Raw genomic sequence first — 57,470 nt, forward strand, 5'->3', positions numbered from 1 at the left:
GTCGGTGCCCGCCCTTCTCGGTGGCGGTGGCGACTCGTTCAGCACGGCGGCGATGGAGGCCTCGTACCTGTCGCGTTCGAACGCGGACGTGCCTTCGGCCGCGTAGTACAGCGTGGCGCCGAGCGCCCACCAGTCGGTCGCGGCGTCCCCGCGGTCTCCCCGGACCTGTTCCGGCGCCATGTACGCGGGTGAGCCGAAAAGCGTTCCGGTGCGTGTCGGGGCGGGGTGGCCGGCGATCCGCGTGAGGTCGAAATCGGCGAGTTCGACCCGGTCACCCGGCAGCAGCATGACGTTCGCCGGTTTCAGGTCACCGTGCACGACGCCGGTTCGGTGTGCCTCGTCCAGGGCCGCCAGCAACGCGAGCCCGATCGCGGCGACCCTGGCCACCGGCAACGGGCCATCTCTGTCGACGGCCTCCGCGAGGGTCGGCGCCGAGACGAACTCCATAATGATCAAGGTAGCGCCACTGCTGGAGATCGCATCGAGATTCGTGACCTCGGGTTGCGGCGGCACGCGTGATCGGCGCGCTCAGGATCGTGACTGGGTCCCGTGCATGCCGTATCGCTCCTGGTCGGACGGGCGCGGTCCCTCGGGGCCGTCCCTGCCGACGCGGAGCATCCGCGAGACGCGGACGATGCGGAACCTGCGGTTCAGCACGGCGAACTCCGGCCCGCTCATCGCCTCGATCCGCTCCGCGGCGTCCTCCCACTCGGCGATCTCCTCGGGCTCGGCGGGCTCGCCCTGGAACTCCAGGAGCCGGGGCAGCAGCTCGCTGAAGTACCTCGCCAGATGGGTGCGTGCCTGGCCGGGACCGTCCGCGCCGGTGAGTGGGTCCCAGGTGTCCCCCTTGATCTCGACGACGGTGAAGGTGGGCGGGAGGAGGACCACGCCGGGATGGGTGCGGATCGCGTGGCGGGCCTCGAGCTCCACCGTCTCGGGCACCGTGCCGGGGATGGGCAGGTGCCCGACGAGGTTCAAGCGCAGCTGTGCCTCCCACTGCCCCGCCGGCGCCCGGGGGTCGATGAGGTGGTCCTCGAGGAAACGCGCCTCGTCGGGAGGGTCGGTGTCGGTCGCCCTCGGCGGCTCCATCACCCGGCGCCCGATGAGGGTGAACTTCTCGATCCGGATCACCCGAAAGCGACGGTCGCCGATCTCCCACTCGTCCTTGGGAAGCTGCTTGCCGTCCTCCGGGTCGAGCCGATCGGCCGCCGCGCGCATCGCGCAGGCGGTCTCCGGGTCCTTCTCCCGCTCCTTCGCCTCGATGCGCAGGCCGGCGGCGAGACTGTAGCGGGCGCCTTCTGGATCCATCGCCCCGACGCAGCCGATGCGCCATTCGGTGCCCCGCTGCACGGCGTACCCGAAGTCGGGCGACCCTGCGGGGAGGAGCTTGGAATACGTCCGGATGCGGTCCCCGAGGTCACTGTCCCGCATCGCGGCGACCGGGTCGAGGTCGGCCACCACATTGATGTGGTCGAACCCCGGCATTAACGGAAAGGACATGCCCCCATCCTTACCGCAGATTCCGCGGCCCGCATCGATTTCGCCGAATCGGCGGGAAAGCAGATCCATCACCGCAGCTCACACTGCCGTCGGCCGCAAAATAACACCCTTTCAGGAAAAGACTGATTCGCGAAATATATCCATTTAATGCCCTGATAAGCGACACCGGCCGGAGAAGCACCGCTATTCTCGTTCCATGATCACTACGTGGGAGCCCACCGCCGTGGGCGTACTCCGGCTGCCATCGGGCCGGCTCGTCCGCGGCCGGGGACTCCGCCGCCCGCTCCCGGACGGACCGGCGCCCGCGTACGGGCTCTACCTCCTCGGCCACGAACCACCGTCCGTCGCGTGGGAGACGCGGTGGCTGCGCTGGCCGGACTTCCGCCTGCCGTCCGACCGCGCCGACGCCGTGGACGCGCTCCGCGAGGCCTGGAAACGCGCCGAGACCGAGCGCGTCGAGATCGCCTGCGGCGGCGGGGTCGGCCGGACCGGGACCGCGCTGGCCTGCCTCGCCGTACTGGACGGGGTACCGGGCTCGGAGGCGGTCGCGTACGTCCGGGAGCACTACGCGAAGCGCGCCGTCGAAACGCCCTGGCAACGCCGCTACGTCGCCCGCTTCTCGACGGACGCGTGATGTTCGGCCGGGGTTCACCTCGGTAGGCCGGGACCCGGGCCCGAGCAAGATCACGGTCGTCTACGATTCCGGTTCGTGATCAAGAACAAACTGATCGTTTCGACCGCCGCGCTCGGCGCCGTCCTGGCCACGGCCTTCCCCGCACAGGCCGCGCAGTCGCTGGCCTGGCAGCGCGTCGGCACGGACATCACCGGCGGCGTGAGCGGCATGGCCCTCGTCGCGGGCGCGCCCGTCGGCCGTGACCGGGCGGATGTCGTCATCGTGCGCGACAACAAGGCGGACGGACAGAACCGGATCTCCACCGTACGGCTCCGGCCCGGCAAGGCCCCGGTGGTCACCCCGCTGGCCTGGAAGGGCCCCCTGCCCAAGGACGTCGAGGCGATCGACGCCGTTCCGGGCCGCAAGAACCACTACATCGCGCTGGCCAGCGAGGGCACGGCGTACCACGTCGCGATCGCCGGCGGCACGGCCACGGTCCAGGGCTCGCCCGTCTCCCTCCCGGACCGGAAGAGCGGCGACAACTACGAGAGCTTCGCGCTGTACCGCACTTCCGTCGGCAAGGTCTTCGCCGTGTGGGCGACCCGCGGCAAGAACTCCGAGAAGGCCGTCGTCCGCACCGCCGCTGCGACGGTCGGCAAGGCGAGTCTCAGCATCGGCAAGACCGCCGACAAGGCCAAGTTCGCCGTGCCGTTCCCGAGCGCGAACGAGGTACGGCACATCAGCGACCTGAAGGTGCTGAGCGACGGCACCGTCCTGGTGTCGTCGGCGCAGGACCCGAACGACGACAACGGCCCCTTCAGCTCGGCCGTCTACAACGCCGGAAAGCTGACCATCAAGGGAGGGCGCACGCCCGTACTCCACCTGAAGAAGACGAGCAGCCTGAAGCCGCTGCGCAAGTTCACCAAGAAGGACGACCGTAAGGTCGAGGGCATCGTCGCGCTGCCCGGCGGCCAGGCGATCTGGGGCACCGACGACGAGAACCTCGGCGGATCGGTGACGTTCGACAAGCTGCACTGACGGCCCGCGCGGGGCCCGGCGGTACCCGCCCGGCGCGGGGCGGTTACGGCCGGGTCCCGGCTGCCTCTGGGGCCGTTCAGGGGATCAGCGGAAGGCGTCGGCGTGGGCCCGCGCCCACTGCTCGAAGGTACGCGGCGGCCGCCCGGTCACCTCCCGCACGGTCGGCTCGACCGGTGACTCGTCGAGCGTGCCGCCGACGTAGAAGTCGAAGAAGGCGTCGACGTACTCGACCGGCATGGACGCCTCCATCTCCGTTCGGGCCTCCTCGTCGGTCAGGCCCACGCAGCGCAGGTCCCGCTCGAGCACCTTGGCCAGTACGGCGATCTGATCCGCCGGGAGCAGCGACTCCGGGCCCGACACCACGTGGATCCGGCCCTCGTGCTCGTCGGTCACCAGCGCCCGCGCCGCGACCGCCGCGATGTCGTACGGGTCGACGACGGCGGCGCGCACGGTGGGGAACGGGACCCGCACCACGTCACCGGCCGCGAGCTGAGGCAGCCAGCGGAGGGCGTTGGACATGAACGCCCTGGGCCGGATGAACGTCCACGGCACGCCCGACTCCCGGACGGCCCGCTCGGACAGGATCATGTAGCGGGACACCGCGTTGCTCAGGTCCCCGCTTCCGGCCGAGCCGCCCGACATCAGGACGACGCGCTCCGCCCCCGCCTCGCGTACCCGCGCCAGCAGGCCCGGCATGTCCGCGTATCCCGACATCAGGAAGACCGCGCTCACCCCGGCCAGCGCGTCCGTCATGGTCTCGGGCCGGTTCAGGTCTCCGACGACGGCCTCGGCCCCCGCCGGCAGCGTCGCCTTCCGTGGGTCGCGGACGAGGGCGCGGACCCGCTGTCCCGCGGCGGCCAGCGCGCTCACCAGCTCGGAGCCCACATTGCCGGTCGCACCGGTAATCAAGATCATTTCGACCTCCGAGGAGTCGCTCGATGCAAGATCATCCACATGAGACCACAGGCGCGCGCCGCCGTGCGCCAGGATGTGCACCATGACGCCCGACACCTATTACCTGCAGGCCGCACGCCGGATGTGGCAGCAGTTCGAGCCGGTTCACGCGCTGGTCTACTACGCGCCCGACGTGTTCGAGGAGCTCGCGGCCCTCGGATACGACGTGGCGACCCGATGGCCGACCTACTTCCCGCTGCGTGCGGCGCCCCTGGGCGCGCCCGGCCCGGAACGGGTGGCCTCGGCGTTCTACAGCTTCAGCCCGCAGATGGTGGCCGAGCACGTCGCCCCCGCCTGGACCATCGCGGGCTCCGAGCAGGTGCTCGCCGCGAGGTTGCGCGGGGTCGACCGGTTGTTCCGCGGGCTGATGGGCGACCAGATCGGCACGGCCGAGTTCGCGGAGGCCGCCGGGCTCGTACGCAGGGTCGCCGAGGCCGCCGACACCGCCGGCCCCTGGCGGCGGGCAACGCCGACCTGCCCTGGCCCGACGAGCCGCACCTGGTGCTGTGGCAGGCGATCACCATCATCCGCGAACAGCGCGGCGACGGGCATGTCGCCGCCCTGCTCACCACCGGCCTGGACCCGTGCGAGGCCCTGGTCTCGTTCGCGGCCATCGGCGCCGCCCCGGCCGAGACCTTCGGCGGACGACAGTGGACCCCCGAGCAGTGGGAGGCGGCCGCGGACCGGCTGCGGTCGCGCGGCTGGATCGACGCCGACGGCAAGGCCACCGACCGCGGCTTCGAGGGCCGCGACCAGGTCGAACGGCTCACCGACCGGCTCGCCGCCGTAGCCTGGACGGCGCTGACCGAGGCCGAGATGGACCGGCTCGTCGAACTGAACAACCCCATCCTCACCGCCGCGCTCCTGTCCGGTCTCCTGCCCGGCACCAACACGCTCGGCATCGCCACCGTCCAGCCCCCCAAGTGGTGAATCGTTCGCGCCGTTACGATGCCGGAAATGGACATCTTCGCCGAGGTCAAGCGCCTTGATCTGCCGCTCGGTCAATATGTGGTGTTCGGCAGCGGCCCGCTGATGGCGCACGGCATCCGCGACACGACCGATGTCGACCTGTTCGTCACGCCGAGCCTGTACCAGACGCTCAAGGCCGGCGGCTGGGAGGAGAAGGAACTCACCGGGCCGAACGACGGGCTGTACCTGACCAGCGGCATCTACGAGGCGTACGACACGTGGCGCTGCGGGGACTACGACCCGACGCCAGAAGCGATCATCGCGTCGGCCGACTTCATTCAGGACGTGCCCTTCGCGCCACTGTCCGAAGTACTGAAATGGAAGCGGACGTTCGGCCGGCCGAAGGACGTGGCCGATGTCGAGTTGATCGAGCACCACCTGCGGGCCTGCACCGTTCCACACGAATAGCCCGCGCGGCCCGGCCGTAACCGGCCGGCGCGGGGCGACCACGGCCAGGTCCTTCGGCAGCCGCCGTTGGACGCCGACATCGCCACCGTCCAGGTGATCAGGGTCGAGCAGAACGGCCTGGATCCCGCGGCGTGAACCCGGGTCAAGGATCGGTGTGAACCCGGGTCAGCCCATCCGCCAGGGACCGGCGCGAACCCGGGTCAGCCCATCCGCCAAGGATCGGCGTGAACCCGGACCGCCCCGTCGGCCAAGGAGAGGTGACCCGCCCGGTGCCCGCAACGGGCCCTGACGAAGGGACACCCCTTTATGGCCGCAGCGCCACCACGCTCGCGGGCCGCGTCGTCGACCGAGGTCGATGACGCGAGCCTCATCGAGCGGTCGAGGAGCGACCCCGAGCTCTTCGCAACGATCTTCGATCGGCACGCCGGCCGGCTACGCGGATACGTCGCGCGCCGCCTCGGCCCCGACGCCGCCGACGACGTCGTCGCCGACACGTTCCTCATCGCCTTCCGCCGCCGCGCACGCTACGACCTCTCCCGTACGGACGCGGCCCCATGGCTGTACGGCATCGCCACCAACCTGATCGGCGAGCGACGGCGGGCCGAGGTGCGGATGTACCGCGCGTACGCCCGCTCCGGAGCCGACCCGCTCGCCGCCGAGGGCCACGCCCAGCGGGTGGCCGACGCCGTCTCCGCCGAGGCGGAGGGCTCACGCCTGGCCACCGCGCTCGCGTCGCTGAAGAAACGCGACCGCGACGCGCTGCTCCTCTTCACCTGGGGCGACCTCTCGTACGAGGAGGTCGCCCGCGCGCTCGACGTGCCGGTCGGCACGGTGCGCTCACGCCTCAACCGAGCCCGGCGAAAGCTGCGCACGGCCCTCGGTACCCCGATGACGACGAGTGAGGACTGACCATGAGTGACCTGAACACACTGCGGCGGATGCGGGCGTCCCTGGCCGAGCCCGAGCCGGTACGGCTGGCTGAGGTCCGGTCGCGGGTGACCGCGCGATTCGACGAGCGCGGCCCCCGCGTCCGGCTGCCGCGCACGGGCGTACGGATCGTGGCCGTCGGCGCCCTCGCCGTCACGCTCGCCGCCGGGGTGACCGTCGCCCAGAACCTCGGAGGCGTCGACGAGAACGGCCACCGCCGTACCGGCATCCCGGGCCTGCCCGCCGGCCCCGTCGCCTCGGCGGCCGAACTGGCCCACCGGGCCACGCTCAAGGCGGCGACCGAGCCCGCTTTGAACCCGCGCCCCGACCAGTGGACCTACGTCAAGGAGATGTTCGCGACCTCCTCCGCCGGTACGGGAGGAGCCCTGGCCGGGCGCCCCGACGGGCGCATCACCGTCGAACGCTGGCTCAGGGTCGACGGCATGCGACGGGCGACCAAGGAGAACGGCGGACGGCTCAACTCCGTCCCGACCACGCCGATGGACCGCTCGGCCGTACCGCGCACCGACTACACCTACCTCCGGTCGCTGCCCACCGACCCGAAGGCCCTGCTGGCCCTCGTCTACAAACAGGCGGGGCAGACGCCGCTCGGGCGCGACGCCGGGGCCTTCACCACGATCCAGGACCTGATGCGCCGCAGCGCCCTGCCTCCCAAACTGCGCGCGGCCCTGTACGGCGCGCTCGCCGCGATTCCCGGTGTCCGGTTGGACAAAAACGTGACCGACGCCGCCGGACGCCACGGGGTGGCCTTGTACCGGATCGACGAGGGCTACCTGCGCACCGACGTCATCATCGACCCGGCCACGTACGCCTTCCTCGGGCACCGCGCCATCGCCGTGAAGGACCACACCTCGACCGGCACGGATGGCAGCTCGCGGTTCAAGAAGGGCCAGATCCTCGGCTGGTCGGCCCAGCTGACCACCGCCATCGTCGACCAGCCTGGAGTTTCCCGATGAGAACCCTGATCAGCACGCTCGCCATGGCCGCCATCGCGTCGGGCACCGCCATGGCTCCTGTCTCGGCCACGGCCGTCACCCGTCCTGAGGCACCGCATGCAACGCTGGCGAAGGTCGGGAGCAGCGGTGCGGCCACGTGGGACCCGCGCGTCCGCCGCCGCCTCGCCGCGCGCCCGGCGGTGCGGACCCCACGACCGGCGGCGTCGAACGTGGCCGTGGACCTCACGATGCTCGACCGCACCGGGGAGAAACCCGCAACGGACTACGACGACCTGACGTTCTTCACCGAGATGACGACGGGCGAGAGTTACTACCTGCCGTATCACGCGGGCACCCTGCACACGGAACTGCCACCGGGCCGCTACGACGTGCGCGCCTTCATCCTGACGCCCACCGCCAGCGGCGAGCCGTCCGTGACGCTGGCCGTCCGGCCCGATGTCACAATCAAGGACGCCACGTCCCTGACACTCGACGCGCGTACCGCCCGGCATCCGTCGATGACCGCCGACCGGGCGGGCGCCCGTCAGCTGAAGGCGAGCGGCGTCATCGTGCTCGCCGCGAAAGTGGCCGGCCAGCTCACCGTGCTGAACGGTCTGACCATGGCGAACGGATACGTCACGCCGACCGGAGCCTCTCCCGGGCTGGCCGTGTACGGCGACGCCGACCTCGCTCAGGACGGTGACGTGACCAAGAGCCCGTACCTCTACCACGCCGCCGGCGCGTTCCACGACCGGATCCCGGCCGATCTGACGTTCCATGTCCGCACCGCCGACCAGGCCGAGGTCGCGACCCGGTACGCCGGTCTGGGTGGTCCCGGCTGCGTCAGCACCCAGACCGGAGCGGTCTGGATGGACGGCACGGTCGTTAGCACGCCGACCGATGATCGTCCGCTCCCGGACCGGCGCGTCGAGTACTTCACCCCCGGATTCGACTGGTGGCACGACACCAACGCCGGCGCCTGCGATTCGGACACCCGGCAGACACAGATGGTGACCGAACGATTCGATCACGCCGGACGTTACGAGCGCGCGCGGGACGTCGCCCCGTTCGGCCCGGCCCTCGGCATTTACAACCAGCGGGTCGGCGACGAGCTACGAGTACTGGACCTCGGCATGTACATGGAGTCGTCCGCGAACGTCCCCGCCGGGCTGGACATCCCTGGCGCCTCCGTGAACCTCGCGCTCACCCATGACGGCCAGGTCCTGGCGACCGGGAACGACCCGACGAACTTCACGGCCACCGTGCCACCCGGACGCGCCACCTACCGTCTCACCGCCGACGCGCAACGCGACATCCCCTGGACCGACCTGTCCACTCGGCAGCACGTCACCTGGGACTTCACCTCCGAGCACACCGACTCGGCGACGCTGCCGCTCCTCGCAGTCCGCTACCGGACGGCGCTCGACGAGCAGAACCGCGCCCCCGCCGGAAAGGATCAGCACGTCGAGGTGCGGGTCGAACGGCCCGGCGGAGCCGTGGCCACGGACGTGAAGAAGCTGACGCTGGACGCGTCCTTCGACGACGGCGCCACCTGGCGGCCGGTCACCCTCACCCGGGCGGGTGACCACTGGACCGCGACCCTCCGGAACGCTGCGGACGCGCACTACGTGTCCCTCCGGGCGAGAGCGGCCGACGCCGCGGGCGACGCCGTCGACCAGACACTGATCCACGCGTACGGCCTCACCCGCTGACGGAGTAGAGCCCCCGCCCCGACGCCCTCTCAGGCCGGGACGGGGGCGCGCTCATGATCAGCCGAGGCTCCAGAGACGGTTTCTCGTGGCCGACACTCCTGCAAGGGACCGTTCGCGGACATGTGGCGAGCGGTCCCGGGCGGCGGGTTCATGCGCGCCGCCCGGGACCGGCGTGTCTCATCCCCATGCGCCGGCGATCTGGCGGGTGGTGGCGTTGAGCCGGTTGAACAGGTTGGTCACACCGATCATCAAGACGATCGCGGCCAGCTGCTTCTCATCGAAGTAGGTCGCCGCGGCGTCCCAGACCTCATCACTCACCGCGTCAGGGCGGTCGGCCAGCCGGGTCGCGGCCTCGGCCAGCTCCAGCGCCGCCCGCTCCTCATCACTGAAGTACGGCGCCTCCCTCCAAGCCGCGACCGTGGCCAGCCGCTCATCACTCAACCCGGCCTTACGCCCCGTCTTGGCACCGGCATCGACACACGCACTGCAGCCGTTGATCTGGCTCACCCGCAGATGCACCAGCTCCAGCGTCTGCTCCTCCACCCCGCCAGAATGCACGGCCTTGAAGATCTCCTGAATGGGCTGCATCGCGCCGGACAGCACGAAAGCCGGGTTCTTCATCCGGGACTGCATCATGATTCTCTCCCTCTTCGGTGTGGGTGCCCCGTTCCCTCCGGGGCGTGACACCATCACAGCCCAGCGGACTTGCCACGACCACGCCGATGGGACACCGTGGGACAGCCGAAACGGCCTTGAACAGTGACGACTCGGCCCAGAGGGATTCCGCCGAGGCGGGACAGGGAAGCGACGGCGGCCCACGAGGGGATCGCAGCCGTGCTCGAGGAGACGGATCCGCCTGCGGCCGCCGAGCACCGCGCGGCGGGGCAGGCCGTTGGTTCAGTCGCCCCAGATGGCGGCGAGCGCCCGCAGGAAGTTCCCGCCGAGGATTCCGTCGATCTCAGCGGGCGTGAACCCGCGGGACGCCAGGGCCGGGGCGATGTTGCGGGCGTGCTGCAGCCATTCCAGACCCTCCGGCCACACCCACGGCGGACGCGGATAGTACCGCTCGTCGTATCCGAAGAAGTCGTACTCCTCTTCGCTCTCGTCGGCGAAGTCCAGCCCCAGCCCGACATGCTCCGGCCCGACCAGTTCGGCGATATGTACGGCGTGGTCGACCAACTGATCCAACGAAGGTTTCCCCGCGGCGGTGATGAACGCCTGGAACGCGCACAGCCCGATCACCCCGCCGGTGGCGGCGATCGCGGCGATCAGCTACGACGACAGAATCTCGCATATCCACCGAAGTAGCACCGTGAAGCCCGGACCATGAGGATGGGCGCCATGCGGGCGAACGGGTGGTGGAACCGGGGGGCGCGGGTTGTGGCAGGTACCGGTGTCGCACGGAGAAACCGTGGAGCGGTGGCGAAGCGGCGGCGGCGTACCACTCCACGGCTGATCTCATGGTGGTGGGTGGTGTGGGGTGTCGTCGCGGTCGTCGCGGCGGTGTGGGTCTCGACCGCGTGGCTGCTGGCCCAGACCGGCGCGCCCGACGCCGCCCTTCGCATCGATGCGATCAAGACCGGGCTGAGCGTGGGTGCGGGGACCGGTGGCGCGATCGCGCTGGTGCTGGCCATACGCCGCCAGTGGCTGGGCGAGCGGGCCCAGTCGCATGCCGAAGAGGACGCTCGCGAGCGGCGCATCACCGAGCTGTACGGCAAGGCCGCCGATCAGCTCGGCAACGAGAAGGCTCCGGTCCGCTTGGCCGGCCTGTACGCGCTCGAACGGCTGGCGCAGAACAACCCTGACCACCGGCAGACCATCGTCGACGTCATCTGCGCCTATCTGCGCATGCCCCACACCCCGCCCGGCACTCTCGGCGCCGAGGCTCCGGATCGGGCCGCGGCGCAGGAGGAGCTCCAGGTCCGCCTCGCCGCGCAGAGCATCCTGACCGGCCACCTGCGCCCTCACCACGAGGTCTGGCTGGACCTGGATCCCGACGTTCCCGGCCCCGCGTTCTGGGACGGCATGGAGGTCGACCTGTCCACCGCGGTCCTCATCGACTTCGACTTCTCGCACTGCCGGGCCGAGCTCCCTGACTTCAGCTCGGCACGGTTCTACGGCAGTACGACGTTCTCCTACTGCCGGACAGACTCACTGAGCCTGAACGGCGCGGTCTTTCACGGCCCGGCGTTCTTCCACAACGCCGTCATCGACGGAGGTGCGTTCTTCGACTCCGCCTCGTTCCACGATTACGTGAACCTGTCGGAAATCGAGTTCGCCGGCGACCAGGCCCGTTTCCCCGCCGCCGAATTCCATGGCACGGCCGCCTTCCAAGAAACGACCTTCGGCGGGCGGGTCCGCTTCGACGGAGCGGTCTTCCACCAAGAGGTCAGCTTCCGCAGAGCGACCTTCGGCGCGGGAGTCTGGTTCGGAGACTGGCCGGAAGAGGCACCCTATGCCGTCAGCGTGTCCTGCGGTGAGGCCGTCTTCCACGGCCCGCTCGACCTGAGCGAGGTGTCCGTGAAGGACCCGTCGGGACCGAACGTGTGGCCCGCAGGCTGGCGGATCTCGACGGGCGGCGAAACGGCCACCCTGGAGCGGGTTCCCCCGACCTCCACCGGCTCCCCGAGAGCCGCCCGAGCACGCCGACGACGACGCATGGACATCCGATCCAAGATTCGATCGCTCCTCCCGTAGCCGAATCGCTGAGCATCCCCGCACCGGATCGACGTTCCGGCCCTGGCCGGCATTCCAGCCTGGTCGCCGCGTGGTCCACGAGTGGTCCGACATTGGTTCAAACCCTGGTGCATACCCTTCTGACCGAGCCACGCTCGTGCCGCATCGCCCCCGACGGCATGGTCGCTCGGTTCCAGAACTGATCGCGATCTGCCGGGGCGAGCGACTCCGATCCGGCCGGATCCGGAGTTCCGCGCGTACGGAGTGAAAGGTGCGAGCACGGCATGACAAAAGCGATCAGAAGCCGGCGGCTGGGAGCCGTTCTCGGCGGCACCCTGTTGCTGGGTCTCTCGTTCTTCTCACCCGGCTCTACGGCCGCAGCCACGACCGGCGGATGTAACCCGCACATCCCGATCAACGGATGGGACGTCGGAGTTTGCATCAGCGACCGTGGCACGTCCTCCCCGACGCAGGTGACTCCCGACGTCTACCTCAATAAGGTCGGCTCAGTACCGAGCAATTGCCGAATGTACATCGAGGTGTGGAGTGACAACGGACCCGTGCTCCGGCGCGATGACGGTCACCCATGCGTCGCACGAAAGGCGTCATACGAATACACCGGTGCAGGCCATCTCGTGACCCTGGTCATAGACCGGTGCTACCCGGGGCTGCACACTCACGCCTTCTACTACATCGGTTCCACGATCCACATCGGTGACAGTCCGCACATCGATTATGGGTGTTGATTCGCCCGGCCCGATTCGCGGCGGCTGTTCGGCAGTCGACGGGGCCGCTTGGTAGCCGCAGATCCCCGCCACAGACTCGGCGGGGAGCGGCTACCAGGCGACGTCGGCGACACCGACGAGCAACGGCTGGTCGTTCTCCGCCCAGATCTGCATGCCGATCGTCGTCACGTGGTCCACGGCCGGTACCGTCCACACGACCGTCGACCAGCCGCCCTTCTCGGGCAGCGGGGTCTCGGTCTGCTGGGTGCCGGCCCCTTGGTTCTCCACCGCCCAATGGTTGGCACCACGGGAGTCGTGAACGAGGAAACTGACTCCGCCCTCCTGCGCGCCGGGTACCCACAGGTGGAGCGTCACCTTCATGCCGGGGTGCAGGGTGTCCAGGCCGTGCGAGATCCCTACGGCCGAATAGCCCTTCGACGCCGATGCCCCCGTAACGGTGACCAGTTCGGCGGGATGGCCGTGGTAGGTGATGCTCGTCGTCCTTTGGAGCCGGGCCACCTGCGGTCCGTACAGCACCCACCACCTATTGGCACCGTCCGCGAAGTTGATTCGGAGCCGTGGCGCCGAGTCCGTCGTGTTCTGGGCCAGCGCGAACACTCCTGCCGCCAGTAGCAGCAGCGGGAGGAGGATGAGCACCACGCGCCGTCGCCACCGCCTCGGCATCGAAGGCCCGGCCGGCCGTACCGGCTCGACGTCGGCAGCGGACGACGTGAGCTCCGACTCGGTCGTCGGCGCCGCCGAGTCCGGCGCGTGGACGAGCAGGTGTGCCGCTCGGGTCTCGGCGAGTTCTGCGAGTGCCTTCTTGCGGAGGTCGCGGAGTTGACCGCCGGCCACGTTCAATTCCCGCTCGTAGCCGATGACGATGTCCTCGGGCGGGATACGCCGCCCGTATTCATAGTCGACCAGCGTTCCGTGCCCGCTCAGACCTATTCGGCGTGCCAGTTCCCGCAGCGACATGCCATTGCCCACGCGGTGAGCTCGTAACTCCGCACCGAGCAGACGGGCGGACTCGTTGTCCTGCCGAGAACCCGCCATGGCAAGCCTCCGAGGAGTCGGCGACCGGAACCACGAACCACAGTCACGCTAGATGATCACGATGGTAAAGACCAGATCCGCACCGTGGCGGCGCCAGGAGCACCTGGGTATGGCAGCGTCGTCTTTCGCGGAGTTGCGGAATGGTCGGGGCGATGCGCCCGAGCGGCGCGCCGTGCCGGTCGCGAGCCACGGCCCTCGACCGCCTCTTTCATGGCCGAGCGGAGATTGCCATCAGCAGCTGACCGGTGGCGGTTCCTCAGCCGGAGTGAGCGGCGAGCAGCCCGAGGGCCACCGCGGCCAGGATCGCGACAAAGATGACGACGGCGCGCACATCGCCTCGCCTCCCGCCGCCGACCCTGACGAAGGGAACGCCTGGACCACCGTTGCCGTCGGCACCGTGGTGATGATGATGGCCGCCGAACCCGCCATGGTGGTGACCACCGAACCCGCCGTGATGGCCTCCGCTGTACCCGCCGCCGTCGTGTGACATCGCATGGTCTCCTTCCTTTTCAGGTTGGACGCCGCGGTGATCGACAGAGTTCCCCGTGCAGATCCGATAAACCGCTCCGCCAGGCGGCAAGGTGGTGGGACCAGGCCGCCGCCCGCGGCGGTAGACCCGGCCGGACCTCGTGACGCCGAACAGGCCGTACGCCCCTCATCGCCTCATCGACGACAACCGTCGGATCCGGCGGTTTCGTACGCCGTAGCTCAGGCGTCCGTATCTTTCGGGTGTCGTGGTGATGCGTAGACGAGGTGCACCGTTCGCCTAATCCTCATTCGGGGAAGGGGCGGTCGGCTGGGCCGTCAGTTCCGGGTCGGCCAGAATGACCAGGTAGGGCCGGCCTGCCTGGGACGTGCGTGCGCTCAGTACCTGCGCCAAACGCGGTTGTTTCCACCCGTGCTGCACTTGTCGACCCGGAAGTAGATCGTTCCCTTGACGGTGGACAGGCACTGCTTCTTGGCCACGTTCTTCAGCCGGCCGTGGGCACCGCCGCTCCATACCCACTGCTGGTCCTTGTGGCCGGTGCACTTGTGCATGACCACGGCGTCTCCGTAGACGGTCAGGCAGTTGTTCGAGTTGATCCGGGGGCGGAAGGTCCTGTCGTTGTTGAGGACCCACTCCTGGTGCTTCATGTCCTTGTGCCCGGCCGGGTGACAGGAGACCTGGCGGACGGCGGCGGCGCCGGTGTTGCTGTAGTTCTTCCTGCTGTCCAGGCACTTACCCGTCTTCATGCTCTTGTACTGCGGGCTGAAGACCTGGGCGTGGACGTCGGCCGAGGCGGCGGACGCCGAGCCGACCAGCACCGTTCCGGTCGCGACCAGAGCGAAGGTCACCTGCTTGAAATTCACGCGCTTCCCCCTTCGGAGGTGTCCGGGGCTCACGACCACCGGCACCATGACCGATACCAACCATACGGCTGCGTATGGAGGCGACGGTACCATACGCAGCAGTATGGTCAGCGAGGGACTCAGAGCCTGGCGACTGGTCGACGGTTCAGGAGGAGCGGGTCCAGAGGTCGCCCTTGGCGTTCTTGTTGCACTTGACCACGAGCAGGTAGGAATCGTGGTTGAGGGCGAGGCACTTCTTCGTCTTCACGTTCTGCAGCGACATTTTGTTTTTAGCGAGCCTGACCCACTTCCACTGCTGCGTCTTATCCGTGCTGCACTTCTTCGAGATGACGAACTGGTTGTTCCTGAGGGCCAGGCAGTTGCCAGGGCTGATCAGGCTGTGCATCGTCTTGTCGTTGTCGAGGATCCAGAGCTGGTGCTTGATGTCCTTGTGCCCTCGGCCGTGGCACGCGACCCGGCGTACGGCCTGGTTGCCCGCCTTCGTCTTCGTGTCCAGGCACTTGCCCGACGCCACGCTCTTGTACTGATAAGAGGCCGTCTGCGCGTGAACATCAGAGGCCGATGCGGCGGAGGCCGCCCCGACCAGGGTCGTCCCGGCCGCGGCCAGAGCGAAGGTCACCTGCTTGAGACTCACTCGATTTCCCTTCGGAAGCGTCCGGAGACTCACGTCCACCGGGGGTTCATGATCGTTTCGCGGGAGCGTAATCGCGGCGTCCGCGTGAAGGGTGCTTTTACCGTGAAAATGGGACCCTGGCCCTATGCGGGTACGGTGCACTACAGACCCCTGCCTCACGTCTGCATCGGATGGCCCTCGGCCCATCCGCGGTGGGCAGAGCCGACGCCTGGGAGACCCCGGGTCGACCGGCCGGCGAAGATCGACCAGTACGGTGGGGGGCGGTTTTCCTCGTAGGCCGGCGCGCGGCCTGGCTCGGGAGTGATCAGGTGGCTTACCGGTGCGGGTCGCCGCAGGTGATGTCGGTCGTGGCGGCGTTCCTGCTCGCCGCGGTGCTGAGTGGTTGTGGGGCCGGTGCCTCGGCGAAGAGCGCGGAGCCGCCCCGGGCCACGACCGAGGCGGGGAAGAACCCGGTGCCGCGGGCTCCCGCGGTCGCGATGCCGACCGGTCCCGCCGCGCATTTCACCGTCGCCCGCCATACGTCGGCCGGGCCGGTTCTGATGACGCGACTGAAAGGGGCCAAGTCCGGGTGGACCGGAAAGGTCTGGGTCTGGCTGCCGCCGCAGTACAACGATCCGCGGTACGCCAAGACCGGGTTCCCCGTCGTCATCCTTCATACGGGCGGTAGTGGCTCCGGCTACAACTACTGGTCCAATCCGAAGGTGCTGCCGGCCCAGGCGGACGACGTGCGGCTGAACCGCGCGGGCAAGGCCCACCCGTTCATCATGGTGATGCCCGCCCTGCAGCCGTCGTCGCGCCAGGACACCGAGTGCAGTGACATCCCGGGCAAGCCGAAGATGGGCACCTGGCTGGGCGAAGACGTACCCGACTTCGTCCGCGCCAATTTCCGGACGCTGAGGAGCCGCGACGGCTGGGGAACGGCGGGTGCGTCGTCCGGAGCGTTCTGTGCCGTGAAGCTGGCGGCCCAGCATCCCGACGATTTCAAGGCCGTCGTCTCCTGGGGCGGCTATTTTCAGCCCGACACCGAGCTGCACTGGTCGGAGGAGGGCCGCCGGGCCAACAGCCCGGACCTGATGCTCGAGAGGAACCGGCCCGACCTCCGGTTGCTGCTCATCGCCGGCGGCTCGCCGCGGTCCCGCGATGAACAGCAACGGATGAACGCGCTGGTGAAGCTGATCAAGCCGCCCACCGTCGCGACCACCTACGTCCAGCCGAACGGCGAGCACTTCACCAAGGACCTGAAGAAGCTGGTCCCGATGATCCTGGAATTCCTCACCACGAATATGCAGGGGCCGACCAGCGACCCAGGATAACTGTCCGATTTTCGCCACATGACCACTCTTGTTGCGGCGCCCCCGCACACATAGGCTCGGGCCACCTGATCCGGGACACATATGTCCCGCCAGAGGAAGGCCCCCGCCATGTCGTACCGCAAAGCCGCCCCCGCCATGTCGTACCGCGCCGCCGCCTCCGCCCTGATCGGCACCGGCACGCTCGCCCTCTCGGTCGCCCTGATCCCCGCCGCGAGCGCCTCGCCGGCCCCTCACCAGCAGGCCGCACTCGCCACGATCACTCTCCACTACGACGACAGCCAGGCCGCGGAGTTCAAGAGCGCCGTGGTCGCCGGCGCCAATACCTGGAACGCGAACGTGAAGAACGTCCGTCTGGTCGAGGCCACCGCCGGCCAGCGGGCCGAGATCCGGATCATCGCCTTCAACGGCTGGCCCCAGTCGACGCTCGGCCCCGTCCGCCCGGGCGGGAGCGGAACGGTGTGGTTCGGCCGGGAGGCGGTGGACGAGGGGTACAACACGATCCGCATCGCGGCGCACGAACTCGGGCACAGCCTCGGCCTCCCGGACAACAAGCCCGGCCCCTGCTCGTCGCTGATGTCCGGCTCGACCGGCGGCGTCTCGTGCACGAACGCCACCCCCAACGCCTCCGAGCGTGCCGCCGTGGAGGCCAACTACGCGAGCTCGGCGGCGCCCCGGCTCACCGGCGGCCCCATCGTCGACGGCCCCTGATCGCGATCAGACCCGGAACGTCACTCCGGTCAGGTCTTCCGAGACCGCCCACAGGCGACGCTGGACGGCGGCGTCGTGGGACCGCCTGCTGGACCCGACGAGCCTCGGGTGGCCCTTGGTCTGGCCGAACCCGTCCGGGCCGTAGTACTGGCCTCCCTGGACCTCCGGGCTCGTCGCGGCCCGCAGGGTGGGCAGCGCGCCCATCTCCGCGCTCTGGGCGAGCAGTGGACCGAGGGCCGTCTCGAGAACACGAAGGGGCGCCGGGAGGTTGCGCCCCAGCTCGGTCTGCGAGCCACCCGGGTGGGCGGCCACCGCGATCGTCTCGGTCTGGCCGGCCAACCGGCGTTGCAGCTCGTACGTGAACATGAGGTTGGCGAGCTTGGACCGGCCGTACGCCGCCACGCGACTGTAGGACCGCTCGGACTGCAGGTCGTCGAAGTCGATCTCGGACCGGATGCGGTGACCGACGCTGCTGACCGTCACCACGCGGGAGCCGCGCACCGGCAGCATCGCCTCGAGCAGGAGCCCAGTTAGGGCGAAGTGCCCCAGGTGGTTGGTGCCGAACTGCAGCTCGAACCCGTCCTTGGTGGTGCGCTTCGGCGTGTACATCACCCCGGCGTTGTTGATCAGCAGGTCGATCTTCGGGTGGCGGGTGCGCAGCTCGTCCGCCGCGGCGCGGATGGAGTCCAGCGAGGCGAGGTCGAGGTCCTGGACCGTGACGTCCGCGCCGGGGGCCGCGTCGGTGATCCGGGCGGCGGCCTGCTTGCCCTTGTCCGTGTCCCGTACGGCCAGCACCACCTTCGCGCCTCGGACGGCGAGGACCTTGGCGGTCTCGAAGCCGAGGCCGGTGTTGGCGCCGGTGATCACCGCGACGCGGCCGTGCTGGTCGGGCACGTCCTCGGCGGTCCACTTCTCTTTCATGATCCCTCCAGAATCCGATCGAAGCCGATCAAGAGACCAGCGGTCTGTTACATGCCCCAACGTAAGAGACCGGCGGTCTACTGTCAAGAGACCGGCGGTCCGTAGGATTGGGTCATGACGACGTTCAAGCGGGCGCGCAGTGAGGAGCAACGGGAGATCCGGCGGCAGGCGATCCTCGACACCACCGCCGCGATGCTCGACCAGATGGCGGTGAACGAGGTCAGCCTCAACGAGCTCAGCCGCCGCGTCGGCCTGGCCAAATCCAACGTGCTGCGCTACTTCGAGTCTCGTGAGGCCATCCTCCTGGAGCTCCTGGACCTGGCGTGGAAGCAGTGGATCGGCCGGCTGACCGAGCGGCTCGCCGCCGACGTCGACCCACAGGCCACGCCCCGCCGGCGCGGCGACCAGCTCGCCGCCGCGCTGACCCGCTCGCTCGCGCCCGAACGCGTGCTCTGCGACCTGCTCAGCGCCCAGGCCGGCGTCCTGGAGCACAACGTCTCGGTCGAGATCGTCACGCGCTACAAGCGGGCGACCCTGGACAACATGACCGCCATGACCGAGCTCGTCCGCCGCCACCTGCCCGAGCTCGGCGACCAGGCGTTCATGGTCTGCGGTGCGGCGATCGTGCTGATCGGCGCGCTGTGGGTTCAGACCTGCCCGTCGGACAGCATGCTGGCCGCCTACGAGGCCGACCCCGCCCTGGCCGCGCTGCGCCTGGACTTCGCCACTGCCCTGGAGGAGGTCTGGGCCACCCAGATCACGGGGGCCCTCGCCCGTACGGCGTCCTGAGGCATGCCGTCACCGAGGCCGTCGTAATCTGGAAATCGGCAGGTCAGCGACCTGGACCACGGTGTGGTCCTCGAGGGAAAGGGCTGCTGCGATGGCCGAACCGACGACGTACCACGGCCCCGGCGGGCCCTCTCGCTACGCGCCGATCGCCGAGCACGGGCTGATCGGCGACCTCCAGACGGTGGCCCTGGTGGACACCCGCGGCACCGTCGACTGGTACTGCTGCCCGTCGTTCGACGCGCCCAGCGTCTTCGCGGCGATCCTCGACGCCGACCAGGGCGGATGCTTCGAGCTCAGCGCCATCGCGCCGGCCCGGACCAAGCAGTTCTACTTCCCCGACACCAACGTGCTGATCACCCGGTTCTTCACCGAGGACGGGGTGGGCGAGATCCAGGACTTCATGCCCGTGTGCGACGCCGGCGAGGTGGACCGGCACCGGCTGATCCGGCGGGTGATATGCGTGCGCGGGACCATCCCGTTCCGGGCGCGGGTGGCCCCCCGGTTCGGCTACGGCACCCGGCCGCACACCGTACGGGCACAGGGCCGTACGGCGCTGTTCGAATGCGACGCGCTCTCGCTCGCGCTGACCTCCACGGTGCCGCTCGAGTGCGACGACCGGGATGCGTGGGCGGATTTCAAGCTCTCCCAGGGCGAGTCCGCGGTGTTCGCCCTCGACCGGGTCGGTGGCGAGATCACGCCGCGAGGCTGCCCGCACGCCGAGGCCGAGCGGGAGTTCACCGCCACGGTGACGTACTGGCGGCACTGGCTGTCCGCGTCCCGCTACCGCGGCCGGTGGCGGGAGATGGTGCACCGCTCCGCGCTGACCCTCAAACTGCTCACCTACGCCCCCACCGGCGCGATCGTCGCCGCGCCGACCACCAGCCTGCCCGAGCGCGTCGGCGGCGCACGCAACTGGGACTACCGCTACCTCTGGGTCCGCGACGCCGCGTTCGCCGTCTACGCGCTGCTGCGGCTCGGCTTCACCGACGAGGCCGAGGCGTTCATGACCTTCCTGTCCGAGCGGGTCGACCTGCGCGACGATGGGCCGTCGGGTCCGCTGCAGATCATGTACGGCATCGACGGGCGCACCGACCTGCCCGAATTCGAGCTCCCCCACCTGGAGGGCCACCTGCGCTCGGCGCCCGTACGCGTCGGCAACGCCGCCGCCACCCAGCTCCAGCTCGACATCTACGGCGCCCTGATCGACTCCATGTACCTCTACGACAAGTGGGGAAAGCCCCTCCCCAGCTGCGCCTGGGACGCAATCTGCTCCCTCGTCGAATGGGTCTGCGGCAACTGGGACCAGCCCGACGAAGGCGTGTGGGAGACCCGCGGCGGGCGCAAGAACTTCCTGTACTCCCGGCTGATGTGCTGGGTCGCGATCGAACGCGCCATCCGCATGGCCAACCGCCGCGGACTGCCCGCCGACCTCTTGCGCTGGCGGCAGTGCCGTGACGCGATCTACCGGCGGATCATGCGGCGCGGCTGGTCCGACCGGCGGCGGGCGTTCGTCCAGCACGAGGACGGCGACGTCCTCGACGCCGCGATCCTGATGATGCCGCTGACCAAGTTCATCGCCCCCACCGACCCCAAGTGGCTGTCGACCCTCGACGCGCTCACCCAGGACCTGGTCTCCGACTCGCTGGTCTACCGCTACGACCCCCAGGCCAGCCCCGACGGCCTGACCGGTGAGGAAGGCACCTTCTCCATCTGCTCCTTCTGGTACGTCGAGGCGCTCACCCGCGCCGGGCGCCTCGACGAGGCCCGGCTGGCCTTCGAGAAGATGCTCACCTACGCCAACCACGTCGGCCTGTACGCCGAGGAGATCAGCCACACCGGAGAACAGCAGGGCAACTTCCCGCAGGCGTTCACCCACATGGCCCTGATCAGCGCCGCGTTCAACCTCGACCGGGCGCTCGGCTGACCCGCAGTGCGTTCGCCACCAGCGGCGTGCGGGCGCCCGGCCAGGCCGGATCGCCGAAGCCGAGGACGTCGGACACCCGGCGGCCCCGAACGGCGCACCAGCCGTTCAAGGTGTTGAACTCGATCGAGACGATCGAGCCGTTTCCGTTGTCCTGCAGCACCGCGCCGACGTGTCCCGGCTCTCCGGTGGAATTGAAATCGAAAAAGGCGATCCGGCCGCGTGCCGGAATTCTCGTCGCCCGGCCGATCTCCCGCCAGTACTCCCACCACGCCGGCAGCCTCGCCCACCGCGGGTCCGCGCCGCCGAAGGCGAGGACCTGGTCGGTCCTCCAGGCACACCACAGCAGGCCCATGGCGCAGAAGTCACCGGTACGGTAGTCCCGGTCCCCGACGATCTCAGCGAACCAGTCGCCGTATATCGTGCTGCCGTCCGCCCGCCTCCGCGGACCGACCTGGGTCTTGGCCATTGCCAGAAAGGCTTCACGTCCAGGCATCTTCCCCTCCCCGTGCAGGAATAATGACAGGGAGCAACAAATACGGTCAGTATCGAGGTGGACACTATGCGCTTGAATCGCGGGTAAGACGCAGGTGACGCCGCGGACGGTGGACATCCGGGCGGTCATCGGTCCCGGAACCGGGTGCGCAGGCGGGGCAGGACCTCGGCGCCGAGCCGGGCGATGTTCTCCTGGGTCCGCTCCGGGGCGCCAGCGCCTTCCACCATGAGAATCAGGTGGCGGATGCCGGTGCGTTCGACCGTCGCCGCCATGGTCCGCACGCAGTCCTCGGGAGTGCCGACGGGGTGGATGCGGCACAGCAGCTCCGCGTACTCGTCCGGGTCGCGGGGGCGGTACGGCCGGTCGTCGACGGGGACGTAGCCGGCCAGGCCAGGGCGCAGCCAGCGGGGCAGCTCGGCGCGCAGCGTCCGCCGGGCCTCCGCCCGAGTGTCGGCGACGTACGCCATGGCGGCGGCCACGTGATCCACCGGCACGCCCGCGGACCTCGCGGCGTACTCGGCGAGCATCGCGTTCCTGCCGTCATCGCCGATGTGCAGGCCGAGCAGCATGGGCAGGCGGCGTTCGGCGGCGAGCGCGGCGGTGGCGGCCGAGGTGCAGGCGACGACGACCGGCGGGTACGGGCGCGTCCGGGGGCGCGGCACCATCGGGACCTCACGGAAGGCGAAGGCCGGCCCGGCGGCCGACAGCCGCGTACGGGTCAGTCCGGCCAGCAGCAGATCAAGGCTCTCGGCGAAGCCGGACTCGTACCGCGCGAGCCCGGTGCCGAACACCTCCAGGTCCACCCACGGGCCACCCCGCCCGACGCCGAGCCGGAAGCGGCCCCCGGACACCTGGTCCAGCAGGGCGGTCTGCTCGGCCAGCGCGACCGGGTGCGCGGTGGACAGCACACTCACCGCCGTCCCCACCGCGATCCGTTCCGTACGGCCCAGGACGTACGCCGCGAGGGAGATCGCGGAGGGACAGATCCCGTACGACATGAAATGGTGCTCGGCGAGCCAGACGTCGTCGAAGCCGGCCCGCTCGGCGGCGACGGCCGCCTCGACCGTGGCGGACAGCACCTCGCCGTCGCCCCGCCCGGGAAACCGCGCCGCCAGCAGGAAGATCCCAAACCGCACTTCCCCCACTCTGGCAGGAATCGCGGGGCGGCGGGGCACGCGCGGAACGTTCAGCGTCGGTGGTGGACAGAGTCGACGTGATCGCCGTCGTGGACGGAGTCGACGTGACCGCCGTCCGTCATGGACGGAGTCGACGTGACCGCCGTCCGGCACGCTCCCGCCGACCGGATCAGGCGCGCTCGGCCGTGCAGTCGGGGCACCGCCCGAAGATCTCCACGGTGTGATCGACATCCGTGAAGCCCGCCTCGGCCGCGACGCGCTCGGCCCAGCGCTCGATCGCGCGCCCCTCCACCTCCACACTGCGCCCGCACGACCGGCAGGTCACATGATGGTGATGGGTGCTGCTCTCACACCGGCGGTAGAGCGTCTCACCGGTCTCGTCACGGAGGGTGTCGACGCCGCCGCCCTCGCTGAGCACCTGGAGATGCCGGTAGACCGTGGTCAGCCCGACGCGCTCGCCACGACGGCGCAACTCGGCGTGGATGTCCTGAGCGCTGCGGAACTCCGGCAGGTCCGCGAGAACCTGGCCCAGCGCCTCGGCCTGCCGGGTGCCCCGCACGCGTGTCCCCCGGCCGACGGCCGAGGTCTGTCGCGGAGGGCGGGCGGTCGAATGCGAGGTCATGGGCAGCGCTCCGGCCGGTCGGTCTGCTTGTCGGTCGTTCCCCGCACCGTACCAACCGACCCGGCCGACCGCCGTCGCCGTCGCCGTCGGCGGCGGCGGCGACTCGTGGGGTCATCCCTGGGTGTACGTGAACTGTCATCGACAGTGAGTGGAATACAGCGGGCGGTGTACGTAACCTCGTACGAGAACACAGACCAACACAACGGCCAGAGCGTCGCGGTTGAATTGGGGGATTCACGGGGGACGCGACGCGAAACGCGGGCATCCTGAATGCTTGCCAGGCCAACCGAAAGTGAACGTCCGCGGGTAGACCTCTTGGGGGAGGGGTCGGCCCGCGGACGTTCGCACTTCAGGACGCCGTGACCCGCTCCGACCAGCGCGTTCAGGTGAGATCGGCAGGGACGGGGGCTTCGCGGATCCGGCGTGAGGTCGTCCGCGGTGAGGACCTCGGGCGAGTCGTACACCATTACCCTCACGATCGAATCACCGAAAACAACGCCTTCCGCGCCGTCCATTGAACTCCCTTGATGTGACGTCGACGGCCGCGATTAATTCACACTCCCGTGGAGTTCAACGCGCCGATTTCGGCGTTATTGAAAAAGAGGGCCGAACGCGCTGCCCCACGATCATCGGCTCGTCGGCGCACAGCGTCGCGCACCGCCGTCAGGCCCCTGCGCCGGTCGTGGACGCGGACCGGGCGCGGCGGTCAGGAGCAGGGCAGCCGGCGAAGCCGACACAGGGTCATCCGAGCCCTCCACGCTTCGGCCGTCCGCGGCCATCTCGGCACCGCGTGCCCGCACGGCGTGACGGAGTGATCGACACCGACTCGCCCGATGCCTCCGCCCTGACCACGCTGGGCTCGCCCAGCGGCGTCGAGCACCTCCCGTAGCCGATATTCCACGCGCAAGGTGTACGGTGCCTCCGGTACGCTCGTGAGCAGCGGGGCGTTAGCTCAATTGGCAGAGCTGTGGACTTTTAATCCATAGGTTCTGGGTTCGAGTCCCAGGCGCCCTACCACTCACCCGGCCACTGACCTGCGATTTCTTCGGCTCAGTGGATCTTTCGGTGATCATTTCGGGCTCGCGGGTGCTCCGTGGGTGCTCTTTTACCGCGACCTTTCGCAGTGTGGCTCCATAGGTATGCCCTCTACTGCATAACTATTCATGTGGCCGCCCGGCCGTACGAGCACGTGATCACGGCCGAGCCGCGCTCAGACGGTCATCGCCTCACCCATGACCGCTAGGTTCTGGGTTCGAGTGCCAGGGCCTGACCTACATACTTTTTGATCACTAGGCGCCTCTTCGGTACTCGTGGATCAGTCCGGAGACGGCGGTTCGGCGCTTGATCTCGGCGGTGAGGCCATCGCGGTCTCGGATCAGGAAGCGGAACCAGGCCGGGCCTGTCCGGGCGAGCGTCTTCTCGACCGGGTCAAGAGACGCTCACTGATCGTTATGGCACTCTTGCGCCTATGGAACCCCTTGGCATCAAAGGCGCTTTTTTGTTCACCCCAAATGTTCACGGCGACCAGCGCGGATCGTTCCACGAATGGTTCCGAGCGGATGTGCTCCACGAGCACACGGGCCACACGCTGAACCTGGCGCAGGCCAACTGCTCGATCTCCACCCGGGGCGCCCTACGCGGCGTGCACTTCGCCGACGTGCCACCGGGGCAGGCCAAGTACATCACCTGCATCCGCGGTGCGGTCCTCGATGTGGTGGTCGACCTACGCGTCGGTTCGCTCAGCTTTGGACATTGGGAGGCGGTACGGCTGGACGACGAGACCCGTTGCGGTGTTTATGTCGCCGAAGGTCTCGGCCATGCCTTCATGTCCCTCACCGATGACGCCACGGTCGTGTACCTGTGTTCGCAGCCGTACCTTCCAGCGCGCGAGCACGGTGTGCATCCGCTGGACCCTGACTTGGGCATTCGGTGGCCCGAGGACATCGAGCCGATCCTGTCGGCGAAGGACGCGGCAGCCCCCGGCCTGGCTGACGCACAGAAATCCGGTTCGCTTCCCGACTACGCCGAATGCCTTGAGCACTACGCCAAGCTCGGCCTGGCGAACTGACCGGCTTCAGCGCAGGGTGGTCCAGGCGGCGCGCAGCGCGTCGCGCCAGTGTCGCATGGGTGCCAGGCCTGCCTCGGCCCAGCGGTCATGGCCGAGAACGCTGTAGGCGGGACGAGCCGCTGGAAGCGGAAACCTGTCAGTGGTGGTCGGCTGTACACGGTTCGGATCACGACCGAGCAGGATGAACACCTCCCGGGCCAGGCCGTACCAGGTCGTGCGTCCCGCATTGGTGCCGTGGTAGATCCCGGAGGGCGCGTCCGACAGCGCCAGTGCGATGATCTGCTCGGCGAGGTCGCCGGTCCATGTGGGCTGCCCGTGTTGGTCGTCGACCACCTCCACGATGTCGCGTTCGGCGGCCAGCCGCATCATGGTGCGGACGAAGTTGGGGCCGTGTGCCCCGTACAGCCACGCAGCGCGCACCACGTAACCGCGCCCACTCCCCAGAACGCCGTCGAGAACGGCGCTCTCGCCTGCGAGCTTGGTGCGGCCGTAGGCGTTGACCGGCGCGGTGGGGGCGTCTTCCGAATATGGGCGCCCGCCCCGGCCGTCGAAGACATAGTCGGTGGAGATCTGCACGAGCGTGGAGCCATTCTCCGAACACGCGGAGGTCAGGGCGCGTACCGCCGCACCGTTGACCGCTTCAGCGGCGTTCTCATGCGTCTCCGCGTCGTCCACGGCAGTCCAGCCCGCGCAGTTGACGACCGTCGCCGGGCGGTGCCGCCGTACGGCGTCACGCACCGCGCCGACGGCGCACAGGTCGAGGTCGGCGCGAGCGAGCGCGACGACGTCGTGGCCGTGCGCGCGCAGCCGTCCCACCAGATCGGTACCGAGCATCCCGGCGGCACCCGTCACGAGCCAGGTGGTGTGGCGCCCCTCGGGGCTCACCCGGTCTCCTTGACATCTTTGGAGCCCTCGGTGCGCTTCTTCAGCGGTTCCCACCACTCCCGGTTCTCGGTATACCAGCGGATCGTCTCGGAGATGCCCTCCTCGAAGGCGACCTGGGGTACGTAGCCGAGACGCCGCAACTTGGCGTCTGAGAGCGAGTAGCGGCGGTCATGACCCTTGCGGTCGGGAACGTGCTCCACGCGGCTCCAGTCAGCGCCGAGTGCGTCGATGAGGTACCGGGTGACCTGCAGGTTGGTGAGCTCGGCCGTGCCCGCGATGTGGTAGACCTCGCCGGGTTCGCCGCGTTCGGCGACGGTCTGAATGCCACGGCAGTGGTCTGCCACGTGGATCCAGTCACGCACGTTGCCGCCGTCCCCGTAGAGGGGTACGGTGCGCCCATCCATCAGATTCGTCACGAACAGCGGGATGGCCTTCTCCGGATACTGGTACGGCCCATAGTTATTGCCACAGCGGGTGATGCTGACGGGCAGGCCGTGGGTGTGCGCGTACGCGCGAGCCATCATGTCGCCTCCGGCCTTGGCCGCCGAGTACGGGGAGTTGGGCGCCAGCGGCGCCGCCTCGTCCCACGACCCGGTGTCGATGCTGCCGTACACCTCATCGGTCGATACCTGCACCACGCGCGGGACGTCTGCCTCCAGGCACGCCTGCATGAGGGTCTGCACGCCCAGCACGTTGGTGCGCGCGAACTCGCCCGCGCTGGCGATGGATCGGTCGACGTGCGACTCGGCCGCGAAGTTCAACACCACGTCGTGGCCTGGCACCACATCGGCGAGCAGTGCGGCGTCGCAGACGTCGCCATGCACGAACGTGAAGCGGCCCTCGACCGATTCGAGGTTGGCCAGGTTGCCGGCGTAGGTGAGCTTGTCCAGGACGGTCACCTCGGCGTCGGCCCACGCGGGATAGCCCTCCGACACCAATTCGCGGACGTAGTGCGAGCCGATGAATCCGGCACCGCCGGTGACCAGTACCCGCCGGGCACTCATTTGCTGATCTGCACTTTGCTGTGGTCTCCCAGTACGAGCCGATGCGCCTTGGGAACGCGGGGCGCGGGGGTCACCTGCGCCTCCCTGCCGATGAGGGAACACTCGATGCGGCCGACGCCGTCGATGGAGGCGCCACGCAGCACGATCGAGTACTCGATTTCACTGTCGAGGACCGTGCAGTGCCGGTCGATGGAGGTGAACGGACCCACGTAGGAGTCACGGACGACCGAGCCGGCCCCGACGACGGCCGGGCCCACGACGCGCGAACCGGTGACGCGTGCGCCTGCCTCCACGACCACCCGGCCGATCAGCTCGCTGGCGTCGTCGACCTCTCCGACCACCGACGGCTCCAGGCCCTCCAGGATCAGCCGGTTGACCTCCAGCATGTCGGTAACGTTGCCGGTGTCCTTCCAATAGCCGGAGACCAGCGTGGACTCCACTCGGAGCCCGCGATCGATCAGCCACTGGATGGCGTCAGTGATCTCTAGTTCGTTCCGCCGGGACGGCGTAAGCCCGGCGGCGGCCTCGTGCACCGCCGGGCCGAACAGATAAACCCCGGCCAGTGCCAGGTCGCTCTTGGGGTGCTCGGGCTTCTCCTCCAGCTCTACCACCCTGCCGCCTGCGTCCAGTTCGGCCACGCCGAAAGCCCGGGGGTCGGACACCTTGGTGAGCAGGATCTGCGCGTGCGGCCGCTCCCTGCGGAACCGGTCCACCAGGTCGTTGATCCCGCCCATGATGAAGTTGTCACCCAGGTACATCACGAAGTCGTCATCGCCGAGGTACTCGCGGGCGATGAGCACGGCGTGCGCCAGCCCACGAGGCGCGTCCTGCCGCAGGTAGGTCGCCTCCAGGCCGAACCTCGACCCGTCACCGACCGCCTCCCTGATCTCCGCCTCGGTGTCGCCGACGACGATGCCGACCTCGCGAATACCCGCGTCCCGGATGGCCTCCAGGCCGTAGAACAACACCGGCTTGTTGGCCACCGGCACCAACTGCTTGGCGAAGCTGTGCGTGATCGGCCGCAGCCGCGAGCCGGACCCGCCCGCCAGGACGAGCGCCTTCACCCGCTGCTCCGCAGGGCGGAAACGTGGGAGCAGAATGCTCCAACGCGGCTCTTGACGCCGATCAGGACGGTCTTCCCGTCATCCATGCTTTCCTTGAGGGCGAAGCACCGCATGTCCATCGTCCTGCCTTCGTGGTTCGGCGACAGGACGGCCGACCGATCGGGAGCCCGAGCACGCGTGGTAGCGGCCATTTAGAAGTAGCCCTCCTTCTTCCTCCATCGCGGCCAACTGTCTCTGAGCACTCGCCACTGATTCCTTCCGCAGGCAGCATTCCCTGGCGGTGAGGATCTTCGGGAATTACCATTGTCACGATGACGAAAGGTAATGATTCCGCGTCATGGGTCAGACGTTTCCATCCTTCCCCCGACGCCAATGTCCGGCTTGTCTGTTTCGCGCATGCGGGCGGCTCGGCCAGCTACTTCCATCCTGTATCCGCAGCGCTCGCACCTCTGGTCGACGTGCTTGCCGTGCAGTACCCGGGTCGCCAGGACCGCCGGGCGGAACCGACGGTCACCGACCTCCGTACGCTCGCCGAACGGGTCGGCGAGGCGCTGCTGCCTTGGGTAGACCTCCCGATGATCTTCTTCGGGCACAGCATGGGCGCGCTGGTGGCCTACGAGACGGCCCGTCTTCTGGAGTCCCGTCGAACGCCACTGACCGCGCTGTTCGTGTCGGGGCGGCGTTCCCCCACGACCGTGCGGGACGAGGCCGTGCACGTTCGCGGCGACGCCGCGCTGCTGAAGGAGGTCCGGAGGCTGGGCGGCACCGACCTCCGGCTGCTGGCGAACGACGAGCTCGTCAAGATCGCGCTGCCTGCCCTGCGCGGGGACTACCAGGCGGTTGAGACCTACCGATACCGCCCCGGCCCGCCGCTGCGCTGCCCGATCACCGCACTGATCGGCGACAGAGACCCGAAGGTGACTGTCGAGGAGGCCACCGACTGGAAGCGCCACACAGTCGGCGGTTTCGACCTGCGTGTACTGCCCGGCGGGCACTTCTACCTGAACGACCATAAGAACACCGTGCTGGAGATGCTGGCCGCGACGGCCAGGGCCTGAACGACACAGAGCCGGATGTGTCGACGGATGGTGGACCGGCCGCCGTACGCGCCGATCTCCTGAACGGCGGCCATCCGGACGGCCGTGGCCCTCGTCCGAGTCGGCGGCAGAGGCTCACCGGCCGGTCGGCCAGGCTCTCTACCGCAGCCGACCCTGACGGTCGAGCAGGTCGGAGGCAAGGTGATCGGCTATCACGGCGATGTCCTTGACGAAGAAGGAGTGGTCGCCGTCGTAAACTCGCATCCCGAAGGACGAGACGGTCTCGCGTTGCCAGTCCAGCAGTTCCGACAACTCCAGGTCGCGTCGCGCGCCGAGCACCGTGATGGGCACTGCCAGGTCGCGCGCCGGTCGATAGGGCGATTTCTCGAACAATTCGAGGTCGGCCCGGATCGTGGGCTCGAACACCTGGAAGATCTTCGGATCGCCGAGGATGATCTCCGGTATTACACCCTGGTCTCGCATGAACTTCAGGAAATACTCCGACGGCAGCTGATACACGTTCCGAGCCCGGTCAATGGTCGCCGGGCTCGACGCGGCCACCGGGAACAGATGTACAGGCGGCATGCCACGGCCGGCCAGTTCCATCGCCAGCTCGAACGCGGTGTACGCGCCGAAGCAGTAGCCGAGCAGCGCGTAAGGCGCCCCGGGCCGCTCGGCCACCGCGTCCGCCAAAGCGTCGACGAGTCGGGCCATCTCCCGTTCGGGCGGTTCCTGGCGGCGGCTCTCACGGGCGGGCAGCAGCGCCGCGCACACGTCTATCTCCTCGGGCGCCTGCGCGGCCAGGGCCCGGAACGCGGTTGGTCCGCCCCCGCAGTGCGGCAGGCACAGCAAACGTACGGCGGGGTCCCGCGAGATGTTCAGCGGGACGATCCAGCGGGACGTTGTCGTGCTGGGCATCGTCGTCTCCTCCCTGCTGCGCGGCCCCAGGCGGACGGCGGGTACGTCGCCTGAGCCGACCGGCGGCGCCATGCCCCGACGGCATGATGGCCTTGCCGTGGCCGCGGTTCGCCACCGTAGGCCGCCCGCCCCGCCGCAGTCATGTCCCCGAATCGCAGGACGGGCCGCCATCGCCCATGGCCCGGAAGAGCTACACCTCGGCCAGGATCGCCTCGAAGTGAAGGGTCTCGCCGCCCGGGGAGAAACTGACCTCGCCGACGTTACCGGCCGCGCAGAGGTCGGCGGTGACGAGTTCGAGGGCGCTGAGCTGGCCGGCCGGTCCGGAGACCCGCACCGTGACGACCGGCGCCCGCATGGACACCTTCGCCTCGCTCTTCGCCTTGCGGACCGCGCCGATCGCCGCGCCCGCCAGCGAGATCAGCTCGGTGGCGGCCGGGTCGCGCGGCCTGACATCCTCCACGACCGGCCAGGGGGCGGCGTGCACGAGATCCGAATGCCACCAGGACCAGGCTTCTTCGGCCGCGAACGGCAGGAAGGGCGCGAACAGCCTCAGCAGGGTCGACAGCGCCGTGCGCAACGCCAGCCGGGCCGACTCGCCACCGGCCTCGACGCCGTCGTAGGCACGGTGCTTCACCAGCTCCAGGTAGTCATCACAGAACAGCCAGAAGAAGCGTTCGGTGGTGTTCAGCGCCGTGGTGTGCTCGAAGTCCTCCAGCGCCGCGGTGGCCTGCTCCACGACCTCGGCCAGGGCGGCGAGCATGGCGCGATCGAGCGGATCGGTCACCTGCGCGTCCTCCGCCGGCTCCGGGGCACCGAGCACGAACTTGCAGGCGTTGAGCAGCTTGGTGGCCAGCCTGCGGCCGATCTTCATCTGGCCCTCTTCGAACGCCGTGTCGGTGCCCGGGCGGCCGCTGGCCGCCCAGTAGCGCACCGCGTCCGAGCCGAAGCGTTCGAGCAGGCTCATCGGAGTGACGACGTTCCCCTTGGACTTGCTCATCTTCTTGCGGTCCGGATCGAGGATCCAGCCGGACAGCACCACGTTCCGCCATGGCGTCGTGTCCTCGGCCATGTGGGTCCGCACCACCGAGGAGAACAGCCAGGTCCGGATGATGTCGTGTCCTTGCGGACGCAGGTCCATCGGGAACGTCTGCGCGAACAGCTCCGGGTCGGACTCCCAGCCGGAGACGATCAACGGCGTCAGCGAGGACGTCGCCCAGGTGTCCATCACGTCGGGGTCGCCGGTGAAGCCTCTCGGCAGACCGCGCTGGTCCTCCGTGTACCCCGGCGGGGTGTCGGATGACGGGTCGATCGGAAGCATGTCCTCCGAGGGCAGGATGGGCGCCGTGTAGTCCGGCTCGCCGGCCTCGTCGAGGGGATACCACACCGGGAACGGCACACCGAAGAACCTCTGCCGGCTGATCAGCCAGTCGGTGTTGAGGCCACGCACCCAGTCGTCGTAGCGGGCCTTCATATAACCCGGGTGCCACCTCAGCTCGGCACCGCGCTGGAGCAGCACGTCCTGGTGGGTGAGCGTACGGATGAACCACTGCCGGCTGGAGACGATCTCCAGGGGCTTGTCGCCCTTCTCGTAGAACTTCACCGGCCGCACGACCTTACGCGGCTCGCCGACCAGATCACCGGATTCCCGGAGCAGGGCGACCACCCGCTCGCGGGCGGTGTGCACGGTGGCACCGACCAGTCCGGCGTAGGCGTCGCGGCCCGCAGGCGAGTCCAGGCCGGCGGGCGGCTCCGGCAGGACCCGCCCGTCACGGCCGATGATGGTGCGCGTCGCCAGCTTCAGCTCGCGCCACCACTGGACGTCGGTCGTGTCGCCGAAGGTGCAGCACATCGCGATGCCGGCCCCGCGATCCCGCTCGGCCGCCGGGTGGGCGACCACCGGCACGCGCACCCCGAAGATCGGAGAGATCACCGTAGTGCCGAACAGGTGCTGGTAGCGCTCGTCATCGGGGTGCGCGACCAGCGCGACGCACGCGGGCAGCAGCTCCGGCCGGGTGGTCTCGATGTGGACGGCGTCGCCCTGGTCGGTGCGGAACGGGATCCTGTGCCAGGCACCGGGGAAGTCCCGGTCTTCTAGTTCGGCCTGCGCCACCGCGGTCCGGAAGCTGACGTCCCACAACGTCGGCGCCTCGGCCTGGTACGCCTCGCCCGCGCGCACCAGCCGCAGGAAGGCGAGCTGGGAGATCCGCTGCACGGGCCGGCCGATCGTCGTGTAAGTCATCGACCAGTCCACCGACAGGCCGAGGCGCCGCCACAGCGACTCGAAGACCTGCTCGTCCGCCGCAGTGAGCCGTTCACACAACTCCACGAAGTTCCGGCGGGAGAGGCCGATGACCGGCCGCTCCCCCTTCTTCGTCAGGGGCTCGGGGTACTTGATGTCCGGGTCATAGGGCAACGACGGTTCGCAGCGCACGCCGAAATGGTTCTGCACCCGCCGCTCGGTCGGAAGGCCGTTGTCATCCCAGCCCATCGGGTAGAACACGTGCATGCCGCGCATGCGCTGGAACCGTGCGATGACGTCCGTATGGGTGTAGGAGAACACGTGACCCACGTGCAGTGAGCCGCTCACCGTCGGCGGTGGAGTGTCGATCGAGAATACGACCGAGCGCTCGCCGGGAGCCCGGAACCGGTAGGTGCCACTCTGCTCCCACCGGTCCGCCCACTTCGCCTCAAGACCGTCCAGCGACGGCCGCTCAGGCATGCTCGGCTTGACCTCCGACACGCTCGCACCCCTTGTAACCAGCAACTCGACCCGGATTCACGGCCGGCCGGACTGGGATCATCGGCTGGCCGCAGACGATTGACTCAGGTATCGAGGGTAGCGCAGCCAGGCCCGGGGCTTTGGCGTTCCGTGGGCATGCGACCTGATGTTCGGTTGTGCGGGTGCGGACACACGACACCGAGGCTGCGGTGGACACCGCGGCCTCTGAGTTTCACCACTCGTATCCGGCTCCACACATGGCGCCCGCTTCCGGCGCTCGTCAATTTCCAGGCTCGCCGACGACGACCCTTCGGACACGTCCCATAATCACGTGACCTAACGGAAGATGCATTTCCCGCCTGAGTGATCAGCGGATCAGCTCACCCGCATACCGCCGAAACCGGGAACGCGCATGTAACAGGTTTACGGGATACCGACCTCCCGCAAGTCAGCCGTAGGGGTAACCCCAGAAGCATTATGATCTGACGCCGGACGAACTGTCCGAAATCTCGGCGAAAAATGGGACCGGTGTCCATAGGCGATGACGACCCGGCATGCCAGGCTACGAATTCTGTGCACGACACAGCCCGCAGTCAGCCATTTCCATCCGATGCTGCCGCTGCTCGTGGAGTTGAGCCGCCGTGGACACGAGGTCAGGGTGGCGTCGGCGGAGTCCTTCGCCACCGAGATCACCTCGGCCGGCCTCCGGCCGGTCACCGCGGGCCTCGACTTCCGCGTGGGCGACGAGGAAGGCCTGGTGCCCGCCCTCGCCGAAGCGAGGAAGCGAGGCGACCGCACTTTTCCCTACACCCGCCGGGTGCTCGTCGAGACCCTGGGACGCGCGGCCCTGCCCGACCTGCTCGCCTTCGCGTCCGCGTGGCGGCCCCACATCGTGCTGCGTGACACCGTGGAGTTCGCCGGCCTCGCCGTCGCGGAGGCGCTCGGCATACCGCACGCCACCGGGCGGGAGAACCGCTTCCTGCCTCCGTCGGTATGGGCGAGTGAGCTCGGCACGTCATTGCGGGATCTGGGGCGGCTCGCCGGCGCCCCCGACCTGGGCGTGCCCGCGCTGTACCGCTACCTGGGCGTCGCGCCAGTGCCGCCCCGGTTCGCCACCGCGAGCGCCGACCTGCCGGACGCACGCGAGTTCGGCCGCCACGTCCACGCCACCATGCGGTTCGTGCGTCCGGTGCCGTTCGGCGAACGTGCCGGGCGGACGCCCGTCCCGCCGAGCGCCGGCGCTCCGGTCCTGATCGCCACCTTCGGCACGGTGTTCGCCGAACAGCCGTCCCTCCTGGACGCGCTGCTCGGCGCGGCTGCCCGGAGCACCTGGCAGGTCGTCATCACCCACGATCCCCCGGCGGGCCTCGGCCGGATCCCCGCCAACGTGCGTTTCGTCGGATACACCCCGCTCGGGCGGCTGCTTCCCCTCGGCACCGCCGTGCTCACGCTCGGCGGCCTGGGCACCGTCCTGGCCGCGCTGGCCCACGGCCTCCCACTCGTCGTCGCACCGGTCAACGCGGACCAGCCCACCAACGCCGCCCGATGCGAGGCGCTGGGCACCGGGATCCGGGTCGACGCCGCCTCGGTCACGGCCGCCGAGCTGGGCGCGGCCATCGAGCAGGTCCTGACGGACCCGTCGTTCGCCGGGAACGCCGGACGACTCCGCACCGAGCTGGACCGACTGCCCGGCCCGGACGCGGCGGCGGCGCTCGTCGAGACCGTCGCCCGCACCGGAGTACCCGTCGAGTCCGGCGCCATGCCGGCGTAGCGAGGCACAGAGACAGGAGCACACCGCTTGACCACCACAGACCACTCCTCCCGTGTGGAGTTGCTGCTGCGGATCTGCGAGAACCTTCTCAGCACCAGCGGCATCTCGGCCGACGACAACTTCTACGACGCGGGCGGGGACTCCCTGATCGCCCTCGGGCTCATCGCGGAGCTGAGCGCGCGAAACCTGGCCCTCTCCCTCGACGAACTCCTCGGTGCCGCAACGCTCCGCGAGGCCGCGGCCGCCATCCAGGACGCCGAGCCGGCGGCCGAACCGCCGGCGGCGCCCGCCGCAGTCCTGGCCTTCACTCCGCCGCAGCGGGTGCTGATGACCCTCCCGGCCGGGACCGTCCGGCGAGGAGCGGATCTCATCGAGTACCTGAAGCTCAGCGTGTTCGATGTGACCGGCCGGCAGATCACCCCCGAGATGGCCACCCGGGCCCTCCGCTCATTGGCGGCCCGGCACGACGCACTGCGCACCCGCCTGGTGGGCGACCGTATCTCGGTCGACCTGCCGCTGGAGGCGTTCGTGGTGGGCCCCGCCGTCCGATACGACGGGAGCACCGACCTGAACGACGTCATCACCGGCCAGCTGCCGGAATACCGGCCGGCGGATGACCCGCTCGTACGGATCGCCCTCGTCGAGGACGCCGTGGACGATCGGACGCTGCTGGTCTTCGCCGGGCACCACCTCGTCTGTGACTTCACCTCCTGGCGGATCCTCTGCGGCGACCTGGACCGCGCGCTGGACCAGCTCGGCCGCGGAGAGGAGGTGCGACCGTCCTCTCCGGAGACCACCTGGGCGCAGTGGGCGCACGCGGTCGAGCAGTACGAGCGGAGCGGTCGCGTACTCGCCGAACTGGACTACTGGAGGAGCCTGCCGGTCGACCGGGTGGCGAAGGCTCCGCTGGACCATCCGCTCGGCACCAACACCTTCGAATCCCAGGACGGACACCTCTCGTACACGAATTGGCCGACGCGGCCGGCGGCCGGGCGCACCGGCCCCATCGTGCTCGCCGCGCTGGCCGACACGCTGGCACGCTGGCAGGGCACCGACACGGTGCTGGTCGACACCCGGTCCCACGGCCGGCACGTCCCGGAACTGGGCCTGGCAACGTCCAGCACAGTCGGTTCCTTCGCCGTCGCCCATCCCCTGCTGCTGCGGCTGCCCGGCGGGAACGACCGTGAGGCGATCGTCACGAGCGTCGCCGAGCAGTTGCGCGCGGTGCCGACCTCCGGTCTGGGATTCGGCCTGCTGCGCCGCCCACTCAGCGGAGCGGCCGAGGCGTTCGACGGGCTTCCGCCCGTGGAGATCCTCTTCGACTACTACCGGGGGCGGTACTGGGATTCGGACAGCCACGGCGAGGTGCTCCGGCCCAGCGGCTTCGAGCTCGTGCGGCAGCAGCAACCCGGCGGGAACCGGCCCTACGTGCTGCGAATCCACGCCCACTTCTACGAGACGACTCTGATCACGCACTGGGAGTACAGCACGAATCTGCACGACGCCGCGACGATCGCCGAGCTCGCCACGACCATGGCCGACTTCACGACGGACATGGTGTCCGCGACGACGGGCGCCTGACATGGACACCGCCCAGCGACGGCCGTCGGTCCCGACGGACGCCTGCCGCGCCGCATTCGAGCGGCTGTTCCTCACGGCGGACGGCATCGCCGATCCCTACCCGCAGTACGAGGTGCTGCGCGCGCACGGCTCCGCAGCCCGCGTCGATGACCGGACGTGGGTGCTGACCGGCTACGAGGAATGCGCCGCGATCCTGCGCGACCGGCGGTTCGGCAACGACATCGAGGCGATCGGAACGGCCAGGGGCGGACCGGAGTGGCGGTCGCACCCGGCGATCGTGATGCTGACCAGGATGCTGCTGCTGGCCGACCCGCCACGGCACGGCCGCCTGCGACGCATGGTCAACTGGTCGTTCGCCGCGTCCAGGATCAACGCCCTGGCGCCGGCCGTCGACGCGGCCGTCGGCGAACTGCTCGACGCCCTGACCGACGTCAGGGAGGCGGACTTCGTCACCGAGTTCGCCGACGTGCTCCCGCTGGTCACGATCCATCGCCTGCTCGGCATCGGCGACGGGGACCGGGCGGACCTGCGGGACCTCACCCGCACCTTCAATGTGCTGTTCGAACGCAGCATGACCGCCCCGCAACTTCGCGCCGCGGACCACGCGGTCGCCGGCATCACCGAATACGTGACCTCCCGGCTCGGTGCCAAGCGCCGGAACCCCAGCGAGGATCTCGGCTCCGACCTGGTACGGGCGGTCGACGCCGGAGACCTCCCCGAGGATGAGCTCGTCCCCCTGATCTTCCAGATCTACAACGCGAGCTACCAGACCACCATGAGCCTGCTCGGCAACGGCCTGTACCTGCTGCTGAGCCATCCCGACGAGTTCCGCCGGCTGCGCCTGGAGCCGGCCCTCGCTCCGGCTGCGACCGAAGAGCTGCTGCGATTCGACCCGCCCGTCCAGAGCACAGGACGGTACGCGCGGGAGGACATCGAGCTGGCCGGTCAGCACATCCGCAGGGGCGACCTCGTCATCGCGATCATCGCGGCGGCGAACCGCGATCCCCACCGGTACCCCGACCCGCACCGGCTGGACATCGGCAGAGCCGGTCCGCCGTCACTGAGTTTCGGCTACGGCCCGCACTACTGCCTCGGCGCGGCGATCGCCGACCTGCAGGCGACGCTCGCCTTCAAGGCCATCGCCCGCCACGACATCCACGTCGAACTCGCCGGCGCACCCCGGCTGCTCCCGGGCGCCAACATGCGCGGGCTCGCGTCGCTCCCGGTGTCGGTGACCCGGCGACCGGCCACAAAGGTGATGCCGACATGACCCCACGGTGTTCGATCATCATCCCCACCTACTCCGCGGCGGCGCTGCTACGCGAGTGCCTCACCGCGCTTCTGGCCGATCTCGACGGCCTGCCCGACGCCGAGGTGGTCGTGTCGGACGACGGTTCGACCGACGACACCACCGCCGTGCTCGACTCCTTCGCCGGACGGATCAAGGTCGTGCGCCACGCGGAGAACCACGGTTTCGCCCACGCGTGCAACGCCGGGGCCACCGCTGCCGATGGCCGGCTCCTGGTGTTCTACAACAACGACCTGCAACCTGCGCCGGGGTGGCTGGACGCGCTGCTGGACTACGCGGACCGGACCACCGCCAAGGTGATCGGAAGCAAGCTGCTGTTCCCGGACGGGCGGGTGCAGCACGCCGGCGTGGTGCTGTGTTCGGACGGTTATCCACGGCACGTCTACGCAGGGTTTCCCGCCGATGCCGCGGTCACCAATCAGTCGGGGCCGGTCCGGATCGTCACCGGGGCGTGCCTGCTCACCCGCGCGTCCTGGTTCGACCGGCTCGGCGGCTTCGACCTGCGCTATCGCAACGGGTACGAAGACGTCGACCTCTGCCTTCGCACCGCCGAGGCCGGCGGGGAGGTGCACTATTGCCACCGCAGCGTGCTGACCCATCTGGTGTCGGCCAGCCGAGAGAACCGGGTCGCCGAGTTCGCCCAGACCGAAAGGGAATTCCTGCACCGCTGGGGCCGATTGCCCGCCGACGACTTCGCGCGCTACGTCGAGGACGGGCTGATTCAGGTCCGCTACGGCAGGACCTTCCCGTTCCAGCTGGAGGTTTCTCCGGAACTGGCCGTGGTGAGAAACTGCGCGGAGCAGAATTCGAACGCCGCGGAGCTGCTCTCCCGCGAGCTGCACGAGCTGCGGCGGGAAAACGTTCGACTGCGTCTGCGGCTCGCCGAACTCGAACCGCGCACGTCTGATCGGGCCAGTGGTCAGCCCCATTGAAGCCGAGCGGGAGATGGTCCGCACGTAACGTTTTCACGGGTCATCGCCAACGGTACCTGAACCCGCGACCGGCGGTTATGTTCGGAAAAGCGAAAGCCCTTTAACGGGGATCGCCGTGGCGTGCTCCAAGGGAGATAACGTGATTGTTCTTGGCATCAGCGGCGGCCTCGGGCACGACGCCGCTGCCGGTCTGGTGGTCGACGGCGAGGTCGTCGCAGCCGCAGAGGAGGAGCGGTTCGTCCGGCGCAAGCACGCCTACGGGCTGCCGCCCGCGCATGCCGCGCGCTACTGCCTGACGCATGCCGGCATCGACCTCGCCGACGTGGACTACCTGGCGCTCAGCTGGGATCCCGCCGGGCTCCACTCCGAGTGGCCGACGCTGGTGCACGAACGGCTGCTGCGGCACCCCTTCTTCGCCCGTGCCCCCCGGCCGGCGATCGAGGTCGTCGACCATGCACGGGCGCACGCCGCGGCCGCGTTCTTCTGCTCGGGCTTCACCGACGCGGCGGTGCTCACCGTCGACGGCCAGGGCGACGCGGTGTCCACCACGCTGGGCCGTGGGGTCGGGACCAAGTTGACCAGCTCCGCCTCGTTCGGCATCCGCGACTCACTGGGGTTCTTCTACCTGGCACTCACCAACTACCTCGGCTTCGAGCTCGGTGAGGAGGGCAAGGTCATGGGCCTGGCCTCGTACGCCGAGCCGGAGCCTGTGGACAGCCCCTTCGAGCTCACCGAGGACGGCTACCGGGCCACCATCGACGCGGGCGCGGCGGGCTCGGACTACGACACCTACCGTGCCACCGTCGCCGCATGGCAGCAGTGGTTCACCGACCGGTTCGGCCCCGCGGTGACACCGACCTACCGGTCCGACCCGATCCGCGGCCGCACCCACACCGACCTGGAACTCACCGCGCACCACCAGCGGGTCGCGGCGATCGGGCAGGCGGAGCTGGAGCGGGTGCTGCTGCACCTGGTCGGGCTCGCGGTGCGCGAGACGGGCGTCCGGGATCTGGTCATCGGCGGCGGCGTCGGGCTCAACTGCACCGCCAACGGCGTCATCGAGCGGTCCAGCCTGGTCGATCGCCTGTACGTGTTCCCCGCCAGCGGGGACGCCGGGACCGGGCTCGGCGCCGCGCTCGCGGTCGCGTCCGACCACGGCGAGCGGCCATCGGCTGCGGTCGAGACGGCGGCCCTCGGCCCGGACTTCGGCGATGCGGACATCGCCGCGTTCCTGCACGAGCTGAACCTGCCGGTGCGAGAGTCTCAGGACATCGCGGCGGACACGGCCGAGCTGCTCGACCGGGGCGACGTGGTCGGCTGGGTGCAGGGCCGGATGGAGATCGGGCCGCGCGCCCTCGGGAACCGCTCGATCCTGGCCCTGCCGAGGGACCGCGCCGTGCACACGCGGGTCAACGACATCAAGGGGCGGGAGCAGTGGCGGCCGCTCGCCCCGTCGTTGCGGGCCGCGGACGCCGACCGGTACGTGACGTCCACAGGTCCGGCACCGTTCATGCTGAGCGCCTGCCCGGTCACCGAGCGGGCCCGCCGTGAGACCCCTGCCGTCGTCCATGTGGACGGCTCGTGCCGGCCGCAGCTGGTCCACGCGGAGACGAATCCGCGTTACGCCGCGCTACTCGACGCGGTCGCGGCGGCCACCGGCACGCCCGTCGTGCTGAACACCTCGTTCAACCAGGCCGGTGAGCCGCTGGTGTGCAGCCCACACGACGCGGTGCGCTCGTTCTTCGCCTCGAAGCTCGACGCCCTCGTCGTCGGACGATCGATCGTCACGAAACGACCGGCCTGACCACGACTGGGAACCCGCGGAAAGGATGAGCATGGCCGACGGCGCTAACGCCAACCACATCCGGGTCTACGACACCACGCTGCGCGACGGCGCCCAGATGCCGGGTGTCGCGTTCACCCCCCAGCAGCAGCTGGACATCGCCACCGCACTGGACGATCTGGGCCTCGACGAGATCGAGATCGGCTTCGCCGCATCCGGTCCCCGGCACCGGGCCGACATGGCGGCGATCACCAAGTTGGGTCTGCGCGCGAGGACGCTCTCGCTCGCCCGGCCGCTGCGCCCCGACATCGACGCGGCCGTGGAGACCGGCGTCGACGGCGTGATCATCTTCACCGCCCTGTCGGACCTGCATCTGCGGCACAAGCTGCGCATGGAGTACCAGCAGGCTCTCGACCAGGCCTGTGACGCCGCCGAGTACGCACGCGGTCAGGGTCTTTTCGTCCAGGTCTCCCTGGAGGACGGGACGCGGACGGCGCCGGACCGACTCGTCGCATCCTCGAAGTGCCTCGTGGACGCGGGCGCCGGCCGGATCGGTCTCGCCGACACCGTCGGCACGGCATCTCCGACCACGATGGCCACGCTCGTCGGCCAGCTGACCGGCAACCTCGACGTACCGATCTCGGTGCACTGCCACGACGACTTCGGCCTCGCCACCGCGAACACGGTGGCCGCGGTCGAGCACGGCGCGCGCGTCATCTCCACCACGATGACCGGGATCGGCGAGCGGTCCGGGAACGCGGCCACCGAGCAGTGCGTGCTCGCGCTCACCGTGCTGCACGGCCGGACCACGAGCCTGCGGCTGGACAAGCTCCTGGAGGTCTGTCAGCTGGTCGAGCGCTGCTCCGGGGTGCCCATCCGCGCGAACAGCCCGGTGGTCGGCGCGAACAGCTTCCGCCACGAGTCGGGCATCCACGTCGCCGCCATGCTGCGCGAGCCGAACTGTTACGAGCCTTACGACCCCGCCCTGGTGGGCGCGCAGCGGTCCTACGTGCTCGGCAAGACCAGCGGCCGCGCCGCGCTGCTGCACCTCGCCGGGCCGCCCGGCCGCGACCTCGACGACGCGGCCTGCCGGCGGGTGCTCGACGAGGTCAAGGCCTACGCCGAGCAGCGCCGCACGATCGACGCCGAGCTGGTGGCGGAGATCATCGAAAGGAACGCGTCATGACACCGCTGGTGTATCGGCTGCTGTCGGATCTGACCGGCCGGCCGGTCACGGCCGGGGAGGTCGTCACGGTCGACGTCGCGCGGGTGATGGCGCACGACGGGTCGGCGCCGGTCATCGCCAAGACACTGCGCAAGCATGAGATCTCCGCCCTCGCGGCCGCCGATCGCACGGTCTTCGTGTTCGACCACTACTATCCGCCGACGTCCGTCCGTGAGGCGGCCTTGCAGGCCGAAGCCCGGGAGTTCGCCGCGGCGTACGGCATCCCGGTGCACGCCGGCGAGGGCATCGCGCATCAGCTGCTGCCCGAGCTGGGGTTGGTGCACCCTGGAACCGTACTGGTCGGCGCCGACTCGCACACCTGCACCGGGGGAGCGTTCGGCGCGTTGGCCATCGGGCTCGGTGCCACCGACGTGGCCGCCGTGCTGGCGACCGGCCGGCTGTGGCTGGAGGTACCGCGTGTGCTGCGGGTGCGGCTCACCGGCCGGCTGCGGGCACCGGCGACCGGCCAGGATCTGGCACTGCGGATCGTCGAGGCGGTCGGCACCAGCGGCGCGCTGGGCATGGCGCTGGAGTTCTTCGGCTGGCGGTCGGCGACCTCTCCGTCCCGGATCGGATGAAGGTGGCCAACCACGCGGTGGAGATGGGCGCCGTCTGCGGAGTGTTCGGAGTGGACGCCGTCGCCCATCGGTGGCTGGCCGCCCGCGGCGCCGACCTGGCCCGCGCCGATCGCGCCGTCATCGACGACGACGGCCCCGCCGACGTACGGATCGACCTGGACGGGATCGAACCGGTCGTGGCGCTGCCGTCCCGGCCCGACAACGTGCGTCCGCTGAGCGCCGCGGAGCGCACTCCGGTGGACCAGGTGTTCATCGGGTCCTGCGCGGGCGGCCGGCTGAACGATCTGCACGAGGCGGCCGACATGCTCCGCGGTCACCGGGTGGCCGCCGGCGTCCGCCTGCTCGTCGCCCCGGCGTCGGCCGAGGTGCTCCGGCAGGCGACCGCGGACGGCACGATCGGCACGCTGCTGGATTCCGGCGCGACCCTGTTGCCGCCCGGCTGCGGCGCCTGCCTCGGCCGCGTCGGCACGCTCGGCGACGGCGACGTCTGCGTCTCGACGCAGAACCGCAACTTCGTCGGCAGGTCCGGCAGCACGTCGGCCCAGATCTTCCTGGGCTCGCCCGGTACCGCGGCCAGGGCTGCGCGGACCGGCGTGCTCGGCGGCGATGTAGACGAAGGAGCCACCGCGTGATCGTCCAAGGACGTGTCTTCCACCTGCCCGCCGAGCTTCGCGACGACCTCAACACGGACGTGATCCTCCCGGGGGCGTTCCTGCGGCTACCGGAGGAACAGCTCGGCGAGCACGCTTTCGACGGTGCGCTGCCGGGCTTCCGCGAGCGGCTCGACGGACGCACGGTGCTGGTCGGCGGGGCCAACTTCGGCTGCGGCTCCAGCCGGGAGCAGGCCCCGAAGGCGCTGCTGGGCTGCGGGGTGCGGCTTGTCATCGCGGAGAGCTTCGGCAGCATCTTCTTCCGGAACGCGCTCAATCTCGGGCTGGCGCTGCTGAAAGTGCCGGACACCGCCGCCGTCTCCGCGTTGGCGCACGACCGCGTCATCGAGGCCGACCTGGAGAGTGGCGTGATCACCGCTGCGGGCGAGCAGGCGCGCGGCGAACCCCTCACCCCCCACCTGATGAGCATCGTGCGCGCCGGTGGCATCCTGCCGCTGCTCCAACGTGATCCGCACGCACTGACGAGATGACGCGCGGGCGCATCGGGCATGGGCCGGCGGGCTGGATCGCGCACTGGGCGGCGACCGCTCCCCAGCGGGTCGCTCTGCTCGCCCCCGACGGCACAGCGTGGACCTATCGGGACCTGTACCGAATGGTCGGCGGCTTCGCCGCCGCCCTGCGCACCATGGGGGCCGGGCCCGGCAGCGTGGTGTGCACCGCGAGCGGCGATCCGGTCGGGCTGCGGCTGCTGCGCTGGGGCGGCAACGTCGCCGGGGTGGTCGATGCGCTGCTCGATCCCGCGTTGCCCACGGCGGAGGTGGCGGCCAGGGCCGCCACCGTCCGCGCCGCGCTGGTGCTCTCCGACGCGGATCTGGCGGCGCTGTGCCGTGCCGCGAAGGAGGACACCGCAGCGGAGTCCTCCTTCCTGCCGGCCGGGCCGGATGCTTCCACGCGGGTGCTGTTCACCACCGGCAGCTCCGGACCGGCCCGCGCCGTGCTCCAGCTCGCAGGCCACCTGGACAGCGCCGCGGAGTCCAATCGCGCGGGGCGCGGGATCGTCGCAGACGACGTCCTGCTGTGCGCGTTGCCGCCACACCACGCCGCCGGATCCCTGTTCGAGGACACCGTTCTCGCCGCCGGCGGCTGCCTGCGGCTGCTCCCCTCCCCCGGGTCCGGGGGGCTGGCCGCGGCGCTGGCGCGCGGATCCGGCACCATCACCACCGTTGTGCCGGCGCTGCTGGCCGGGCTGGACGGCGACGCGCTGGCCACCCTGCGCCGCTTGCGGCTGGTCAACTACGCGGGCGAGGCCATCAGCCCCGAGCTGGTCAGACGGATCGTCGAGGTCTACCCGGGCCGGCTGACCCGCGGTTACGGCCTGACCGAGGCAGGCCCGCTGGTGTCCATCCTCCCGGACTCGGCGCATCGCGGCCCCACGCTCCCCGAACCTGGCGACGTCGGCCGTCCGGCCCCCGGGGTCGAAGTGCGCATCGCCTCCGGGCCCGGGGAACTGCAGGTGCGCTCGCCCCACGTGATGGCCGGCTACCTCAACGATCCGGCGGCGACCGAGGAACGGCTGCGCGACGGCTGGCTGTCCACGGGGGACGTCGCGCGGTGGTGCGACACCGGGCTGCGCCTGCTCGGACGCCTCGGCAACCGGATCCGCAGCGGCGGCGAGTGGATCTCGCTCGACGGGATCCAGCGCTGCCTGGCGGCCGCGCCGGGGGTGGCGGACGCCGCGGTCGTGGCGGTCGAACATCCGCGCTGGGGGCAGCGGCCGGTGGCGTTCCTGCAGATCCGCGCCGGATTCTCGCCCGAGGAGCTACGCGCGCACGTGTCCGGCACGCTCGCCCGGCCGTCCTGGCCGGATTGGCTGGGCATCCTCGACGCCCTGCCCAGGACGGGGCACGGCAAGCTCGACCACTCCGCCCTACGCCGCCTCGCGGCGGACGGTCCGCCGCCGGAGGCGGTGGACGTCAGGACACCGCCTCCCGCGTGAGCCGGTCCCGCAGATAACCGAGGACCTTGCCCTCCGCTTCGCTCCAGGCCGGGTAGTCACGATAGTAAGGACCGAGGATCCGCAGGTCCTCCCGCGGCAGAACCCAGATCCCCTTCGGCCGCACCTCGACGTCCCGCCGCCGGCCGTCCGCGACCAGCCAGCTCTTCTTGGGCGGGATCACCGCGCTCAGCCGGAACCCCTGCTCCGACAGCCGGCGTTGGACGGGGACCGTGTCCGCATCGGTGACGTCCAGCTGCACGGCGACGCAGCACACCCCGCCGTCCCTGGCGCGCCGCACCGCGGCGCCGAGCGCGAGGGCGGACGGATCGCCCGCGCCCGCCGGCTGGACGACGGCGTGGTTGGTGGCCGCCAATTCGGCGGTTCTCGGCATCAGCAGCCGGTAGCGAGCCCGCTTTTCCGCCTCGGCCGGGCCGGGCCCATCGCAGACGATCCGCGGTCGCCTGCCGAGGCTGACCTCGGCCAGCGCCGCCGCGAACTCGCCCTCCACCGGGTCGGCGAAGTGCCACGGCGGGCTGTCCTCCAGTGCCCGCAGCACGTCGTCCGGGTCGCGGTTGCTCTCCCTGTACTCCAGCTGTTCGAGAACCCCGCCCTGCATCACGTAGAACGGCAGATACCCCCAGAACCGGGACCGCACATAGCGGCTGTGGATGCGTTGCAGCGCCTCCCCGCCCCGGACGTCCGGTGTGGTCGGGCGGTTCCGGGCCACCAGCATCAGCGTGTGGTAACGGTTCGACAGGGTCGGCTCCGCGCCCGTGTGGTACAGCAGCGTCCGCCACATGATGGGCGCCTTCGCGCCCAGCGACCGGTCCATGCTTCCGGACCGGCACAGCTCGCCGATGCCCGGCCCGAACTCCGTCTCCGCGCACAGCACGGAGACGGTGCCGAGGTCCAGTTCCGGCAGGTCGTCCGGCGATGCGGCCATCACCTCGCGCAGCCGGGCGACCTCCTTGTCGCCGCCATAGAACCAGATGGCCTCGTCGCCCGACCGGACCTGCTCGGCGAGGTGGCCGACGTCGAACGAGTCGGTGTGATAGTCACCGGCATAGACACGCAGCAGCACCGCCTTGCGCACGGCGACCGCGACCTCCGCTGCCTGTGCCGTCTCGACGGCGTCGAGCATGTTGGCCTCGGGCCGGAAGTAGCCGAGCGTGGCGAGATCCGCGCGCAGCCCACGTACGAGACCGTCCGCGCCTTCGTACGGCACGGCGAGCAGTGGTCCGCGCCCGGTCCCCTCGTCAGCCGGCGAGCGCATTCGCCACGATCTCCGCGAAAACCTCGACCTGCTCGCCGTCCCGGTCACCGGAATAGATCCGCAGGAACGGCGGTTCCGTCTCGGCCATGCTGGCGGCGGCCGACACTCGGGGGGCCGAGAAGCCGAAGCTGACTCCCTTCGTCAGGTGGACGCCGCGAAGCTCCGCCTCTGCCAGCATTCGGTCCAGCAGCGGCTCCAGCTCGTCATAATGGTTGCGCCCCGGTTCGTGGAAGAGGTACGTCACACATCCCCCCGCATACGGGAGTTTCCGGGCGATCTCGACGTCCGGGTGCCCGTCGGCTCCCGGGTAGTAGACGGTACCGAGCTCGCGAACCCGCGGGTCGGCTTCCAGGAGCACCGCGAGCCTGCGGGCGTTGTCGCTGATGCGCCGCATCCGACGGAGGAAGTGCGCACGGTCGTACTGCGGGAAGAGCTCCGCGTAGTGCCGGTAGAGGATCGTGCCGGTGTTACGGCGCAGCCGGTCGAAATGTGCCTTCAGCTCCACCGGATGCACCACCAGACCCGCCATGCCGGCATCGAGTCCGAGCTGGAGGTATTTGGAACAGCTCTCGTAGTACAGCACCTCCACCTCCGAATCGTCGCCGGTGAGCACCTCGGTGGGGAGGGCCGCCGAGACCATCGTCCCGTCGATGACCACGGTCAGAGGGCCGGTCGTCTCCGCGCGCAACCGGTCCAGCACGGCCGGGACGTCGATCAGGCGCTGCTGCGCGGTGTTGGCCAGCGGGTCGATCAGCAGGCACCGGGGCCGGTACCGGAGGACGTCGGCGACGATCTCCTCCGTGCCGTAGCCGGACGTCCGTTCGCAGCGGATGAACGGCAGCGCCGACAGTTGCTCGTCCGCCTCGAAGTAGATGTACGGCGCGCGGAGGACGGTGTCGCCGGGCTGGAGCCTGGCCCGCAGGAGGAACGCCTCCAGCAGTGAATAGGCCGCCATGCCCGAGGATGTGGCGGTCACCGCGTACCGGTCGGCCGGGAGGTCCAGCACCTCCAGCAACTGGCTCTCCACCCGCTGGACCGAGATGCTCTCGTACCGCTCATAGTTGACCGTCGGTGAGTCCTGGACGCCGGTGTCGAAGAACTGCACCATCCGGGACTGCGCGTACGAGGGTGAGCACCATTCCAGCGAGCCCCGTACGTGCGCGACCGTGGCGAGCCCGAACCGCAGCACGGCCTCGGCGCGCGCGAACAGGTCGGCGGGATCGTCCCCACCGGCGGCCAGCATCCGCTGTTGCGCCATCACCCTCCGCCTGCCGTCGTCGACGGTCTCGCGCAGGCGTGCCGTCAGCGACTCGTCCACGGGCAGGTCCCTGGCCTCGGCGTAGGCGGTGAACGCGTCGATCTGCCGGGCGGCCGTGTCCAGTTCGCGAACGCAGTTGCTCAGCTGGTCCGCCAGATCGGTGATTCCGTCGGACGCCGTGTCATCCCGCACCGCCGTCCGCTCGGTCGGACGGGCTCGCACTACGGGCATGTCGGACACCCTGCGGCCGCGCAGATCGAGCAGCCGCATCAGCTCCGGATCGGTGTAGGGGAAGCGCTGGACGCGTGAAAGCGTCCGATGATGGATGTTCCCGCCGCACAGCGGAATCCCGACCGGCCCGTGGAGCCGGCCGCGCTGCGCCAGCCGGAGACAGGCGATCACCGCGGCGGCCCCGGCCGGCTCGACCAGCAGGCTCTCGTGTACGAGAAGCGCGAGCGTCGCGGCCGCGAGCTCCTCCTCGCTGAGCGTGACCATCTCGGAGACATGGCGGCGCACGAGCGGATACGTGATCGAGCCGGGTTCCAGGTTGAGTGCGAGACCGTCGGCGAACGTCGGCTGGTGCACCACCTGCACGATCTCGCCTGCGGTGAGGCTGGACGACACTCCGGCGTACCGCTCCGGTTCGCATCCGATCAGTTCCACGTCCCGCCCCGAGGCCTCTGCCCCGACACCCAGCCCGGAGATCAGCCCGCCCCCGCCGACCGGGGCGATCAGCGTGGTCAGCGACGGAACGTCGGCGAGGAACTCCAACGCGATGGTGGACGCGCCCGCGATCACATCCGGGTCGTTGTACGGCGAGATGTAGTCCATCTCCTCCGCCTCGGCGAGCATGCGTGCGTGCTCGGTGCTCTCATCGACTGATGTCCCGTGCTCGATCAGCCCGGCGCCGGCGGCCAGGATCCGCTCCCGCTTCAGCCTGCTGGCGACGACCGGTACGCAGATGTTGGCCTTGCGGCCGAGCCGCCGCGCCGCCTCGGCCACCGCCAGCCCGTGGTTGCCCGCGGACGCGGCGATCACCGGACGGCCGGGGCGCCGCGAGGTGGCCAGGTACGCACCGCGGTATTTGAACGAACCCGTGTGCTGCTGGGTCTCCAGCTTCGCCCACACCGGCACGCCGACCAGCCGCTCCAGCCATGGCAGGGGCCGTACCGCCGTGTGCAGCACGCGCCCGTGCAGTTCGGCCGCGGCCTGAAGGGCGTCGATGTCGGGCGTGTCCGGCCCGCCCGTGTCCGCAATGTGCACCGCGGCATTCGCCTGTCGCACCGTGGAACCTCCTGTTCGTGACGCTCAGCGCGCACGGCGCCGCGGGATCCAGCGCGGCGTGCGTGCACAGTAGGCGCGGTAGGAGTGGCCGAGCGCGGCGGTCAGGGACCGCTCCTCGACCACGACGCGCGCTCCGATCGACGCGGCCGTGGCGGCCGCCATCGCGGCCGTCAGCCGCCACCGGCCGCACGACACCGCCGGCGCGACGTTGAGCAGCACCAGACCCAGATATGAGGGGTGCCGCACCAGGGCGTACACGCCGCGGTCGCACACCGGCTGGTCACGGCCGACCCGGACATGCCCGGTGAAGAATTCGCCGAGCGTGCGCACGGCGGTGATGCGCAGGGCCGCGCCCGCGGTCAGCATGGCGGCGCCCAGCACGACCGCCCCGTCCGGGGCGCGTTTCGGGCGCCCCGCGTTGACCAGCAGCGGCCCCCACCAGGCCGCCAGGTGGACGCCCACCATGGCGTGGCGGGTGCCGCGGTCCTGCGACCCGTCGGCGGCGGCACGGTTGGCCATCTCGTGCTCGGCGAGCATCTCGCCGAGCGTCCATGCCGACAGGCCCACGAGCGGCACCGCGAGGTCGAGCCGCCGCAGCCGGGGCACCGCGAGCACGGCCACGGCGGGCGGCACACTCCGGGCCCCCATGACACGCAGCATCCGCCTGGCCTTCATGACGGCCACCCGGTCAGGCACCGCCACCTCCCTTACGGACCACGAACGAACCGATGAACAGCAGCTCCAGGCCGGATGCGGCGAAACAGCGCAGCGCGTCCTCTGGGGAGCAGACGATGGGCTCGTCCCGGACGTTGAACGAGGTGTTCACGACCATGGGGATTCCGGTGATGTCCCGGAAATGCTCGATCAGCCGCCGGAACCGGGCCGCCGGCCAGTCCGCCGGGACGGTCTGCGGGCGCGCGGTGCCGTCCACGTGGACGATCGCGGGCACCTGCCGGGCCGCGAGGTCGGTCACGGCGGTGATCTCGCCCATGCGCCGGCTCCGCCCGAGGTGGAAGTACCGCCGTGCCTCCTCTTCCAGCACCGACGGCGCGAACGGCCGGTAACTCTCGCGGCGCTTGACCGACGCGTTGATCCGGTCGCGCGTCGCCGCGTCCCGCGGATCGCCGAGGATCGAACGCGCCCCGAGCGCGCGTTCGCCGAACTCCATCCGGCCGTCGAACCAGCCGACCACCCGGCCCTCGGCGACCGCCTTCGCCGCCTCCAGCGCCACGTCCTCGCACCGGTCGAATCGCCACCCGGTGGCGCGCAGCATCTCCTCGATCTCCGCGTCCTGGTAGCCGGGCCCCAGGAACGGATCGGCGAGCGTGGCGGGGTCCGGTGCCGGACGGCCCGCGCGACGCAGCACGGTCAGCGCCGCGCCGACGCATGCTCCGGCGTCGGTCGGTGCGAGCGGCACATGCAGCTCCTCCACGAGCCCGCTCTCCCGCAGCCGCCCGACGGCGCGCGCGTTCATCGCGACACCGCCGGCGAGGACGAGACGGCGGGCCGACGCCCGCGTGGCCAGCCGGCGCACCAGCCCCAGCAGGGCACGTTCGAGCAGTTGCTGCGCCTCGTAGGCGAAATCCTTGGCCACCTCTGTGAAGCGGCCTTCCTTGCGGTACGCGCCGCCCAGCTCCGCGGCGGCCCGCCGGGTCAGCCACGGCAGGTCCGCAGACGAGCACCGTTCCGGGCGCAGCATCTCCAGGTTCACCTGGTACCGCCCGTCGGGTGTCAGCCGCATCATCCGCGCGACCTGACGCGCGCACTCGACGTTGGGCTTGCCGTAGGACGCCAGACCCATGACCTTGTACTCGTCGGAGAGCGCCGTATAGCCGAGCAGTTGGGTCACCGCGCCGAAGAACACGCCGAGCGAGTTGGGGAAGGGCAGCGACTCCAGGAGGGTCGCCGTTCCGGTCCCATGGGTTCCGGCGAGCCGGTACAGGGAGGTGGCGGCCAACTCCCCGCGCCCGTCCACGATCAGAGCGGCGTCCGGCTCGAACGGCGCGCTCGCCCAGGCCGCGGCCAGATGCGTCTCGTGATGTTCGACGTAGCTGATCCGCGGTATCGCGGCCGGGTCGCCGTCACAGTGCACGGCCAGCTCGCGGCGGAGCAGGTCGGGTGCCCGGAAGCTGCCCAGCCGTTGCCACGCCACCCGCGCCATACCGGCAGGGTTGTCGGGCAGTTGCGCGGCGGTGCCCCAGAGCGTCTGGGCCAGCCGGCCGCGGTCGTCCCAGTAGAAGGCGATGTCGGTGACGTCGGAGAAGGACAGCCCGGCCTGCTGCAGCACCCACCGGATCGCCCGGTGAGGAAACGCCGTCGTACGCTTCTGCCGGTTGAGCCGTTCCTCCTCCACCGCGGCGACGAGCGCGCCGTCGACGAACAGGCAGGCCGCCGGGTCGTGCGCCAGACCGGTGAGCCCGAGGACGACCCCGGCGCCGCCGGGCACGGGGCGGCTCACCTGGTGATCTCCTCAGGCGTCCGGTCGGCGGCAAGGGCGTCGAGCCGCGCCGCGATATCGTCGTAGATCTCGTCCGTGCGCAGCGGCGTGCGGGACTCCTGACGGCTCGCCAGATGATCGTCCAGCGCCGCCTGCAGGCGGGTCGCGAACGGCTCCACCCCGAGATGCGCGACCAGCATGGCCGCCGACCGCATCATCGCCACCGGGTCGGCGGTGCCGGTGCCCGCGATGTCGGGCGCGGACCCGTGGATGGGCTCGGCCAGCGGCGGCCCGGCGCCGATCGTCAGCGATGGTACGAGGCCGAGCCCGCCGGCCACGGCAGCGCCGACGTCGGACAGGATGTCGCCGACGTGGTTGGTCATCATCATGACGTCGTAGCGCCCGGGATCGGCGACCAGGTGGTAACCGGCGGCGTCGGCGAGTGCCTCGTCGTGCCGCACCCCGGCTGCCTCCAGTTCCTCGCGGGCGGTCGCGAGGAACAACCCGTCCGCCCGGCGCAGCACGTTCGCCTTGTGCACGATGGTCACCACACCGGCGCGCCGCGCGGCGAACGACGCCGCCACGGCGGCGAGCCGGCGCGTGGCCGTCCTGGTGATCCGGTAGTCGGCCGCGAAGCCGTCCTCGATGGCCCGCTCCGCCTCGCTGTACAGGCCCTCGGCACAGTCCCGCACCATGATCACGTCGATGCCGCCGGGGCGGTGGCAATGCCGGACGTTCCCGACCAGCCGGAGCCGCTTGCGCAGCAGGAGGATCGGGCTCAGGTAGCTGTCCGGCGGCGGCGACGGGGTCGCGGTCGCGCCGAACAGCACCCCGTCGGCCGCCATGGCCTCGGCCAGCGTGGCGTCGTCGATCGACCGGCCGGTCTCGGCCCAGGCGCCGTACCCGGCCTGCCGCGACACGATCTGCAGGGCCGGTTCCCTGGCCAGCAGCCGGAGCGTGGGCTCCATGACCTCCGGGCCTACGCCGTCCCCGGCGAGCGCGACGATACGGAGTGTTCTCGCCGTGGTCATCAGTACCGTGCCGAGGAGTTCACTTGGACGGTGGCGGCGGTCCTGCGGTACGGCGAGGTGAACTCCTCCACCCGGGTGACGGCACCGTCGGCACGGCCGGCCAGCGTTCGGAAGCTCTCCAGCGTGCCCGCCGTCGCGCCTCCGGCGGTTCCCTCCCGGGCGAGCTGGTTGTGCAGGATGCCGAGTTTGGTCACGTCACCGACCGAGTAGCCGTGGTCGAGCAGGATCTTCGTCACCGAGGAGCCTCGGTCGATGTAGGCCGCGTTGGTCACCTCGGTGAAGATCCGGGAGCATTCCTCGATGGCCTGCCGGCAGTCCATCGAGGGATGACTCCAGTCGTTGAAACCGCCGGTCAGCCCGAAGTTCTGCGCTTCTTTGGCCACCGGGGAGTTCGGAAAGACGAATAGCGGCGAGTGCACGTAGCTGTGAATACCGGAGTTGTTGAGGAAGTCGATCGTCTTGTCCACCGACGCGGAGGTCTCACCGGGGAAGCCGGTCAGGATGAACGCGAACCCGAGGATGTCGTGGTCGCGCAGGTTCTGCGCGGCGGCCCAGTTGTGGGCCTCCTTGGTGCCCTTCAGCATGTTGTCCAGGACGGTCTGATCGGCCGACTCGACCCCGACGAGCACCAGGCGGCAGCCCGCCTCGCTGAGATACCGCGCGCATTCCTTGGTCAGGGTCGTGGACCGCAGATAGGCGGTCCACGGCAGGTCGAACCCGATGTCCATCATTCCCTGGCACACCGAGATCAGGTGCTTCCTGTTCAGGAACAGCGTGTCGTCGACGAACCGCACCGACTGCACCGAATCCAGCCGCATGATGCGCTTCAGCTGGCCGATGACGGTGTCGACCGACATCAGGTCGACCCGCTGGTCGTTGTAGCTCGGGAACGTGCAGAACTTGCATTTGAAAGGGCAGCCGCGGCCGGTTCTGACATTGACCGAGTTGCGCAGCACGTACGGCGGCAACTCGTCCCAATGCACGGCGTTCGCGTCCAGGTCGAGGCCGTCGTGCGGGTCGACCCGCGTCCGCCGGAACCCATCGCCCAGGTCGAAGGCCAGGTTCGGGACGTCGTCGAAGGGCTCGCCGCGGACCAGCCTGGCGATGACCTCCAGCAGGGGGCGTTCCCCATTCGGCGACAGCACCAGCGCGTCCGCCTTGCGGGCCGCCTCGTGAATCTCCGACTCCTGCGAGAACTGGGTGAGCTTGGCGCCGCCGACGACGACCTTGACGTCGGGGTTCCAGCCCTTCAGCACGTCGGTGACCCGGACGATCGTGGCCGCGCTGGTGATGAACGTGGATGACAGGAGCACCACGTCGGCGTCCTGGACGAGCGTACGCGTCCGCTCGGCGTCGAGGTCGATGTTGTCCACGAGCGTCACACGGTCGGCGTAGCCGTGCCGCCGGAGCAGGTCGAACAGGTAGACGCCATTGAGCGAGCACGAGTTGTGCTCGTTGATGAACGAAGTGCTCCCTGCCTCGGACCGGCAGTGGTTGACCGCGTCGATGATCTCCCGGCGCTCGCCGTCGAGTCGCGGGATCATGCGCAGGTAGCGGTCGAGGTAGAAGTCGTTGTTCCGTTCCAGCAACTCGGGGTCCGCCGCCGTCAGGCGGTAGTGGCCGAGCGTCTCCTCGACGGTCTGGCACGCGTTGGCGATCACCACCAGACGCGCGTCCACCGGGTCGGGAAGCCGGGAGTCCTTGATCACATCAAGCTGCAGCCGCATGCCACGCTCCTCGGTGTCGATGTCGGCATCGCCGCTCAGCCGTACGGCCCATGTTCATGCATGCCGAGAAGCCTGCGCCGACGCGGTGTTGCGCGGTCGAGAATCTCCTGGGGAACCAGGTGGTTGACGTATGGGTGGAACCGCTGGGCGATGAACCTGCGGCCGTAGGTGACCTGCAGGACGTAGCGGTGCCGATCGTTGGTGAGGTTGGTCGCGCCCCGGTGCCAGGTCTGGCCGTTGAGCAGCAGGCAGTCCCCGGCCTCGGCGACGAGGCTCTCGTAGCCGCGCCCGTCCCAGACCAGTTCCTCGTCGGTCTGTGGCGCCTGCCGGCCGCTGCGGTGGCTCCCCGGCACCACCTGCGTCGGCCCCAGCTCCATCGGCACGTCGTTGAGGTAGTAGAGCGCCGTCATGATGAAGCACGGCACCTCGGTGTGCCGCTTGCCCCCGCTCAGCGGGAACAGCACGGTCTCGTCGACGTGCCACCGGTCGATGCCGCTGTTGGGCCAGGTGTACACCGTGTTGTTGGCGATGACGTGGCAGTTGTCCCCGAGCACCGCCTCGGCGACGTCGACCACCGGTTCGCGGTCGAGCATGGCCTCGAACTCCGGGCCGCGCCGGAACATCTGGTGCCGGTGGAAGGGCGTCGGATTACCGGTGGGGCAAGGCGCCTCATGCGCGGCGGCCACCCCCTGCCGGAACCATTCCGCCTCCTCGCGTGACAGCACGCTCGGCAACAGCACGAAGCCGTCCCGGTCGAACCGGGCGGCGAGTTCCGCGGTGTCCGGCAGATCGCCCGCGCCGTCGAGCACCGTTTCCTCGACCTCAAAAGAGCTCCGCAAGGCTTCCCCTCTTTTAATGAGCGCCCCGCCTGGACGAGACGCCGCCCGGACACGTCCGCCAGCCAGCGTAAAATCGCCGGGAATTCGCGTCACGTAACCAATATCTGGTACAGCCGATTTTTCGCCGAGCTCTTCCGCCGCTCACTGGGCTTGGACCGCGTCCGCAGTGAGCGCGGCAAGGCCGTGGACGGTCTCGCAGGCCAGAAAACGGCGCAGGTCGATGCGGATCCGCAGGCGCGCCTCCAACGAGACGAACAGGCGGAGCGCCTGGGAACTACTCCATCCCTCCAGGTCCCGAAACCGCAGCTCACCGGTGACCTCGTCCCCGGGCAGCCCGGTGAATTCGGAGAGCGCCGCTATGAGGTCGGCTGGAGCATCAGACATGGATCAGCCCGCCGTCTCTTTCCAACTCGATCCAGGCCGGCAGCAACCGGCGCTTCGGTGGCAGCGTCAGTTCATAAGTCGCCACGCCTCCCCGTCCCGGATCAGGCCGTTCGGTGGTGAACCCGGCATCGACAAGGAACGTCAACGAGGGCTTGTTTCGATCGGTGGCGATGAAGTCGGCGACCAAAGTTGTGACACCTTTTCGTTGCGCGCTCTCGGCGATGCAATGAAGAACGGCGAACTCGATTCCACGCGACATCGCCCGGCAACTCATGACCCAGTTCTCGATGGACCATCGATGCGGGTGTTCGGCTATCCAGACGGCGCCGACGAGGCCCTCGTCGCCGAAGCGATCGGCGGCGTGGTAGGCGAGCACGGTGCATGCACCGGACCGGGCCCGCCGCGCATCGTGATCGGCGTCGCGTCCCTTGCCGCTGAGGTTGAACTGGTTGGTTCGGCCTTCCAACTGACGGATGCGGGGCAGCGACTCGGGCCCCGCCTCACCGAGGGTGACACGGAGCTCGAGGGAACTCAGGTAGTCCTCCTCGGAGGCATGCCGGCTCCGCTCGGTCGCGCGAGCGCGCCGCGCCTCATAGAACACGCTCCGGTCGCGGTCGGCCGCAGTGGACTTCAGCGCGCCGAAGAGCCCTCGCTTCAGCAGGGTGTCCGCGTGATACGCCGGGTCCCCTTCGAGGCGGATGACTTCCACCTGCGGAAGCGCATGACGGACCAGGCCGCACTCGAAGGCGCTGTCGTCGACGAAGACGAGACTGTCCAGGCCGATTCCCAGTTCCTCCGCCACGGCGGCGATGTTCAGGTTTTTGTTCTGCCAGTTCTCCGCATGGGCGGCGAAGTCCTCGTATCGCAACAGGAACTCGGGGTGCTGGGCGAACGCGCTCCGGACCAGGTCGGAGTCGTTCTTGCTGGCCGTGGCGAGGATGACGCCCTGGCTGCGCAGAGCGCTGACCGTACCTTGGAAGTCCGCGTAGCAGTTGCCGGGATACATGGGCCCGACGTCGACACCCGTCGGCCCTTCGTCGCCGAGCACGCCGCCCCAGAGTGTGTTGTCGAGATCAAGGACCAGGCATTTGTGCGACAGCCCCGTGTACGCGCGGCACGCGGATGCCACCTCGCGCGCGAAGAGCAACTCGACCTCGGGGGACCACGCCATCCGCGCGAAGCGGTACAGACGTTCGTCGCGCAGGACCGCGGGATGGCCGGTGAGCAGGAGCTCGAGGTCGACGACCGAAACGCCGTCCGTCTCCTCCGCCAGCCGCAGGATCGTCGCATTGGTCTCCCGCCAGACCCGTCCAAGCCGCGCTCGGGCGTCCAGCGACACAAGGACGCGCAGCCGGGTCGCGGGCAGCGGAATCGTGTGGAGAAGAATGTGGCCCGCGCTTCGGCCGGCGAATCCGGCCGCCCAGGTGCTCAACATCTGGACGCGTTCTCGCATCGAGGCGTAAAGGGCGTCCGGTTCGGCGAGATCCGCGGCGCCGGGCAGCAGGGTCTCGTCGTCGACGAGGCACAGTGTGATGTCCGGCGCGAAGGCCGCGAGATCCGAGGTCGGCGACGTCAGCTCCATGCCGACCTGGTTGATCGGCGCCACGTGGAACTCGGGGGCGATGCCGGCCGACAGCAGGACCGCGCGCAGCAGCGGGACGATCTCATCCGCGGTGAAAGTCGCGGTGATCGCGATGCGCAGCGGGTGCAGTTCGCGCGTCTGTGGGGCGAGCAGCTCCGTGGGGACCGCGGCGAGCGTCCGTCCGACTTCGCGGAGTTCCAGGGCGTCGTCGCCGGCGGCGAGGTCGGCGACGAGCCGCCGATCGGGCGCCGAGCCCGGGACCGTCAGCGCCTTCGCCCTGTCGAGGAGACCGTTCGTCATCGCGGAACCAGCACCCCTAGATCTCGAGCAGAGTGCAGGTCCAGTGCATGCCGCTGCCCTGGCTCATCAACGCGACGACGTCGCCGGACCGCAGTTCGCCGTCGCGGAGAAGGCGCTCCAGACTCAGCAGCTGGTCGGCGCTCCCGAGGTGCCCGTACTCCGCGGCCAGGTCGCGGTTGGTCCTTTCCAAGGGCATGCCGAGTTCCTTTGACAGATCGAGGAAGGCGTTCGCGTTGTCGTGGAGGTAGAGGACGCGTGCGACCGCGTCGGGAACGACCCCCGCCCTGGCGCAGGCTCTTCGGAACACCTCGCCGTTGCGCCGGGACGACAGATCGGCGAATTCGAGGGCGGCCCGGGCACTGCCCGCGAAGAAGCCGTCGATCCGGTCGATCAGCATAGGGACCTTGGCCGGTGCGTCACCGTGCGCGCCGAAGGGCTTCGCCGCCCCAC

At 69.7% G+C, this 57,470-nt stretch carries 51 protein-coding genes, 1 tRNA gene and 1 pseudogene (2 of these 53 only partly in view); 26 read left to right on the plus strand and 27 right to left on the minus strand.

Features of this window, described 5'->3' with window-relative positions; all coding sequences use genetic code 11:
- Nucleotides 1-513, minus strand: partial view of a protein kinase domain-containing protein gene (locus ACYVF7_RS55530; RefSeq protein ID WP_460356090.1) — the beginning only. The gene continues 1,461 nt to the left of window position 1, outside the view; only the first 513 of its 1,974 coding nucleotides appear in the window; it begins with the start codon at nt 511-513; its stop codon lies off the left edge, out of view.
- A 15-nt stretch (nt 514-528) separates the two neighbouring features.
- Nucleotides 529-1,500 (minus strand): DUF5954 family protein, encoded by a 972-nt coding sequence (locus ACYVF7_RS55535; RefSeq protein WP_460356091.1) that lies wholly within the window; start codon nt 1,498-1,500, stop codon nt 529-531.
- Between the two features lie 196 nt (nt 1,501-1,696).
- On the opposite strand from ACYVF7_RS55535, the gene ACYVF7_RS55540 reads away from it, so the two are divergent.
- Complete coding sequence (locus tag ACYVF7_RS55540; protein WP_460356093.1) at nt 1,697-2,134, plus strand: protein-tyrosine phosphatase family protein; 438 nt, start codon at nt 1,697-1,699, stop codon at nt 2,132-2,134.
- Nucleotides 2,135-2,209: 75 nt separating this feature from the next.
- On the plus strand, nt 2,210-3,151 hold the full coding sequence (locus ACYVF7_RS55545) for a hypothetical protein (RefSeq protein ID WP_460356096.1): 942 nt from the start codon (nt 2,210-2,212) through the stop codon (nt 3,149-3,151).
- An 84-nt stretch (nt 3,152-3,235) separates the two neighbouring features.
- Here the strand turns inward: ACYVF7_RS55545 and ACYVF7_RS55550 are convergent, their stop codons facing one another.
- Nucleotides 3,236-4,066, minus strand: coding sequence for an NAD(P)H-binding protein (locus tag ACYVF7_RS55550; protein ID WP_460356098.1), 831 nt, complete (start codon nt 4,064-4,066; stop codon nt 3,236-3,238).
- Between the two features lie 121 nt (nt 4,067-4,187).
- On the opposite strand from ACYVF7_RS55550, the pseudogene ACYVF7_RS55555 reads away from it, so the two are divergent.
- The 5 genes and pseudogenes from ACYVF7_RS55555 (at nt 4,188) to ACYVF7_RS55575 (ending at nt 9,077) form a co-directional block, all read left to right on the plus strand.
- Nucleotides 4,188-5,035, plus strand: a pseudogene (locus ACYVF7_RS55555) (SCO6745 family protein).
- Nucleotides 5,036-5,062: 27 nt separating this feature from the next.
- The gene (locus ACYVF7_RS55560; RefSeq protein WP_460356100.1) at nt 5,063-5,482 is read left to right on the plus strand and encodes a hypothetical protein; all 420 of its coding nucleotides are present in this window, start codon (nt 5,063-5,065) and stop codon (nt 5,480-5,482) included.
- A gap of 306 nt (nt 5,483-5,788) precedes the next feature.
- On the plus strand, nt 5,789-6,391 hold the full coding sequence (locus ACYVF7_RS55565; RefSeq protein WP_460356101.1) for an RNA polymerase sigma factor: 603 nt from the start codon (nt 5,789-5,791) through the stop codon (nt 6,389-6,391).
- A 2-nt stretch (nt 6,392-6,393) separates the two neighbouring features.
- The gene (locus ACYVF7_RS55570) at nt 6,394-7,386 is read left to right on the plus strand and encodes a CU044_5270 family protein (protein WP_460356104.1); all 993 of its coding nucleotides are present in this window, start codon (nt 6,394-6,396) and stop codon (nt 7,384-7,386) included.
- On the plus strand, nt 7,383-9,077 hold the full coding sequence (locus ACYVF7_RS55575) for a hypothetical protein (protein ID WP_460356107.1): 1,695 nt from the start codon (nt 7,383-7,385) through the stop codon (nt 9,075-9,077). Before ACYVF7_RS55570 ends, ACYVF7_RS55575 begins: the two co-directional genes overlap by 4 nt.
- Nucleotides 9,078-9,254: 177 nt before the next feature.
- Here the strand turns inward: ACYVF7_RS55575 and ACYVF7_RS55580 are convergent, their stop codons facing one another.
- Together ACYVF7_RS55580 and ACYVF7_RS55585 are read right to left on the minus strand one after the other, a co-directional pair.
- The gene (locus tag ACYVF7_RS55580; RefSeq protein WP_460358155.1) at nt 9,255-9,710 is read right to left on the minus strand and encodes a carboxymuconolactone decarboxylase family protein; all 456 of its coding nucleotides are present in this window, start codon (nt 9,708-9,710) and stop codon (nt 9,255-9,257) included.
- A 264-nt stretch (nt 9,711-9,974) separates the two neighbouring features.
- Complete coding sequence (locus ACYVF7_RS55585) at nt 9,975-10,349, minus strand: membrane dipeptidase (RefSeq protein ID WP_460358594.1); 375 nt, start codon at nt 10,347-10,349, stop codon at nt 9,975-9,977.
- 147 nt (nt 10,350-10,496) lie between these two features.
- Between ACYVF7_RS55585 and ACYVF7_RS55590 the strand changes: the two genes are divergently transcribed.
- Entirely contained in the window at nt 10,497-11,774 is a 1,278-nt protein-coding gene (locus tag ACYVF7_RS55590; RefSeq protein WP_460356108.1) for a pentapeptide repeat-containing protein, read from the plus strand.
- Nucleotides 11,775-12,589: 815 nt separating this feature from the next.
- On the opposite strand, the gene ACYVF7_RS55595 is transcribed toward ACYVF7_RS55590, so the two are convergent.
- A complete protein-coding gene (locus ACYVF7_RS55595) occupies nt 12,590-13,534 on the minus strand; it encodes a helix-turn-helix domain-containing protein (RefSeq protein ID WP_460356111.1) in 945 nt (314 codons plus the stop codon).
- 265 nt (nt 13,535-13,799) lie between these two features.
- Between ACYVF7_RS55595 and ACYVF7_RS55600 the strand changes: the two genes are divergently transcribed.
- Nucleotides 13,800-14,021 (plus strand): hypothetical protein, encoded by a 222-nt coding sequence (locus tag ACYVF7_RS55600; protein ID WP_460356113.1) that lies wholly within the window; start codon nt 13,800-13,802, stop codon nt 14,019-14,021.
- A 377-nt stretch (nt 14,022-14,398) separates the two neighbouring features.
- Here the strand turns inward: ACYVF7_RS55600 and ACYVF7_RS55605 are convergent, their stop codons facing one another.
- On the minus strand, nt 14,399-14,884 hold the full coding sequence (locus ACYVF7_RS55605; protein ID WP_460356116.1) for an RICIN domain-containing protein: 486 nt from the start codon (nt 14,882-14,884) through the stop codon (nt 14,399-14,401).
- A 145-nt stretch (nt 14,885-15,029) separates the two neighbouring features.
- Entirely contained in the window at nt 15,030-15,518 is a 489-nt protein-coding gene (locus tag ACYVF7_RS55610; RefSeq protein WP_460356118.1) for a ricin-type beta-trefoil lectin domain protein, read from the minus strand.
- 308 nt (nt 15,519-15,826) lie between these two features.
- Here ACYVF7_RS55610 and ACYVF7_RS55615 point away from each other — a divergent pair, with 308 nt between their 5' ends.
- Nucleotides 15,827-16,831: an alpha/beta hydrolase gene (locus ACYVF7_RS55615; protein WP_460356121.1), complete on the plus strand. Its 1,005-nt coding sequence runs from the start codon at nt 15,827-15,829 to the stop codon at nt 16,829-16,831.
- A gap of 135 nt (nt 16,832-16,966) precedes the next feature.
- A complete protein-coding gene (locus ACYVF7_RS55620; protein ID WP_460358596.1) occupies nt 16,967-17,539 on the plus strand; it encodes a snapalysin family zinc-dependent metalloprotease in 573 nt (190 codons plus the stop codon).
- A gap of 6 nt (nt 17,540-17,545) precedes the next feature.
- Here the strand turns inward: ACYVF7_RS55620 and ACYVF7_RS55625 are convergent, their stop codons facing one another.
- Nucleotides 17,546-18,460, minus strand: coding sequence for an SDR family NAD(P)-dependent oxidoreductase (locus tag ACYVF7_RS55625; protein ID WP_460356123.1), 915 nt, complete (start codon nt 18,458-18,460; stop codon nt 17,546-17,548).
- A gap of 114 nt (nt 18,461-18,574) precedes the next feature.
- On the opposite strand from ACYVF7_RS55625, the gene ACYVF7_RS55630 reads away from it, so the two are divergent.
- A complete protein-coding gene (locus ACYVF7_RS55630; RefSeq protein ID WP_460356125.1) occupies nt 18,575-19,249 on the plus strand; it encodes a TetR family transcriptional regulator in 675 nt (224 codons plus the stop codon).
- 91 nt (nt 19,250-19,340) lie between these two features.
- Nucleotides 19,341-21,173: a glycoside hydrolase family 15 protein gene (locus tag ACYVF7_RS55635; protein WP_460356127.1), complete on the plus strand. Its 1,833-nt coding sequence runs from the start codon at nt 19,341-19,343 to the stop codon at nt 21,171-21,173.
- On the opposite strand, the gene ACYVF7_RS55640 is transcribed toward ACYVF7_RS55635, so the two are convergent.
- From ACYVF7_RS55640 to ACYVF7_RS55650, 3 genes are all read right to left on the minus strand, one after another.
- The gene (locus tag ACYVF7_RS55640; RefSeq protein WP_460356130.1) at nt 21,148-21,666 is read right to left on the minus strand and encodes a CHAP domain-containing protein; all 519 of its coding nucleotides are present in this window, start codon (nt 21,664-21,666) and stop codon (nt 21,148-21,150) included. The two genes, ACYVF7_RS55635 and ACYVF7_RS55640, sit on opposite strands and share 26 nt — an antisense overlap.
- A 125-nt stretch (nt 21,667-21,791) precedes the next feature.
- Nucleotides 21,792-22,802 carry an LLM class flavin-dependent oxidoreductase gene (locus tag ACYVF7_RS55645; protein ID WP_460356131.1) on the minus strand — a complete coding sequence of 337 codons (1,011 nt, stop codon included), beginning with the start codon at nt 22,800-22,802 and terminating at the stop codon, nt 21,792-21,794.
- A 169-nt stretch (nt 22,803-22,971) separates the two neighbouring features.
- The gene (locus ACYVF7_RS55650) at nt 22,972-23,424 is read right to left on the minus strand and encodes a Fur family transcriptional regulator (RefSeq protein ID WP_460356133.1); all 453 of its coding nucleotides are present in this window, start codon (nt 23,422-23,424) and stop codon (nt 22,972-22,974) included.
- Between the two features lie 941 nt (nt 23,425-24,365).
- On the opposite strand from ACYVF7_RS55650, the gene ACYVF7_RS55655 reads away from it, so the two are divergent.
- Both ACYVF7_RS55655 and ACYVF7_RS55660 read left to right on the plus strand, forming a co-directional pair.
- Nucleotides 24,366-24,441, plus strand: a tRNA-Lys gene (locus ACYVF7_RS55655).
- Between the two features lie 451 nt (nt 24,442-24,892).
- On the plus strand, nt 24,893-25,492 hold the full coding sequence (locus tag ACYVF7_RS55660) for a dTDP-4-dehydrorhamnose 3,5-epimerase family protein (protein WP_460356136.1): 600 nt from the start codon (nt 24,893-24,895) through the stop codon (nt 25,490-25,492).
- Between the two features lie 6 nt (nt 25,493-25,498).
- On the opposite strand, the gene rfbD is transcribed toward ACYVF7_RS55660, so the two are convergent.
- Genes rfbD through ACYVF7_RS55675 form a run of 3 tightly spaced genes read right to left on the minus strand, consistent with a single transcriptional unit; the run spans nt 25,499 to nt 28,445 of the window.
- Nucleotides 25,499-26,377 (minus strand): dTDP-4-dehydrorhamnose reductase, encoded by an 879-nt coding sequence (gene rfbD, locus ACYVF7_RS55665; protein ID WP_460356138.1) that lies wholly within the window; start codon nt 26,375-26,377, stop codon nt 25,499-25,501.
- Nucleotides 26,374-27,381 (minus strand): dTDP-glucose 4,6-dehydratase, encoded by a 1,008-nt coding sequence (gene rfbB, locus ACYVF7_RS55670; RefSeq protein ID WP_460356141.1) that lies wholly within the window; start codon nt 27,379-27,381, stop codon nt 26,374-26,376. The genes rfbD and rfbB overlap by 4 nt, the downstream gene beginning before the upstream one ends.
- On the minus strand, nt 27,378-28,445 hold the full coding sequence (locus tag ACYVF7_RS55675) for a glucose-1-phosphate thymidylyltransferase (RefSeq protein WP_460356143.1): 1,068 nt from the start codon (nt 28,443-28,445) through the stop codon (nt 27,378-27,380). The genes rfbB and ACYVF7_RS55675 overlap by 4 nt, the downstream gene beginning before the upstream one ends.
- Nucleotides 28,446-28,756: 311 nt before the next feature.
- Here ACYVF7_RS55675 and ACYVF7_RS55680 point away from each other — a divergent pair, with 311 nt between their 5' ends.
- Nucleotides 28,757-29,503, plus strand: a complete 747-nt coding sequence (locus ACYVF7_RS55680; RefSeq protein ID WP_460356146.1) for a thioesterase II family protein — start codon at nt 28,757-28,759, stop codon at nt 29,501-29,503.
- Between the two features lie 138 nt (nt 29,504-29,641).
- Here ACYVF7_RS55680 and ACYVF7_RS55685 read toward each other — a convergent pair whose 3' ends face one another.
- Entirely contained in the window at nt 29,642-30,400 is a 759-nt protein-coding gene (locus ACYVF7_RS55685) for a thioesterase II family protein (protein WP_460356148.1), read from the minus strand.
- A 190-nt stretch (nt 30,401-30,590) separates the two neighbouring features.
- Entirely contained in the window at nt 30,591-33,119 is a 2,529-nt protein-coding gene (gene valS / locus ACYVF7_RS55690; protein ID WP_460358597.1) for a valine--tRNA ligase, read from the minus strand.
- A gap of 610 nt (nt 33,120-33,729) precedes the next feature.
- Between valS and ACYVF7_RS55695 the strand changes: the two genes are divergently transcribed.
- From ACYVF7_RS55695 to ACYVF7_RS55740, 10 genes are all read left to right on the plus strand, one after another.
- Nucleotides 33,730-34,890 (plus strand): glycosyltransferase, encoded by a 1,161-nt coding sequence (locus ACYVF7_RS55695; protein ID WP_460356151.1) that lies wholly within the window; start codon nt 33,730-33,732, stop codon nt 34,888-34,890.
- A 27-nt stretch (nt 34,891-34,917) separates the two neighbouring features.
- Entirely contained in the window at nt 34,918-36,471 is a 1,554-nt protein-coding gene (locus tag ACYVF7_RS55700) for a condensation domain-containing protein (RefSeq protein ID WP_460356152.1), read from the plus strand.
- 1 nt (nt 36,472) lies between these two features.
- The gene (locus ACYVF7_RS55705; RefSeq protein ID WP_460356154.1) at nt 36,473-37,741 is read left to right on the plus strand and encodes a cytochrome P450; all 1,269 of its coding nucleotides are present in this window, start codon (nt 36,473-36,475) and stop codon (nt 37,739-37,741) included.
- Complete coding sequence (locus ACYVF7_RS55710; RefSeq protein WP_460356156.1) at nt 37,738-38,712, plus strand: glycosyltransferase family 2 protein; 975 nt, start codon at nt 37,738-37,740, stop codon at nt 38,710-38,712. The genes ACYVF7_RS55705 and ACYVF7_RS55710 overlap by 4 nt, the downstream gene beginning before the upstream one ends.
- 139 nt (nt 38,713-38,851) lie before the next feature.
- Complete coding sequence (locus tag ACYVF7_RS55715; RefSeq protein ID WP_460356159.1) at nt 38,852-40,516, plus strand: carbamoyltransferase family protein; 1,665 nt, start codon at nt 38,852-38,854, stop codon at nt 40,514-40,516.
- A gap of 31 nt (nt 40,517-40,547) precedes the next feature.
- Nucleotides 40,548-41,681, plus strand: a complete 1,134-nt coding sequence (locus ACYVF7_RS55720) for a homocitrate synthase/isopropylmalate synthase family protein (RefSeq protein WP_460356161.1) — start codon at nt 40,548-40,550, stop codon at nt 41,679-41,681.
- Nucleotides 41,678-42,298, plus strand: a complete 621-nt coding sequence (locus ACYVF7_RS55725; RefSeq protein WP_460356163.1) for an aconitase family protein — start codon at nt 41,678-41,680, stop codon at nt 42,296-42,298. Before ACYVF7_RS55720 ends, ACYVF7_RS55725 begins: the two co-directional genes overlap by 4 nt.
- Complete coding sequence (locus ACYVF7_RS55730; protein WP_460356165.1) at nt 42,295-42,930, plus strand: aconitase family protein; 636 nt, start codon at nt 42,295-42,297, stop codon at nt 42,928-42,930. The genes ACYVF7_RS55725 and ACYVF7_RS55730 overlap by 4 nt, the downstream gene beginning before the upstream one ends.
- Nucleotides 42,927-43,439, plus strand: coding sequence for a LeuD/DmdB family oxidoreductase small subunit (locus ACYVF7_RS55735; protein WP_460356167.1), 513 nt, complete (start codon nt 42,927-42,929; stop codon nt 43,437-43,439). The genes ACYVF7_RS55730 and ACYVF7_RS55735 overlap by 4 nt, the downstream gene beginning before the upstream one ends.
- Complete coding sequence (locus ACYVF7_RS55740; RefSeq protein WP_460356169.1) at nt 43,436-44,905, plus strand: class I adenylate-forming enzyme family protein; 1,470 nt, start codon at nt 43,436-43,438, stop codon at nt 44,903-44,905. The genes ACYVF7_RS55735 and ACYVF7_RS55740 overlap by 4 nt, the downstream gene beginning before the upstream one ends.
- Here ACYVF7_RS55740 and ACYVF7_RS55745 read toward each other — a convergent pair.
- From ACYVF7_RS55745 to ACYVF7_RS55790, 10 genes are all read right to left on the minus strand, one after another.
- Nucleotides 44,883-46,178 (minus strand): hypothetical protein, encoded by a 1,296-nt coding sequence (locus ACYVF7_RS55745; protein WP_460356171.1) that lies wholly within the window; start codon nt 46,176-46,178, stop codon nt 44,883-44,885. The two genes, ACYVF7_RS55740 and ACYVF7_RS55745, sit on opposite strands and share 23 nt — an antisense overlap.
- The gene (locus ACYVF7_RS55750; RefSeq protein WP_460356174.1) at nt 46,162-48,720 is read right to left on the minus strand and encodes a pyridoxal-phosphate dependent enzyme; all 2,559 of its coding nucleotides are present in this window, start codon (nt 48,718-48,720) and stop codon (nt 46,162-46,164) included. The genes ACYVF7_RS55745 and ACYVF7_RS55750 overlap by 17 nt, the downstream gene beginning before the upstream one ends.
- A gap of 24 nt (nt 48,721-48,744) precedes the next feature.
- The gene (locus ACYVF7_RS55755) at nt 48,745-49,416 is read right to left on the minus strand and encodes a methyltransferase family protein (protein ID WP_460356176.1); all 672 of its coding nucleotides are present in this window, start codon (nt 49,414-49,416) and stop codon (nt 48,745-48,747) included.
- Nucleotides 49,409-51,178 carry a carbamoyltransferase family protein gene (locus ACYVF7_RS55760; protein WP_460356179.1) on the minus strand — a complete coding sequence of 590 codons (1,770 nt, stop codon included), beginning with the start codon at nt 51,176-51,178 and terminating at the stop codon, nt 49,409-49,411. Before ACYVF7_RS55760 ends, ACYVF7_RS55755 begins: the two co-directional genes overlap by 8 nt.
- Nucleotides 51,175-52,188 (minus strand): isocitrate/isopropylmalate family dehydrogenase, encoded by a 1,014-nt coding sequence (locus ACYVF7_RS55765; protein WP_460356181.1) that lies wholly within the window; start codon nt 52,186-52,188, stop codon nt 51,175-51,177. Before ACYVF7_RS55765 ends, ACYVF7_RS55760 begins: the two co-directional genes overlap by 4 nt.
- Entirely contained in the window at nt 52,188-53,915 is a 1,728-nt protein-coding gene (locus ACYVF7_RS55770; protein ID WP_460356183.1) for a B12-binding domain-containing radical SAM protein, read from the minus strand. The genes ACYVF7_RS55765 and ACYVF7_RS55770 overlap by 1 nt, the downstream gene beginning before the upstream one ends.
- Nucleotides 53,916-53,950: 35 nt before the next feature.
- On the minus strand, nt 53,951-54,754 hold the full coding sequence (locus ACYVF7_RS55775) for a phytanoyl-CoA dioxygenase family protein (protein WP_460356185.1): 804 nt from the start codon (nt 54,752-54,754) through the stop codon (nt 53,951-53,953).
- A 141-nt stretch (nt 54,755-54,895) separates the two neighbouring features.
- Nucleotides 54,896-55,138 (minus strand): phosphopantetheine-binding protein, encoded by a 243-nt coding sequence (locus tag ACYVF7_RS55780; protein ID WP_460356187.1) that lies wholly within the window; start codon nt 55,136-55,138, stop codon nt 54,896-54,898.
- On the minus strand, nt 55,131-57,020 hold the full coding sequence (locus ACYVF7_RS55785) for an HAD-IIIC family phosphatase (RefSeq protein WP_460356189.1): 1,890 nt from the start codon (nt 57,018-57,020) through the stop codon (nt 55,131-55,133). Before ACYVF7_RS55785 ends, ACYVF7_RS55780 begins: the two co-directional genes overlap by 8 nt.
- A gap of 16 nt (nt 57,021-57,036) precedes the next feature.
- Nucleotides 57,037-57,470 carry the 3' portion of a 3-oxoacyl-ACP synthase III family protein gene (locus tag ACYVF7_RS55790; RefSeq protein ID WP_460356192.1) on the minus strand. It continues 547 nt past the right edge of the window, so only the last 434 of its 981 coding nucleotides appear in the window; its start codon lies off the right edge, out of view; it ends in the stop codon at nt 57,037-57,039.

The organism is Actinoallomurus acanthiterrae (assembly GCF_054775715.1).

Coding starts and splice junctions, on each gene's coding strand:
- ACYVF7_RS55710 (WP_460356156.1), top strand. CDS start 37,738: ATGACCCCACGGTGTTCGATCATCATCCCCACCTACTCCGCGGCGGCG.
- ACYVF7_RS55575 (WP_460356107.1), top strand. CDS start 7,383: ATGAGAACCCTGATCAGCACGCTCGCCATGGCCGCCATCGCGTCGGGC.
- ACYVF7_RS55720 (WP_460356161.1), top strand. CDS start 40,548: ATGGCCGACGGCGCTAACGCCAACCACATCCGGGTCTACGACACCACG.
- rfbB (WP_460356141.1), bottom strand. CDS start 27,381: ATGAGTGCCCGGCGGGTACTGGTCACCGGCGGTGCCGGATTCATCGGC.
- ACYVF7_RS55650 (WP_460356133.1), bottom strand. CDS start 23,424: ATGACCTCGCATTCGACCGCCCGCCCTCCGCGACAGACCTCGGCCGTC.
- ACYVF7_RS55620 (WP_460358596.1), top strand. CDS start 16,967: ATGTCGTACCGCGCCGCCGCCTCCGCCCTGATCGGCACCGGCACGCTC.
- ACYVF7_RS55625 (WP_460356123.1), bottom strand. CDS start 18,460: ATGAAAGAGAAGTGGACCGCCGAGGACGTGCCCGACCAGCACGGCCGC.
- ACYVF7_RS55580 (WP_460358155.1), bottom strand. CDS start 9,710: ATGCAGTCCCGGATGAAGAACCCGGCTTTCGTGCTGTCCGGCGCGATG.
- ACYVF7_RS55560 (WP_460356100.1), top strand. CDS start 5,063: ATGGACATCTTCGCCGAGGTCAAGCGCCTTGATCTGCCGCTCGGTCAA.
- ACYVF7_RS55695 (WP_460356151.1), top strand. CDS start 33,730: ATGCTGCCGCTGCTCGTGGAGTTGAGCCGCCGTGGACACGAGGTCAGG.
- ACYVF7_RS55680 (WP_460356146.1), top strand. CDS start 28,757: ATGACGAAAGGTAATGATTCCGCGTCATGGGTCAGACGTTTCCATCCT.
- ACYVF7_RS55765 (WP_460356181.1), bottom strand. CDS start 52,188: ATGACCACGGCGAGAACACTCCGTATCGTCGCGCTCGCCGGGGACGGC.
- ACYVF7_RS55630 (WP_460356125.1), top strand. CDS start 18,575: ATGACGACGTTCAAGCGGGCGCGCAGTGAGGAGCAACGGGAGATCCGG.
- ACYVF7_RS55745 (WP_460356171.1), bottom strand. CDS start 46,178: ATGCGCTCGCCGGCTGACGAGGGGACCGGGCGCGGACCACTGCTCGCC.
- ACYVF7_RS55780 (WP_460356187.1), bottom strand. CDS start 55,138: ATGTCTGATGCTCCAGCCGACCTCATAGCGGCGCTCTCCGAATTCACC.
- ACYVF7_RS55540 (WP_460356093.1), top strand. CDS start 1,697: ATGATCACTACGTGGGAGCCCACCGCCGTGGGCGTACTCCGGCTGCCA.
- ACYVF7_RS55535 (WP_460356091.1), bottom strand. CDS start 1,500: ATGTCCTTTCCGTTAATGCCGGGGTTCGACCACATCAATGTGGTGGCC.
- ACYVF7_RS55740 (WP_460356169.1), top strand. CDS start 43,436: ATGACGCGCGGGCGCATCGGGCATGGGCCGGCGGGCTGGATCGCGCAC.
- ACYVF7_RS55550 (WP_460356098.1), bottom strand. CDS start 4,066: ATGATCTTGATTACCGGTGCGACCGGCAATGTGGGCTCCGAGCTGGTG.
- ACYVF7_RS55730 (WP_460356165.1), top strand. CDS start 42,295: ATGAAGGTGGCCAACCACGCGGTGGAGATGGGCGCCGTCTGCGGAGTG.
- ACYVF7_RS55660 (WP_460356136.1), top strand. CDS start 24,893: ATGGAACCCCTTGGCATCAAAGGCGCTTTTTTGTTCACCCCAAATGTT.
- ACYVF7_RS55640 (WP_460356130.1), bottom strand. CDS start 21,666: ATGCCTGGACGTGAAGCCTTTCTGGCAATGGCCAAGACCCAGGTCGGT.
- valS (WP_460358597.1), bottom strand. CDS start 33,119: ATGCCTGAGCGGCCGTCGCTGGACGGTCTTGAGGCGAAGTGGGCGGAC.
- ACYVF7_RS55570 (WP_460356104.1), top strand. CDS start 6,394: ATGAGTGACCTGAACACACTGCGGCGGATGCGGGCGTCCCTGGCCGAG.
- ACYVF7_RS55685 (WP_460356148.1), bottom strand. CDS start 30,400: ATGCCCAGCACGACAACGTCCCGCTGGATCGTCCCGCTGAACATCTCG.
- ACYVF7_RS55565 (WP_460356101.1), top strand. CDS start 5,789: ATGGCCGCAGCGCCACCACGCTCGCGGGCCGCGTCGTCGACCGAGGTC.
- ACYVF7_RS55725 (WP_460356163.1), top strand. CDS start 41,678: ATGACACCGCTGGTGTATCGGCTGCTGTCGGATCTGACCGGCCGGCCG.
- ACYVF7_RS55595 (WP_460356111.1), bottom strand. CDS start 13,534: ATGGCGGGTTCTCGGCAGGACAACGAGTCCGCCCGTCTGCTCGGTGCG.
- ACYVF7_RS55635 (WP_460356127.1), top strand. CDS start 19,341: ATGGCCGAACCGACGACGTACCACGGCCCCGGCGGGCCCTCTCGCTAC.
- ACYVF7_RS55785 (WP_460356189.1), bottom strand. CDS start 57,020: ATGACGAACGGTCTCCTCGACAGGGCGAAGGCGCTGACGGTCCCGGGC.
- ACYVF7_RS55705 (WP_460356154.1), top strand. CDS start 36,473: ATGGACACCGCCCAGCGACGGCCGTCGGTCCCGACGGACGCCTGCCGC.
- ACYVF7_RS55770 (WP_460356183.1), bottom strand. CDS start 53,915: ATGCGGCTGCAGCTTGATGTGATCAAGGACTCCCGGCTTCCCGACCCG.